Source organism: Roseofilum sp. (assembly GCF_982964205.1).
In genome coordinates this window covers 3395-48607 of sequence record NZ_CEZBFX010000027.1, presented here as the reverse complement: position 1 = coordinate 48607, position 45213 = coordinate 3395, and the positions used below count along the sequence as shown (strand labels likewise).

Sequence of the window (45213 nt, the reverse complement as noted above, 5' to 3'; positions counted from 1 at the left end):
AGCTTTTCGGAATCGTAGAGTGTAGACAAGGCAGGCGATCGCGCCATTTTTTCTGCATATCAATTCCCAAGAGTATGCATATGGGCAAAAATGAGATCGCCACACCCTGTATCACTGAGTATACCTTAGCTCTGGAAATTATTAATAATAGAAGAAACCGGAGAGTGACAGAAGAGGGTTACAGCGCTTCGCGCTGCTATGAGGTACATTGTTGATCGTAGATTCGAGTTGTCATTGCGACCGCAGGGAAGCAATCGCCAAGATTGGGGGATTTTGCGATTGCTTCATTCCACTTCGTTCCATTCGCAATGACTGATCTCAATGAGACTGTACTCCGTTACAGCGCAAAGCGCTGTAAGTATTTTGGTCTTCTAGGGGAATCTGCGCCAAGGCATCTAACCAAGGGCGATCGGAACTCGAACCTTGGGCTAACATTTGTCTGGGTTGACTTTGGGGAGAGGCATTAAAATCTCCCATCAGAAACCGATAAGATTGTTTATCTAGCCATTGATTTAGTTGATTTAAAATAACTTTTGCCCCCAAATTTCTGGCTAGGGCACTGTTATAATCTAGGTGCGTATTCAAAATAATAATCTGTTGATTTTCGGCGCTGATAAATTTCCCCCAAGTAACAAACCGTAGTTGATGATTGCCCCATTCTGGGCTGATGCTACCGGGAATCTCTGGTGTTTCGCTTAACCAAAATTCACCGAATTCTAAACAAGTTAGGCGCTGGGGATGATAGAAAATCCCGCAATATTCTCCGCCACCATTCCCCTGGCGATCGCGCCCGATACTCTGATATTCGGGTAAGCGACGATGTAGATCGAGCATTTGATGGGCTAAACATTCTTGAGTTCCCAGAATATCGGGTTGCTCTTGGGAGATCCACCCAGCAACAGCCTCTCGTCTCAACTGCCAATTAGAATTCCCTGGGTCAGGTTTATCGTAGCGAAGATTAGCGGTAATCAGTTTAAGTTTCATGAGGGGATAGAAATAGATTGTAGGGGCAAAAAAGATTTCGCCCTTACTTGTGCTACTCAAGGTTAATTGAATTGGCGATCGCTATATTGAAACGGATAGCCAGCATCCTTAATTTTCTGATTGGAAACCCAAACATTATAGGGTCTAGGATCGGGTAAGCTGGCATCCCAAGTAACAGCAGGATAGTGATGTAAGCTCAATAGGCGATCGAGAAAGTTTTGGCGAGTTAAATGGGCATCATCGACTAAATTATAAATACCGTGCAACCGGTGCTGGCAACTGTGGCCGATCGCTCCCACAATATCCTCTAGGTGAATCCAATTGGTGGCTTCTTGTCCCGTTCCAGGACGAGCGGTTCCTGCCATGGTGCGATAAATTTTGATGAGTTCCCGGTTCGGACCGTAAATTCCCCCAAGACGAAAAATACAAACTTTACGATCTGGAGTGTGGGCATTTAGGAGAACCCGCTCCGTTTCGGCTAAGATTTCACCATTATCAGAGACAGGAGCAACTGGGGTTGTTTCATCGGCGCTGTTCCCTTGGCGATCGCCATACACTTGATAACTGCTTGTATAAATGATCTGTTGAACTTGGGGTGCAGTTTCCAGGGCAGAAACTAGACTTTGAGCGGTTCCCAAATAGGTATCTCGATAAGCATCTGGGCTGCGGTTGGTGCGTTTTGCGCCTACGCTGAGGAGGATAATCTCTTGGTCTTGGATAATTTTCTTTAGTTGTAAGCGATCGCTTCCTTGTAAGACCATAACCTGATTCGCGATCGCCTCTAAATCCCTTACTCGCTCTGGTGTCGTCGTCGTCACCGTTACCTGATGCCCTCGATCGAGCCAATATCGACTACAGGCACTTCCGACATAACCACATCCAATAATTGCAATTTTCATCCCTAATTTCCACCTTGGGCCTCTTGAATAAACTTCACAATTTGTTATATACTAAAAAAGTATTGGTAGTAACAAGCAGGGGGTACAATGAGTGACTCAGACCATCAAACACCGCACTGCTGCTGTTATACCACTGACGGAAACGATTAACGTCCATACCGATCTTTCTCCAGAACATATTCCTGCACTCAGAGCAGGCTTTGCGCTCTATCCTTCTAACCCCCGATGGAATATCTTTAAATTCCGGGCTTGGCGGTTAGGGCGGCAATGGCGATATGCCCTGCAAGCTGGAGAAATGGAGGTTTGTTCAAGCAACCGTCTATTGGTGAGAGCAGCTCATAACCCACAACCAGAAGAAGAACCCTCAGACAGGCGGTTCTCGCCGAAAACATTATTGTTAGCTTAACCCTGTCTCTTGTTAATCTCTATCTGGACAACTGAATCTGGGGCACTTTTATCCGTGCCCCCCCAATGTACGAATGCGAGAATGCAGCGTTGCATCCAATCCTTAAAATAGGGGTTGAAAAGAGTTGAAAAAGGCCTCGATATCTAGCGCTTTGATCTGAGTGTTCTGATACCCTACTCCTAAGATATAAATGCGATCGCCCATCACCATCATTCGCAGTTGAATATTCTCTTGCCCATCATTTAAAACTATATCCTGTTGATTATCCGTTCCCATCGTCTCTTGAACGGAAAAACCGGTATCTTGAACAATGGTATCCAAGACTTGAGCGAGAATTGCCTCACCTTGATGGGCAATTTCTGTTTGTGGATCGGAAAACGCCACAATAAAGCGAGACTTTTCCTGATTCGTCGTCAAGACATCAAAGGCTAAATTGCCCACCAGAGTAGGCATTGACTGTTGTTCGTGGGTAGAAAGACCTGTGGGCATCCAGACTTTGAATTCTCCTGCCCGCGAAATGAAATGTTGCCATTGTAGTTTACCCGTATCAACAGTTAAAAGGGGGCGATCGTCAGGAGAGGCTTGCAGTCGTTGAACCTCTTCTTGCAGTTGTTGATAACCCTCTTGAAAAAATGTGGGACGGTTAGGATTGGCAAATTGGGCTTGAACGGGAGAAAGACTAAGTAACCAAACACTCCCAGCACTAATCCATCCTGCCCCCATTCTCCAGGCGATCGCTTGACTCTGAAACGGTGAGTACATACTATTCTCCAAGATTAGGCTCATTGAATTATAGCGCTGGGCGCTATAGCTATTTTAATCACATTTTGACTACTGACTCCCGGACTGACGTGATAATCTTCTCCATTTCCGATTCAGCCCAATCCAAAAACTGCTAATCTATCAAAGAGGCTAAATGTGCAACAAGATGGGGAGATCATGAGGCAGCTTTGGCAATGGTTCAAGAGTTTACTGGGGCAAATCTTTAATCCTGGAGAGAAGATCTTAACCGGGAGTTCCACAGAATCCGATCTGCATCAGAGTTCATCAGAAGAAGTCCTTTCGCGTCTGAGTGAAGCAGATTATGAGTTTTTATTTCGGCAATTAATGGAGGGGGTGGATCGGGGATGGCAAGTAGAGAGGGTGGAACTCTTTTTTGAAAAATTAGGCGATCGCACTAATTCGGATCAATGGCTAGACTGGTTAAGAGAATATCGCGCTCGACTATTAGGAGGGCGATCGGCTCAAACTCAGCAAGCGACTCAGATGATGAAAGTTGGGGAAATGGTGCGATCGCTCCCCAAATGGCAATTGGTAGGAGAAGCTATCTATGAAATAGGACTGCAACTGCGCTTACGCTCCCAAGGAAATTCTCTATGGGAATATATGACTCCGAGCGTAACGGTTAATTCTCCTTCAACGGTTCCCGATTCTACTCCATCAGAACCTTTATCAGAAACGCCTCCACCTCAAAACCCAGCTTTAGATGTTATTGCCAGTGCCCCCCCTTCTGAAACGCCTCCAGGAAAGGTGGATACGGTTGATGTGGAAGCGAGTGATTCTAAGAGTAGTCCTTTATTTTACCCAGAAGTTGTTTCTGATTTATGGGCCGATCCCCCAGAAACTTCCGCATCAGAACCGGTGAGTGAAGTTCCGCCGGAAGCCCCTGTACCAGAACCGGTGAGTGAAACTCCACCGAAAGCCTCTGTACCAGAACCGGTGAGTAAAGTTCCGCCGGAAGCCCCTGTACCAGAACCGATGAGTGAAGCTCCACCGGAAGCCCCTGTATCAGAACCGGTGAGTGAAGTTCCGCCGGAAGCCCCTGTACCAGAGCCGGTGAGTGAAGTTCAAGCAGAAGTCGCTACTTCCATAGAGGATTATATTCGACAACAACCGGTGATTAACCTCGCCTACACTGCCCATGGAAAACAATGGACAGAAACCGTGAGCCTGAATGAATTGTTGGAAAAACTAACTGAAATGCCCAACTTGATGGGGCAATTTTCGCAGCAAGTGGGTATCAATAGTCAAAATCCTGAAGAAATTGTAGAAGCGATTTATCAGCAACTTTATCAAATTTATCAACAACATCAAGCCAATGGCACAGTTGATGAAGCGACTATTTTGTTTAACCAAGGGATGCAACAAGCCAAAGGGGGACAATATGCCAATGCGATTGCCACTTGGGATCGCGTTCTAAGTGAGCAACCCGGATTTTACAAAGCCTGGTTAAATCGGGGTAACGCTTTAGTGATGTTACGGCAACCCCAAGCGGCGATAGAATCCTATGAAAAAGCTTTAGAGTTACAACCGGAACTGTATGAAGCGTGGGGGAATAAGGGGGTTGCACTGCTGAACTTAGGCAAATATGGTGAAGCGATCGCGGCTTTTGATGAAGCCCTTAAGCTCAAATCCGATTATCATGAAGCCTGGGATAATCGTGGATTGGCTTTACGGGAACTGGGTCAAATTGAAGAAGCGATCGAATCCTTTGATCGAGCCATTTCCATTAACCCCGACGATCGATCTGCCTTAAAACACCAAGTTGAAACCCTGAAAATGCGCGGATCTCAAGGATAAATCGGATCTCTTGGATCTTGGGTTCAGGCGATCGCTCCGTGCCTCTGTGTCGTAATCAAGAAGAGTTAGAAGATTCTGTAAATTTTCTTAAAGTGTTCTTCCAATCCCTTGCCCAAATTCCGAACTATCCGTTATACCAAAAGAGACAAAATTTACTGAACATGCAGGTAGTTCATGGATTGGCTCTCAGATACGGTAACGCTTTCACGCATTCAATTTGCCTTAACTGCAATTTTTCATATGCTCTGGCCCGTTCTGACGACAGGCATGGGTATTTTCCTGGTTATCCTGGAAGGTCTATGGCTGAAAACTGGCAATCCAGACTATTATCGTCATTGCCGATTTTGGGCTAAGATTTACGTCCTCAACTTTGGGATTGGAGTTGCTTCTGGACTGCCCATGGCCTTTCAGTTTGGCATGAACTGGGCCCCGTTTTCCGAAGCGGTGGGCGACTTTTTTGGCACAGTACTCGGTTTTGAAGGTACGATGGCCTTTATGCTCGAAGCCAGTTTCCTCGGTATCATGCTGTTTGGTTGGAATAGAGTTCCCCCGGTTATTCACTATATCTCTACGATTTTAGTTGCCTTTGGAGCGAATCTATCTACGTTCTGGATTTTATCAGCTAATTCTTGGTTACAAACTCCCGCAGGTGGGGAATTTATCGATGGCAAGTTTGTGGTTCACGACTTTTTTGCCGCTATTGCTAACCCCTTTATGCTTAACAGTTTCCTACATATGTTTTTCGCTACGTTGGAAACGTCGCTATTTGTGATTGGTGGCATTAGTGCGTGGTATTTGATTAATGGTCGCAATGTTGCCTTTTTTAGCAAATCCCTGAAAATTATTTTAGCCCTGGCGATCGCCGTTGCTCCCTTACAAATCTTTATCGGTCACCTGAGTGCCGAACAAGTCTATCACCATCAGCCGACTAAACTCGCTGCCATGGAAGCTCAATGGGAAACGATTCCCGCAGGAGAAACCGCCGGATGGAGTATGGTGGCACTTCCCAATGGAGAAACACAAGCCAATGATTGGGAAGTTAAGTTTCCCTATGCTCTGAGCTATCTATTGGAGCTAAAACCCCAACTCTCTGAACCGGTTTATGGACTCAAAGAATGGCCCTATGAAGACCGTCCCCATATGGTGGGATTAGTGTATTATTCCTTCCGCATTATGATTGCGATCGGGTTATTCTTAGCCGCTTTAGCCACAGTAACTGTCCTGCAATGGCTTAGAGGTCAACTCGCGGAAGCGAAAATTACCGCCCAAAAATGGCTGTTACGAGGCTGGATTTTTGCTGCTCCCTTGGGCTATCTTGCCGTAGAAACGGGCTGGATTGTGCGCTGTGTGGGAAGACAACCCTGGACAGTTTACGGCGAGATTCGTACCGTAGACGCGGCTTCTCATCTGCCTCCTGGAGAAATCCTTACCTCTCTAGTGGGAATTACCAGTATTTACATCTTTTTCCTGGGATCTGCTCTGTATTTTGGCTCTCGTATTATTCGCAAAGGTCCCAATTTAGAGATTCCGTTACCCAGTAATACTCCAATCAAGGATAATTCTGGCTCACCAGTTACCAGTTAGCACTCTTTTTCCTATTTCCCATTCCCTATTGATTATGGAATCTCTAGAATATTTTCTTCCTCAACTGTGGTTTTTCATTCTGGGACTTTTTCTGTTCCTCTATGTTCTGTTAGATGGCTTCGATCTGGGGGTCGGGATTCTTTCGATCACCTCATCTTCTGAAGAAAGGCGATCGCTCCTGATGACCAGTTTAGGTAATGTGTGGGATGCGAACGAAACCTGGTTAGTTCTGATGGGAGGTTCCCTATTTGGAGCTTTTCCCCTTGCCTATGGAACAGTCTTAAACGCCCTCTATCTCCCGGCAGTGATCATGGTGGTTGGCTTGCTATTCCGGGCCGTTTCCTTTGAATTTCGGGAAAATTCAGAACGCAAGTTTTTCTGGAATTATGCCTTTGGTATCGGTAGTTTCCTCGCTGCCCTGGGTCAAGGATTTGCCCTAGGAACGGTGTTTGAAGGCATTAACGTGGATGCAGCCGGACATTTTATTGGCGGCCCTTTTGACTGGTTAACCTGGCGATCGGTCTTAGTCGCCTTAACCCTAATCCAAGGCTATGTTTTGATTGGCTCCACCTATCTGATCATGAAAACCACAGGAGAGCTACAACAAACCCATTTCAAAACCGCTAAAATTGCCACGTTGACCACATTCTTAGGTGCGGTGTTCATTACGATTAGCACCCCTATCTTCTATGATTCTGTACGCTCTCGGCTCTTTGAACCGCCTCAAGTTTACCTCTTTTCCCTCATCCCAGTAGCTTGTATTTTGCTGGTGTTCTTGCTTTACCGTAGTCTCCAACAAGAAAGGGAGTTCACTCCATTGTTATGGACCGTCTTGCTATTCTTTTCCTCTTTTTTGGGCTTAGGATTCTTGATTTTCCCTTACATTATTCCTCCGAGCATCACCATTTATCAAGCTGCCTCAGACACTAGCTCATTGGTGTTTATGATCATCTTTGTGGGCTTCCTGATTCCAATTCTGTTAGCCTACACGCTTTATAACTACGTAGTCTTTCGAGGGAAAATTACCACAGAATCCTACGGGGAGTAGGAGGATGGGGAGGATAGGGAAGACGCGGAGACACAGAAACACCTTGCTCCCCATTCCCTATTCCCTATTCCCCATTCCCCATTCCCTATTCCCCATTCCCTATTCCCCATTCCCCATTCCCCATTCAGCCATCGTCCAAGATATACTCAACATAAGACGATCTACTTATTTTGTCAGATTCTAGGGCAAGCGATATGAAATCCTATGCAACCTCCTCTGCAAGAGCAGAAATGAATGAACTGCGCCGCTTAAAAGGCTTATTACCGCCAGAACTGCAAAGTTGGGTGATCGTAGAGGTGGCAACAGAAATGAACCCTCCCCTAGTGCGATCCGAAGAAATTGGCAATGATGAAGTTGAAATTCAAATTGATTTAGCTAAATGGGATCAACTGGCGATCGACCAACGAAATTTGCTTTTTTGGCATGAAGTGGGGCGGATTCAGAATGATACGATTCCCAAAGATGGTTGGGAAATGGCAGCTCTAGCCATTGGTTTAGGGGGAGCTGTGGGAGAGCTTTGGGTACAAGATGGCTTACTGCTCCTCTTGGCACTGGCGTTATGTGGGGTTTCTGGCTATCGTCTCTATCAGAAAAATAACCCAGAGAAGACCCTACAAGAATCGATTCAAGCGGATGAAAAGGCGATCGCCTTGGCAACTCGCTTTGGCTATACGCTACCCAATGCCTACAAGAGTCTGGGCAGTGCCTTGAAGATCTTGATTGAACAAAACCCGAAAAAACGCCAGCGCAGCCGTTATGAAGCCCGTTTGCAAGCTCTGAAGCGCAGTGCATCGAAGGCAAAAGCCAGAGCCAAGGGTAAAACTGATGCTCCCTTTTCTGCTGAACCGGAAGCTGATTATCGCTCGGAAAATATCTTTGGTTGAGTCTCAGGCGTAAGGAAACGTCAGTTTTGGTTAAGGGGGCGATCGTTATAGTTATTTTAATTAAGGATGGGACACAACGGTAAGAGCAAATGGCGTTTACTCCTACAGTCGTTCAAGTTGTAAACCCATCATGATTGTCCCAATCTTAATTAAAACGACTATAGTTGTGATTTGGGAGGAGCAAAGGGAGTAGGCTAAAAGTGGGAACTAGAAACTCCTCCTTTGCTCCATGTTTAGTCTAGAAGAACTTTTTTGTGATGTCGTTCGTGTAGCGTGCCCGACAGGGCTTAGACTTCTGGCAAATTTTTGAACCTCTGTGGAACACCCACCTCCTATCAGCTGGTCTCTTCTTGAGCGAATGAATGACAATTATTATCACTTTTCATCAAATGGACAGTTGATTTTCCGGATTTGAGATGAGTTTCTGAAAAGGAGTGGCTAAGATGCCAAGAATTTTGGCAATTTCCTTAATATAATACTCATCTAGATCGATAGCAGCAACTTGACCATTGAGGGTCAAAAACTTCCACAGCGTTCCGGTTGTAACTGCACCGAGAATTAGACCGATATTATTGGTTGCTGCATTGAATTCCCTGGCTGCCACCATCTCGGCAATACATTGGGCCAGTCCCCCTTTAATATTTTCATTTTTGGCTTCTACTATAGTGACTATAGGTGCTTTGATTTCGTAAAGCTCCGGTGAAGCGGTCAAAATATAATCGCAATAGCCGTGCAATCCTTTTTCTGGTTCAACGCTGAATTCAGTCCCGGAAAAAAAGCCTATTTGTCCCTGAAAGCTGCGACGAATTTCGAGAAGAACAGGTGCGATAATCAGTTCAGATCGAGCTTTTTCCGTGTTCGTTGCATTAGCGAGGGGGATATTTTCTGCCAAGGTGATGGATAGGCGATCGCTCGGCTGACGTGGTTTAGTTTGAGCAAAAAGATTTTGGCTTTCGTCAAGCTCAAGTCCAAAGGTGCTTTGGATGCTGGCAAGGGTTTTAAAGCTGCTGTAGGACATGGGACGCTATTGAGCTTTGGCGTTAAACTTGAGCGATCGCAAGACAATTATGCGTTCGGGATAACTGAATTCTAGCATTTCATACCATTTCTCTTTAATCTTGCAACTAATCGATCCCTGAGAGACAAGGGGCTGGGGCCCCTTTTTAAAGCGCATCATCATAGAGAAATGGTATCAGAGATTTCCTCAGCATATCGGGGTTTGCTAGAGCAACCGATTTTGACGGGGAGAGGCGATCGCCGCTTACAGCAGAGTCCAAAGCCAGCGATCGCTCCTTATAACGCCAATTCTACGGATTTATGACTCGAAAAATTTAGCCAATTCTTGAGTCAAAGTATCCACCATCGTTTGGTCTTTAGCTATCTCTGTAGCTGCTTCCTGGGCAATAGTAGCGGCTTCTTCCGGGGGCAAATTCACTAATTCAACCAACTTTTTATACGCTTCTTCCTCTTCAGCATTAATCAAATCTTCATCAGGAGTACGGGCGCTAGAGGCAATTACTTGATACCCCAATTTCAAGGCAACTTTACGCTCTTCAACGGTCTCTAACTTCGGAATTAACTCCTCTAGAGGCAGATTTTGCATCATATAATCCCGTAACTCTTGTTTAAGTGCCTCCTGTTGCGTTGAATTTCCGGGAGCAAACAACTGACTAAAGCGATCGAGCATCACATCCACTTCTTCCGTGGCTAACTCCCCATCAGACCACGCCATGGCCGTAACCACACGCAATACATTCATCTGACGGGGCGTAATGGGAGGAGGGGGTGGGGGTTGCACAGCCATAAGGTCTCCTTATTGGTGGTGAGTTGTAATTTCACATTATTACCATAATCGAGAAGGTATAGGCAATTGGGAGGCAAAAGGCAAGAAGCAAGAAGGAAAACCCGGTTTTCCTATTCCCTATTCCCTATTCCCTATTCCCTCTAATTCAGGGTCGAAACCATGGCTGCCACCAACTGATCTGGATTTACGGCAAAGGGAAGATGATGGATATCCGAAGATGCAGCACAGGCGATCGCCGCAGCTTGCCGTAATTGAGCTAATGTTACCTCCGCTAAACCCAAGTCTTCTAAGGTTTTGGGTAAACCAATTTGATCGTAAAACTGAATCAACTGTTGGCGAGCAGAGAGAGCTAAATGATTATTTTGAATCATTTCTTCTAGGCGCAGTTGCACCAAAATGCCATAGGCAACTTTCTCCCCATGGAGGGTCTTATGATTGGTGCAAATATGAGTTAAACCATTATGTACGGCATGGGCTGCTACGGTGCGACATTGAGCGCCCCCCAAGCCGCCACTCACTCCCGCCATCAACACGCAAGCATCGACAATTTGTTGCCAGGTCTCACTTCCAGGATTTTGCAGTCCTTCTAGGGAATGTTGCAGAAGGATATCGCGCAGAACTCTAGCTTGTTGCACGGCTGCGATAATTAAAGTTTGTTCCGAATGACCGCTACTCACAGAGGATTCATACCATTTGGCGATCGCATCTCCAATTCCGGCGACTAATGTCCGCTTCGGAGCAGTGAGCATCAGATTGTAGTCCAGGATCAGCAGATCGGGACAGCGCTCTAGAGGAACATCATAGAGAAATGCCCCCCGATCAGAATAGACATTCGAGAGAGCAGTCCAAGCGGCACAGGTTGCTCCAGAAGTGGGTAGGGTGGCGATCGCCAAATGGCATTGATGGGCAACCAATTTAGCCGTATCCAAGGCTTTACCCCCACCGACACCAATAATAAAATCAGCTTGATGATCGGCTACCACTTGGCGTAGGGTGTCTAAAGAGGTTTCGCTACAGTCCGGGAGATAGGAAGCCGTTTGAGCCGTTAACCCTTGGTCTTGAAGAACGGGAAATAGACGCTCTTTAATCGCATTCAAAGAGCGATCGCCCCCGATTACCAAGGGACGCTGACCTAAAGCCGCTAATTCTGGGCCACATTCGTCTAAAATCTGCGATCCTCGGATCGCTCGTGCTGGTGCTACATGAATGGTTATCCGACTGGCTACTGGAGCGAGCGAGCGCAGCAAAGTTGTAGAGTCAGAAGTTAATGGGGTGGATTGGATCATCTATAGCATCTCCTAATTAAGAAGGATTTAAAGTCTGAAGTAGGTTTAGTTGTTGTTGGTTAATTTCTACTTTAATGTCTCGATCTTCCTGATAGACCGATTGTTCAGCTTTTCCTAAATAGATCGGTTCGGATATTTGGGGTTCGGGGTGGATAATAGTGCGTGCCAGTACAGTAGGGAGATCGCCCTCTGTTGTTGGTCGCCCATAGGAAAAGAGGTTCATGGCTGCTTGTTTAAGAGTTGCTTCTAATTCCGATTCCGTAATTTGGTGCGGTACGGCAATCACGGTATGAGTTGCGCCATTGTCGAACACCAGAGAGTAACGCACTGCTCCGGGAACGACGGTTCGGGTAAAGGGAACTAAGCTTAAGGCAAATACACTGACGGTTAAGACCACCATAAACGAACTCACACCAACAAAGCGAAAGCGAAACCCCCACTTGAAGATAAAGCAAAGGACGGTAAAGGCAATAGTGACTCCAGTGGCGATCGCAAACCATTCTGAAGCCTGTAAAAAATCTGCGGTTGTGGGCATGGCGATGTTATCTTAAGTTACGTTTAGCCAAAACCTATCATAAGTCAAATCCATTAAAAATGAGGGCTTTTTATGTTACGTTCTGAACTATTGAAACAATTACAACAGCTATCGCGCTTAGAGAAGTTCAAGGAAAGTTGAGATTAAGGATAGTGAAAAAGGCAATGCTGACTCCAGTGGCGAAGGATAAATCGTTGGCAATTGTGAGCGATCGCCCCTGGTTGGGGGGGCGGTAAGAGCTAATTATCTCCGAAAATTAGCTGATACTTATCCAACTGGGTAGATAAAATCGCCGCTAATTCATCAAATGTAATACAGTGGATATGCTGAGAATTAACAATTAATTTTTTGCTTCGCCAATCCAATCTCCTTTTTTCTCTGGGTTCGAGATATCGCTTTTCAGCAAATAAAAAGGTTGTTCGGGTCTGAATTTCTGAATATTCGATGTCATCGGGGGTTCTGGGGAGAAGTTTTCCAGGGAGGCTATCGCCTTTAAAACCCGTTCTCTCTCTTCTGGGGATAGGACATCTAAACCCGCTAAAACGCTGGGATTAATTTCTACGATAGTTTGAGTTATTTTTGTTTCCATATTCTCGGTTATTGTCGGGGATTTGTTTTGATTTTAGCAGATATTTGGGGGCGATCGCCCCTGGGTGCAAATGCAATATTGCCTCTGGTTGGAGGTGCGGAAAGGGATAGGGAGCGATCGCCATTCCGAGATGGCTTTATACTGAAAGGGGAAAGTATGAAGCGGTGACAAAATGGCAGAACTTATTTTCAAAACCGATAACCCAGAGGGAGTGAGGGAACTGGTTAAAAAGGCGATAGCCGCCGAACTCTGTCGGTTAGAAAACAGCCAAAGACTTGCCAGAAAGCGGCTGGATTATTTTGAAGAGAAATATCAACAGCGATCGAGCCAGTTCCAGGATAGACTGGCAGCAGAAGATATGGAAGGTCGAGACTTAGAATATGTCGAGTGGATGGGAGAATATCAGTTTTTTTTAGAACTAGAGGAAAAAATTAAGAGTCTCAAGAGTTTAGAATATGTCAGTTAATGAATATATTGATTCGGTTAGGGGAGCGCTGCAAAGATTAGAAGATTATGGGTTGGTGGAGGCAATCGCATTTAATTCTGAAGTCAGAGCTGGTGGACAAGCCCTTTTAAACATCAAAATCACCCTTATCGATAAATCACAACTCTATATCCGGGAGTATGTCACCACCTCTGCCAGCAAACATGACTTGAACCGAGTCAGCTATGCTTATCAGTATCAGTCTGAAGATACCAGCTTAATTTTTAGATATGACAATGCACAACATAAACCGGCATTAGGATTTGACGAACATACAGCGCTTCGCGCGGTAATAGGTAATAGGTAATAGGTAATAGGAAAACCATTTTTCACGCTATAATGCCCATTCTTCCGGCTTTTCATGGGAAGGCACTCTCAAGGAAAATTTCGATTACTGTACCTCATAACATCGAAAAGTGCTGTAAGCATACCAGAGATGAAACGATTATCCAGAATAAACTACCCATGATTGATGAAATTGTGGACGAGGTGATTGATAACTTCACTTAACTGTTATTTGTAGATTTACTACTCATTAGTAAATCTATGTTTCTTCCGGGCTAGATAATAATCTCAGGGTAGGATTGGCGTAAAGACTAATTTCTGTAACTGTTTTAGATTCAACTTGCTCTTGATTTATTTGATTCTCTATTTCGCTAGTTAACCAGTTTAGAAAAGCATCTTTGCACTCTTTTTTGAATCTCAGTTTTTTAGATTTGGGTGGATTGGGTTGTGAAGGGTTTACCGATGGTGAATTAGATTGATTTTGCATCTTGTTAGAGCCAAGTAGATTTCCTAAACCCATCAAATTCGCTGCTTCTTTTTGCTGGTAATCTTCAAGCCAGTTAAATGGAGAACATTCCATTTTGGTTAACAGTAGCTTATAAAATAACGGTTTTTTATTGGTATCTGAGTCATCATTCCGATCTATATTGAATAGTTTATCGGTATGAATAGTGGATTGACTTTTAGCTCTCGCAATTAAAAGCAGAATCAAAGCTAACTGGACTGCACTACCTAGCACCAAAGGAATTAATTTAAATGAAAGGGAAGTTCCCACCAGAGTAATTGGGGCGGTTTCGGGAAATATAATATGTGCGCCTTGGACGGTTGTTGACCAACTAATTCCTTGAAATACACAGAGAATACTTGTAATTGGATCGTTAGTTACCAGCTTAAGTGTTGTGCTAATTTTAGCTCCTAATTTAGCAATCTTGTTAGTTGTATTAGGCGAGTTTTGGTTGTGAGTATCCATGACACTTTTATTTGAATTCAATAGTTGTATTGATTTTTTGACAAAATTGCCGAACTAAACTAAATAGCAATATGCATCGCAACATATTTTTGACAATTATTCAATTTTAGCAACTCTTAGTCTCGGCATCCTTTCCCCGGAGGATTTTGCCCGCTCAAAATCTAGTGTAAACAAAATATTCCAGATCTGTCATTTAGTTAAAACTAGGAACTACGCTAGAATATGACTAGGAAAAATTTTCAACGGGAACTTGGATTATGGCTTCTACCGACGATCTCTTTGCCCAAGCCTCACAGGAATGGGACTTGGAAACTCTCTATGCAGACCTAGCCTCAGCCAAGGGCAAACGGCTAACTCCCACTGAAAAGCTGCACTTGCGGGGGTTGCTTTGCGGTCACAGTCCGGCGGAAATTGCTAATAAGTTGGGTAAAATTCCTAAAGGTGTGGAAGCGGATTTATGTAACACTTTGTATCGCTATGTGAAAAGTTTGGTCGGTAGAGAAAATGGCAAGGTAGATAATTGGCGCAATATTTGTGAATGGCTGCATGAAGCGGGATATAAAACTCAATGTTTAGCGCCTCTGTATCAAATCAATGATTGCTTATCTTTGGATTTGGTGGTGAAGAAAGCCAATATAAAAATAGAGCAAAATTAACTCCTGATTGACATTAATATTAGACTAGCAGCTCCGTTATCTTCAGAGAATGCAGAGGAAGTGTTAGAAATGTGCGATCGCCCCCCAGAAAACGATTTAAACTAAGCCAACTGGGCGTTACAACCGCTTCAAAATATCAATCGCTCTTCGGTTAACCTAACAAATGGGGGCGGGTTTGCGCTTTTCATGGATCGTGAAGATGAAACGTTGGGCGATCGCAAACCATTCTGAAGCCTGTAAAAAATCTGCGGTTGTGGGCATGGCAATGTTATCTTAAGTTACGTTTAGCCAAGAGTTATAATACAGCGCATTCCGCTATCGCGGACATGAATGCGCTGGGGAATAGGGAAAGGCTGTAGGGGCTTGCATATTTTTCGCCCCTACTCAGGAGTGTTTTTCTGAACGGGAGATCGAGCGTGTTGGAGTGGTTAAGTGCAATTCCCCTAGCCTTGTGGTTAGATCGAGCAGGATTAGAAGATGTTTTGCAGATCCCAGTTACTTGGCAACAAAATACGTCTCGCTGGGTTCTGCATTCCGATCGAGGGGTTAATCTAACAGAGTTGATCGACCCTTATCTGAACAGTTGGAGTCAAAAAAGTCTCGGTCAAAGCTATCAGGGCCTATGGCTACAATCAGGAGAACAAGTTTTATTTGAGCATCAGGGGACCACTCTTTTTTCTGGCGCTTCTTTAACCAAGGTGGCAACCACGTTAGCCGCTCTGAAGGAGTGGGGCCCCTATCATCAGTTTACGACTCAAGTGGCGATCGCGGGTGAAATCAACGATGGTGTGGTTGAAGGAGATTTAGTGATTATTGGAGGTGGCGATCCGCTCTTAGTCTGGCAAGAGGCGATCGCGATCGGTCAACAACTTCATGAATTAGGAATTACCGAAGTAACAGGCGATTTAATCATTACTGGCCCCCTGTGGATGAATTATGAAACCGATCCAGCAACGGTGGGGGCACTCTTCTATCGCAGCATGAATGCTCATCTCTGGAGTAGCTATGTAGAAAATCAGTATCGCAGTTTACCCCATGATTTACCGCGTCCCCAAGTGGCGATCGCCGGTTCCATTCGCTCCCAGGAGCTACCCCCAGCTAACTTAACTCCAGTGTTGCGTCATCAGTCCCTCGCCCTCCTGGACATCCTCAAACGACTGAATGTTCATAGTCACAATTTCTTGGCCGAAACTCTAGCCGAATCCCTAGGAGGAGACGATCGAATTGAAGAGATGGCGGCTGGTTTTGCCGGTATTCCCTCGGATGAAATTTACCTGATCAATGGATCGGGATTGGGAGTTGATAACCGCATGTCTCCCCGTGCTTCCGTCTTATTACTGATGGCAATACAGCGTTATTTACAGTTGTATCACCTCAGTATTGCCAATGTTTTTCCGGTGGTCGGTTATGATGGAGGAACCATTAGCGATCGCCAGCCTCCTCAGTATAGTATCGTTAAAACCGGTACATTATCAACCGTCAGTGCTTTAGCTGGAGTCATTTTTACCCGCGATCGGGGTTTAGTTTGGTTTAGTATTATGAATCAAGGCTGGGATATTGAAGGCTTTCGCGTGCAACAGGATGAATTATTGCGCCAATTAGCTCAAAATTGGGGCGGTGTTAACGCTCCTCCAGAAACCCTACACCCTAAAACCCAGCTTGCTTCATCTCTACGGACTCTTGGGGATTTCTCCCGTCATCAAATCCTTTGGTAAAATAGCAGTCAATCTGCTATTACCGATTACCCATTACCAGCGCGTAGCACTATAATTCTATGGGACGCAAAGCTAAACTCAAACATCAACGCCATCAACCCCAGACTCCAAAACCTCAGCCGGAGTCTGTCCCTTTAGACACGACCGATTTTGTCCAAGACCTGCAACAACAAGGCTATCAATTCAAAGAGAGTGTAACTGCACCAGAGATTCCCCAGGATCAGATTAAACCGCAGTTATGAAAAATTGACAGATTGTCTTGCCTTGAACTTATGTCTAAAATGATTGACCACGATCGTTTATTTAAAGAATTGCTCTCAACGTTTTTTGTTGAATTCCTTGAATTGTTCTTCCCTCAAGTCATCGATTATATAGACACTCAATCCATTATTTTACTGGATAAGGAAGTATTTACTGATGTCACCGAAGGAGAGAAACACGAAAGCGATTTAATTGCACAAGTCAAATTTCGCGGAAAGCCCTCTTATTTTCTCATTCATGTAGAAGCACAAGCCAGTTCACAAAAAGACTTTGAGCGACGAATGTTTGTCTATTTTTCTCGCTTACATGAAAAATTTGCCCTACCCGTTTATCCCATTGTCATCTTCTCCTACAATATCCCTCTCAAGGAAGCCAAAAATAAATATCAAGTCACCTTTCCTGATTTGAAGGTTTTAGAATTTAAGTATCAGGTTGTGCAACTCAATCGTCTCAATTGGCGAGACTTCCTCAATCAGCCAAATCCCATCGCTTCTGCTTTGATGGCTAAAATGAGAATTGACCCCCAAGATAGACCCAAAGTCAAGGCCCAATGTTTACGATTATTAACGACTTTGAAGCTAGATCCAGCCCGGATGCAGTTAATCTCAGGATTTGTGGATACTTATCTCAAGCTGAATACTTCAGAAGAGATAAAATTTGAACAGGAAATTAGCACATTTACTCAACCCGAACAGGAGGCAGGTATGGAAATTATCACCAGTTGGATGGAAAAAGGTATCGAACGAGGCATCGATCAAGGATTGATGCGAGAGAAAGAATTAATTATCCGTCTGATTAAGCGTAAATTAGGCGAGATTGATTCTGAACTGGAAACGGAAATTAAAGCCTTAGAAATTGATCGAGTAGAAGCGTTGGGAGAAGCCTTACTCGACTTTAATTGTGTTGACGATTTAATCGCCTGGTTCAACCAAATGTAGGAATAATCGGTTTCCCAGCACCGATTACCTAACACGTTTGATGTTGGCGAAGCCGAAAGTGCTTTAAGGATGAGTGAGAGGATTGCTGACAACGTTGGACTGCGGTGAAATTGGAGTTTTAGCGGTTCCAGTATAGAGTTGGGTCTCTTGATCTAAAACCGAAATTACGTTTTGATAACAGAGTTCACATTGGGCTAAAGAATCGCCGATATTGGTTAATCCCAGTTTGCCAAATTCAGACAAGGTTCCCATTAAATGAAATACGGTTCCGGTTTCAGTTCCCGTGTCAAAATGAAGATTATGATGGGCGATAATATCGATTAAATCATGGGGCAATAATCCTTGATAACGTTTGTTTTTCAAATTGTCGGTCGCTAGATAGTATTTCGGCCGCCCTTTTTGGCTATAAAATAAGCCATCCTCAGAATTATAAAAGCCTCCGGTCAAATATTGTAAAGTCATAAATGGATGGGTTGTGCCTCCACAGCGCAGATTGATTTCAATGGCAAATACATCCCAATCGGAAGAAGCCTTATCTCCAGAAGGAACGACGATAAAATCAATGGCAAAACGCTCTAAAGCTCCTTTTTCGGCTAAGTTTTGGCCAATTAAGCGGCCAAATTTCTGGATTTTAAGGCGATAGGCTTCGTCGGCGGGAAATTGACACCCTAGATAAATTTGTCCATCAGGACCGCCTAAAATTTGGTCATGGGTGGAGAGGATTTCTACGGTTCCTAAGGGGGTGATTTGGGCTTGGACACTGGGCGATCGCTTTTTGTCTCCTTCAATAAAGGCTTCGACAATAGCGCCTAATTCGGGAATACGGGAGCTAAAGCTGGGCCAGGTTTCTCCAGGGCCTTGAAATCTGAGATCCTGAAACTGGTTTTTAATGGCGCGGACGCGATCGCCATGGGAAGCCTTTCCCGGTTGATAATCAGCAATGGGAGTTAAATGGAGTAAGGCATTGCCTTCACCAGAAAAGCCTTCATTGAGCTTAATAACCATGCGCTTTAGATGGGGTTGTCGCTCCCATAACTCGGCGGATGCTTCGGCTAAGTCTGGGCAGTTCCACACAGAATAACAGCCATCGGGATGGGGAATGTTACATTGGGCAAAAATTTCTCGACTGCCCGATTTTGTGCCCCAATAGAGTAAATTGGGATCGCAAGCAAACAGGGGAAGTTGCAATCTGACGGATAATTCCCGTTCCCAGGAGGTGGAATTAAAACACACCATATAGGATCGAGGGGAACGGAGCGATCGCCGAATTCGTTCGATTAGACGGGGACGGTCTAAAATTTTTTCCGTTAGAGATTTACAGGAGCGATCGTAAGCGGAGAAGAGTAACAGGCGATCTCTAGCATGGGAAAAGGGAATACCGGGTAAAAGATGGAGATAATAATCAATGATAATCTCTGGTAGGGGTTCAGAGGTGACATAAATGAGGCGAGTGCGAGGATTTTTTAATCGAATCAGAGAAAAGAGCATCCGTTCTTCGTAGTGCATTACCCCTTCAACTTTCTGAAGTTCTTGTTGATCTAAGGTCAGAGACGGAATAACCAAGATATCATAATCATCAGGTTCGGTTAGGTGCGAAGTCTGCCAAGTCGGGGGGATAAAACTCCGTTTCGCTGGCGCGATCGCATTTTGATCGACCCTTTGAGGTAACTCACAACTTTGATGGGAGAGTGAATTTCGCCATTGAGTTTGAAGATATTGAAATTCCTCAATGACATCTGGTCGATCTTTACATTCGATGACGTGGTTAGAGTGGTGCATGAGGTTAACCCCACGATAAGGTCTAAACAATAGAACCTTATCAGATCGGATGTCTGCTATTTGATGAATAATCTTTGAGCAACTTTTGAGCAACGACCCACCCTTTTACACTCAAGTCTTTTCTGTCGATCCCAGGTGAATTATGATCATCGAAGATGAAGAACTGCGGCAACTTTATAAGGTCTCTAGCGAGGAACACCTGCAAAATCTAGAGGCAGGTATTTTGCACTTAGAGCAACACCCAGAGGATGGGGAAAAACTTCAAGAAGTGCTGCGAGAAGCTCATACCCTCAAAGGAGACTCGCGCATGTTGGGGGTGAAGGATGTGGAATCTCTCGCCCATCAAATCGAGCAAGTGGTGGGTAAACTTAAAGAGGATAGTACCGCACTTCAGGGAGGAATGGGCGATCGCCTCTACTATGGTTTAGATGCCATGGGCAAAATTGTCCAGGAAGCAGTCACTGGTGAGCCTTCAGGTATTCAAGGCTATAAAGTGTTGGCGGTACTCATGGGAGCAAATATCCCCGAAAGCCCCACTTTTCAAGCTGAACCCCAGCCAGAGCAAACAACAGAGGTAGCAGAAGCAGCACCGGAACCCAAAACCGAACGAGAGGAGCCAATAGAGCTAGAAGAAGCAGCATCTGCAATGGAGGTCTCCCTTCCCGAACCGGAGTCGAAACCCCAGCCAGAGGAGCCACCAGCACCACCAGAAGTGCCATCTGCACCGGAGGTCTCCCTTCCCGAACCAGAACCCGTAGTACAGGAGCCACAAGAGCCTGTAAAACCGATCTCCGTTTCCCCTCGTCCTCCTGTCCCCGCGTCCCCATCTCCCCCACCTGTTCCTCAACAGACAGCCTCAAAGCAGGAAGCACCGATAGTCAGATCCAATTATCGGATTGAGAGTGTGCGGGTTGCGACTCAAAATTTAGATGATTTGATGACGCAAACGGGAGAGTTAACGGTCAGTAAAATCCGCATGGCTCACCATATCAATACGATGAACGATATGGTTTCTTTGTGGGAAGAGTGGAACCGGCAAACCTATGGCAATCTAGGGTTTGAGCAGAGTCTAGACAAGTTGCAATCGCTCAAACAACGCCATGAAGAGTATTTAGAAGAGATGGGGAAACTGTTAAATCAGTTGCGATCGCGAGCCTCCGAAGATGTAGCTCGCTTAGAGGCGATCGCCAATCAACTCGATTCTGGCATTCGCACCCTACGCCTGTTGCCATTATCCACCATTTTTAACCGGTTTCCACGTTTAGTTCGCGATTTAGCCAAACAACAAGGAAAACAAGTTAACTTAATTCTTGAAGGTGCAGAAACGAAAGCCGATAAACGCATTTTAGAAGAAATGAAAGACCCTTTAATGCACATGATCCGTAATAGTATCGATCATGGCATTGAAACTCCTGATGAACGTATTGCTCAAGGCAAACCAGCCCAAGCAACGATTCATCTTAGAGGATCTCAAATTGGCAATAGTATTATTATTGAACTTGAGGATGACGGTCAAGGCTTAAACCTTGACCACATTAAACACACAACTAAAGAAAAAGGATTGCGGCGACCTGAAGAACTTGAAGCCATGACCGATCAACAAATTCAATCTCTCATTTTTGCCCCTGGTTTTTCCACTCGACAGTTCGTAACCGAAGTTTCTGGACGCGGTGTTGGCTTAGATGTGGTGCGTACCAATGTTGAACATTTGAAGGGAAATATTCATGTTGAATCGACTCCCGGTAAAGGGTGTAAGTTTACCATTCAACTGAGTACCAGTTTAGCCACGGCTTCCGTGTTATTGGTCTCAGTTCAGGATTCAACCTATGCCATTCCGGTGGAATTTGTGAAGACCACTTTGTTGATTCCAGAGCATCAAATCTTTGCGATCGAAGGTCGAGATACTTATGCAATGGGAGATCGGCCGATTTCTATTGCTAGACTCGAAGAAATTTTAGAATTATCCTCTTCTTCTGAATCTGAGTCTGAGTCATACATCCCTAAAACGAGGGAACTTTTGCCTTGTCTTATTCTGCAAGTCGGGCCAGAATTATTAGGAGTAATTGTGGATGAGTTGCTCGATCAACAGGATATTATTCTTAAACCCCAAAGTCGATTACTGCAACGGGTACGTAATATCTCCGGGGCGACTATCTTAGGCACGGGGGAAGTCTGTATGGTTTTAAATCCCCAAGATTTAATCAAGTCAGTCCAGAAGAGAAATCTCCAACGTAAAATTCAGTCGTCACAGGTAGTAAAACAAAAAGAAGAGCATCGAAAATCAGCCGTTTTATTATTAGCAGAAGATTCGATCGCCACCCGCACCCAAGAAAAACGAATTTTGGAAAGTGCCGGTTATGAGGTGGTCACAGCGGTGGATGGCTTGGATGCTTATAATAAGCTCAGAGGTCGTCATTTTGATGGTGTGATTTCTGATGTGCAAATGCCCAATTTAGATGGATTATCATTAGCAGCTAAAATTCGGGAGCATAAGGAATATGCCGATTTACCGATTATTTTAGTCACGTCTTTGGCTTCCGATGAAGATAAACATCGGGGCGCAGAAGCTGGGGCAAGTGCTTATCTAACGAAGGGAGGGTTTAGTCAGGAGTTGTTATTAGAAACAGTACGGCGTTTGGTGTAGATGTTTCCTTCTCTCTTACAGGAGCCGGGGAAAAACGGGTTTACCCATTACCTATTACCAATGCAAAGCGCTATGTTACTGGACTTCAACCATTTTAGTTACATTAATCAAGGTCTTATCGCCGCGTTTAAGTTGATATTCCCCGCGCCAAGTTCCTGGAATCAGGGGGCGATCGCGGGTATTTTTCTTACCAGCATAGGCTAAAATGATGCGATTGGGGCGATCGCGCACTCTTGTTCCATCACTAACCACCTGACCCTGGGGATCGATGACCCGCAACTGTTCCTCATCTCCTTGCAACACTCCAAACCCATGCACCCAGAACACTAAAGCCTCCCCTTGTACCGATAACTGCTCGTCGCGAAACTCACCCGACCATACCCGATCGAGATCCGGCACTTCAGTGGCAAACCCCGCTCGAATTAACCCCGTCGGTTGATACTCAATATCCGTACTCCAGAGGGAAGTCCCCGAAACATTACATCCCGGCTCCGCTTCCGGCCCCACAAACGGATCGACCACATTCCCCTGATACCGCACTGTCAAATGCACATGGGGAAACGAAGACTCTCCCGAAGACCCAACCATTCCCAACACCGTGCCTGTTTGTACCTCCGTTCCCGGTTGCACTACCACACTCCCCTGGCGTAAATGACAATATTGGGTTTCCCAACCCTGGCCATGATCGATGACCATACCATTGCCACAATTAATCCCTTCAATCGCCTCTAAATCTGCCGGAGAAGTAATCCGCCTATCTTCGATCCCATCCCGTACCCGTAACACTCGCCCCGGAGCAGCCGCCAGAACCGGTACACCTTGCTGCATTGCCCATTCATCCGGAATCCCAAAATCCGTTCCCGAATGACCATCATCCGTCATCCGCCCACATCCCACATCCACATAACCTGGCCCTGGATCGCGGTCTACATAGCGCAGAATATAACAGTCCTCTCCTAAAGAACACTGAATCGGTTGGGCAAATTTCGGCCAAGTTTGAGTTTGGGCCTGACTATTGCCATTCAATAGGCTACAACTGGTAAATAGGATTACGCCTACAACCATCAACAATATTGTGGATACACGGTTGAGTCTTAAGAGCTTCATAACCAAAATCAGGGTCTAAGTGCGGTAAGATACAAATTATTCCTACAATTATACTCTCCGTCCTAATCTCATGACCCAATCTGCACTCCAGAGAGCTTGGTTATCTCTTCCCGAACAGGCTTCAGAATCTAGTGTTAACCAAAATTTTATACCCGTTTTCTTAGACTCCCTAGGATTTACTCAACATGAATATTGTTGTGAATATTATATTGGTAGAGGTAAGCATAAGGTTGATTTTGCAGCTCGTCAAAACACGGACACTGATAAATTTGCTCAAACTCGCCAAGACCCCTTTTTAATCATTGAAAGTAAAGGACGGCATATTAATTTTATGCATCAAACGCCCTATAAAAAGACTGTCGATCAACTCAAGTATTATCTAGCTTCTGAAGCAACTTATTGTCAGTCTGTGCGCTGGGGTATAATTACGAATGGAGATTATATTCAATTATTTCGCAAGCATGGCAAGGTTGTATTTCCGGTGACAAAACTGATTCAACTAAATGCAGAGAATATCGATCAAAAAATTGCTAATATCAAACAACATATAGAAGTCCCGATAAGAGCATTATTTATTGCTCTCTATAATAATAAAGGTGGAGTGGGAAAAACCACAACTACCATTAATCTGGCCGCTACTCTAAATGGAGTCTATCATAAAAAAGTTTTAGTGGTTGACTTCGATCCTAATCAGAGAGATCTGAGCAAAAACTTAGCGATTAAAGCGGCATCAGAATCTTTATATGATTGCTTAGAGGACTACAGAAACCATCACATTGTCAATGCTATCTCGACCTATAGAGTGAAATATCGTCAGGGAAAAGAATATGGGTTTGATGTCATTCCTGCCGATCAAAAATTTCTGCATCTAAAAGAGCAAGAATTGACGGCGAAGGTAACGAGAGGTAGATTAAGTCAGTTGTTACATTCATTGAAAAATGAATACGATTACATTATTATTGATGCACCAACGAATTGGAAAATTTTTAGTCAAGAAGCTATCATTACCACAGATGTTGTGTTGATGCCGACTCAGTATAATAATCTGGCCTCTTTAGAAAATGCAGCAATGGCAATATCGGAGTTGTTTCCAGAAGTTGGCAGACAAAAACGGGAAATATTTTTTCCTGATTGTGCCGATCCAATTGCTTTACCCATTTTTTACAATCAAGGCAGTGCAAAAATTCCAGAGCCTCAGAAAGTTCAAGCACAGAAAGCGATTGAAGAAATTATTGATAGATATCACAAGCAATTGGGATTAAATCTCTTTCCTTATTTCTTTCCTAAATATAAGCGATCGACGCAAAATAGGGATGTTTTTACCGTGAATAACTATGCTTATATTGCGAACGGTGCTTTTGCTAGAAAACCAGGGGTTTATCTGCATAAAACTGTTTTGGAGAGTTACAAAAAGTTAGTGAGGGAGTATTTTATCTAATGCAACAGGAAATTGGCGCTCTAATGTACCTTTATTTAGAGGAAATTGAACCGGGAGAACCGGTAAGGATGCATGAGTTTCTGATTAAAGAGACTGCGAAGGCAGTCAGTCAGGCAGGCGATCGCAATTGGCTCCCTATTGTCGTCAAACAAATCGGTCAAGATAGCTACCAAGTTATCAGTAATATGTTCGCCTATGCCGTCGCTGAAGAAGCGGGTTTAGAGAAAGTCTGGTGTATCATTGCCGATGATTCAGAAGCGACTCAAACTGCCTCTGAGCTACTGTCTCAAGAGCGCTTACCGAAAATAGACTTAGCCACGGCAACGGTTGACGACATTCAACGAGGATTAGATTACTTAATTCATCGTGAAGTTAATCCCTTAAAAGGGGTAAAATTTGCGGTTGCCACTAACCGTATTTTTGAAGCACCTCGCCACCATTGGCAGTCGAGTTTAATGGAGGTGACGAAGCTCAAGTGTGGCATCACCAAAGGGGCAAAGTTGAATGTATTTAAGGAAGTCTTCTATCTCTGTGCTCAACCCACTCCTACTGTAGAGGAAACACAAACCGAGATTCAGACAACCGATCTGAAGAGTTTGACGGTTACTGAATTGAAAAAAATCGCTAAAGAACGGGGATTATCAGGTTATTCTAAATTGAAGAAGGCGGAGTTAATTGAGTTGTTAAAAACGTAAGTGGCGATGCTTTTAATTCAGGAGTTGATTGAGTTTCGTAATCGCCTCTATTAAGATTGAAGCGGCGCGATCGCTCTCAGTTTCTGTAGTAAATTTACCGAGGCTGATTCGTAGCGCTCCGTCAATCTCAGTTTCTGGCAATTGCATGGCTCGGAGAACGTGGGAGGGGGCTGGGGTTCCGGAAGAACAGGCTGCTCCGGTGGAGATGGCGAGTTGATGACGGATTCTAGAAATAATGGCGCTGTTAGGAATATGGGGAATGGAAATGTGCAAGTTTCCGGCTAAACGGTGGTGGATGTCGCCGTTGACGATCAGGTTGGGGATATTTTCGGCGAGCAGAGATTGGAGGCGATCGCGGTTTTGGGCGATTCTGGTTTCATCTTCTTCCATTTCCTGGTAGCGTAAGGCACAGGCTTCTCCTAAACCGACAATACCGGGGGTGTTCAGGGTTCCGGGACGGATGTCTCGCTCTTGCCCTCCACCATAAAGCAGGGGGTAGGGAGAATAGGGTTGACGGATGACTAATGCCCCAATGCCTTTGGGAGCGTAGAGTTTATGGCCGGAAATGGCGAGATAGGTGATTCCCCAGTCGGAGAAGTGGATAGGAATTTTACCAACAGCTTGAGAGCCATCACAAAACCAGGGGACAGCATGTTTTTTGACAATGTTACCAATGGTTTGTAGGGGGTAAATGTTGCCGACTTCGTTATTGGCTGCCATCAGGCACAGGAGAGCAGCCCCCTGGGAACAGAGGTGTTCGAGCTGTTCTAAGTCAATTCGCGCTTGGCGATCGACTTTGAGCCACTCAATTTCAGCGAGTCCATCATCTTCTATGGCTTGACAAGTGTCTAAAACGGCTTTGTGTTCAATGGGAGAAACAATGAGACGAGCTGGAGACAAACCCGTAGACTTGGGAAAGTGCCCTTGAATGGCAAGATTGATGCTTTCGGTAGCTCCAGAGGTAAAGATGATGTCTTTGGGGGCAGCATGGACGAGTTGAGCGATTTGTTTACGCGCTCTTTTCACGGCTTTTGCAGCTTCGTCACCATAGTGATGATCGATACTGCTGGCGTTCCCGAAGGTGGTGGTCATGGTTTCGAGGATGCGATCGGCGATGCGGCGATCGACCGGTGTCGTCGCCTGATAATCAAGGTAAATTGCTTGGTCTTTTTGCCGCATTAGCTTTTATACACCCATCCCTGACTAAATCCTTGTAGACTGGCTAAACCGATCAAAGGGTTTACCGTGCGTTCATAAGCATGACTTAAAATTTCCAAGTTCAATAAATCCTCTCCCTGGCTCACTTTGAGTTCAGCAATAAAAGACTCGGTATATTTTAGCCATTCTTTCCTACGATAATTCTGGTGAGAAACCGTTAACCCTAAATGTTGTAATTGCACAAATTTATCAAAATACTCTGGAGCAGGCAAGTTGTTAGACTTAGCCGAATTAACCGAGGGTAGGGTAGGAATCAGGTTCCAAAGGCGATCGTGAGCGACAAATGACCAAGGCAAATAATGATCCAGAGAAATCTGATTGGGATCTAATCGAGTCTGAGAGTAAATACAGTTAACCTCTTGATGATTTAAAACCGTTTTCCAGTAATTTTTCTGTTGCGTGAGTGAATCCCGTTGTTGAGGCATAAACAGCTTATTCACCACATTGGGAATATTCGGGTTACGTGCCTGCATATACTGCAACCATTCCCACGAGATCCAGCCCCGAACGATCGCGTAATTTTCCTGAAAATATTTCACCCAATCCGGATGTAAAACAATGGCATTACAATCTTTGAATTTTTCAGCATTAAAGCAATATAAAGGATTTTTTCGATTAAACTCTGCTTTGGCTAAATGAATGATTCGGGCATTCGCCTGAGAATCTTTCAGTCCTCTTATCCGTTGTGCGAAAAAGGGACGGATTAACCGATAGGGAGCATAATTGCTAATGGAAACAACGGTTTTATCTATATTTTGAGCTGCAATAGTTTGGCGCAGTAACTGTTTATCCGTATCAGTAAATCTTAAAATTGGATCGGTAATCTCTAATTGAAGGCTATCTAATTTATTTGGGATCTGATCTTTTGTACCAAAGGAGAGCTTAAAGTATTGATGAGCATACCACGCATTTGCCAGCATCTCAATTACAAGCTCTCGAAAACTAACCAATTCTGTCGGATCAAAATTGCGTCTTTTCAGGATATCGAGGATTGATAAAAAACATAAATACTTATAGGAATTGGTGGTTGAGTTGAATAATCCTGATAATGCAGCAATATTGAGTTGGCTAGAATCCGGTAAGCGATACATAAAATCAACTAATCCCCTATCAGGATAACTCGACCAATTTTTCAGTTTACGATTCATAGTGTGTCCACATTCGGATCACTTTTATTATTTTTTCTTCTGGTAAAATTTGATAAACAAAACGGTGCTGGATATTAATTCTTCTAGAATAGTAGCCCTGCAAATCCCCGCTTAATTTTTCATAGGGAGGATAGGTAGCATAAGGATTATCTTTAACTACATCTAGAATTCTTGTTACTTGTCTCCCTAGCCCAGCAGATGCGATTTTTCTAGCATCTTTTTCTGCTTGCTTAGTAAACACGATCTCCCATTCCTCTATTTCATCCATTTAAGATATCCCTAATGGTTGATTCATCAACGCAATCTTCTATGAGAGTTTGTCCCCCCTCTTTAATGGATTCAGACATCCCAGGTATAGATTGTAGATAAAGAGTTTCTTGAAGCGCATTCCATTCTTTTTCACTAATGACGATAGCATTACCGGCAGCACCTTGTAATAAAATGGGTTGATTATGTTCGTTCGCTCGCCCAACTAATTCATCAATTAGATCGGCGTATTGATTTTCCGAAATGGTTTCCATTGAATTCTCCTTCTTAATGACCAACGATAAACTAAGCGAAGTAACTAATTATATGGTAATCTATGATTCTAAGCTCTCATTAGTTGATTTTTTCAAGTTCAAATTCTAAACGCAGAAGCTCTTTTTGATAACCATTAATAGCTTCATTTACTAAATACTCCCTATTTCTTTTTGGCCAAATTTCTAAACCTTTCTCTGAGAAAGGTAGTAAAATATTATGAGCCATCGTCATTAAGCATTGAAAGCGTTGGCTCAAATCACTACATTCTGTTGGGGCTGAATCAACATCAATTGCTTGTAAATACAATTTTTTCATGTCAATCTCTAGGTGTGACATGCGATTTAGATAAGCATTTTCATCTATTTGTTGTACCTTAAAGAGATTGGTTAATCGAATTGATTCATCCGCAATAGGTTTTGTGCGAATTAAGATATCATTGATTGTATCTAAGTAGACTTCCTTTGTAAGCTGATTGTTGGTAAAAAAAATCGCATAATCTGAATAATCTTTGTTCCACTTAATAACAGTTTCACTATCAATGTTTTCTCCGTCTAGCTTAATAGGAGAGAACTTAGGGGCAAGCTTCTTGCTGATCCATTGGGTTCTACAAATCCAGTTTACAGAGCTTACATCATCTAGAGAAAGATACAAGTAAAGAAAAATTACTTGAGCTTCTTTCCCTTGCCAGTGAAGCTTCAGTTCCTTAGTTGAATGGTATTGACTAACTCTTAACTCAGAATTAATTGTTTTCACAATTTCTATGATTTCATCTTTTGTGGATTCTTTACTCAAAAGAATATTCGCCCTATATCTCTTGGCTCGACCATGACTTATATCTTGCAATAAAAGGATCGTATAATCGTTAGTTGCGGCAAATTTACTGCTAAAACTTTTGATTTTTTCTAGGGATTGACTATTTATTTTTTGCTCGAAGGGAACAGTGAGCTTCCATGCTTTTACAGTGTTTTTTATATTAGTCTTATTAACGACCTGCCAATAAGCATTTTCTCCTTCATCATCATATAAAACAACTAAAACAGGTAATGAATGCTTCTGCCAGTATTCTAAGTGTTCTTTCTTGCCACGAAAAACAAATCCATGGGCCGTTTTTTCCTTAAACCAACTCTTTCCAGATTTGATCTGGAGAGCAATTAGCTTACCTGTTGCTGTATTATTCTCAACTACTTCAACATGAGCGTCAATCCCATAGTCCTCTATTATTTGCTCACGGAAGATCCATCCTAATCGTTCAAAGAGCAGTTGAGTTCCGGCAACTCCAATCCTTCCAGTATGAGAATTTGAATCAGCTTTCATAATTGCGGCAATACTTAGAATGATCTAGCTCACTCTTGATAGAGATTCATGTATCATATAGCGCTTTGCGCTAGGGAATAGGGAATAGGGAATAGGCTTTTGGTACATAGCTTTGAGGATTCAACACTGTCCCTCATAACAGCGCAAAGCGCTGTATACTATTTGCTACTAACATAGTGATACCGCAAACTACGGATAAATGTCAACTTCTCCTTGCTTGCTATCTCAATCTCCTGAATAACCATAGAGTTGATACAGTTTCAGCGCTGGAAAGAGATCGCCTGAGCGATCAACCGAGTCATTTGACTGGGAGAATCCGTAAAGGGAATGTCTTCAAAGCGACCTTGAATCTTAATCCATTCATTCTGTTCGCTGGTACTGAGGCGATCGCCATAACCCGCAAAGGATTGATGCAGTAATCCTAAAAAATAGACCTGTTGCTCAGGTTTGGACTGAAGTTCGGCAATTTGTTGTAGTAAATATAAATCGCTAACCCCTTTGTTAGTGCTGGCAAACTCTAGGCTTTTACCCAGTTCATCCAGAATTAACAGCACATGCGTATTGGCTTCATTGGTGACTTCTTGCAGCGCTTGCAGAATTTGGCGATCGCTAACTTGACACTTACCTTCCTCGGCTTCAGATTGCCAAGTACTCAACTGCCTTAAAATCTCCGGTTGTCGCCCCTTCCCTTGCCAAAACCGTTCCGCTCCCGAAGCCAAAGCACGGGCGATCGTCCAACTGAGGGGTTCGCTGCGTCCTGTGGCAACCGCAATGAGCAAACCGCGATCGGGTAATTGTGCGTTTATCGCCTCCATCACTGGCGAATTCTCTCCAAACGCTTCCCGCGCAATGGCAACAGCTTGCGATCGCATGGCACTATCTTGGGGATGACATAATCCAGCAATATAATGAGCAAATGCCGATTTTCCCGAACCATACACCCCGGTTAACGTCCAGGATTTATGAGCAGTAGTTTCTGTGAAGGCTGAAACCATCCGCTCCAATGTCGATGCAGAGCGCTCTGTTAGAATATAACCTTCGATGGCCTGCGATCGTTCAATATCTCGCTCCAAATTCACCGAGCGATAATAGCGGCGATATAACTGAAAATAATTCGCTAAAACTTTTTTATTCATGTTTTTTTCCTTATCGAGCATCATAATAAGATTGGAGTATGCTGTAGGCTAAAGTTTTTGGTTCATCATCAAAGGTCAATTGCAACTTGCCCGCCACATCCGTAATCTGAATCATCTTAAACTGACGGCTCACCATTTCAATCGCTCTGCAAATCACACTCTCAGTCAGCTTAAAAACTAAGCCAGGACTGCCAAAATCATAGAGAAGATTGGCTAGAGCAATGGTACGAGCAGATGACTCTTTTTGAGCCGCATAGTCTAGACAAGCATAAACAATAATTGCCTCTGGTAAACTGGGTTTATAGCCAATCCGAAACGTATAATATTTCGACTCACCCACCCGATGAATCAAGCCTAATTCCGTAAACGGACAATCAAGGGAATCTTCCCCCTGCCAAGATTTAGACGGCTGTTCGACATACATTCTCAACAAACAACTCACATCCTTACGCAGGGAAGAGTCCGCAATTTTAGAGCTACGGCGATCGCGATAGTCAACCAAATGGTTAAATAAGTTTTCTTGGGTAAACTCAATTAAGCGAAATTCATTAAAAATCACCTCCCAAGCTGTCCCTGAACAAGGAGATTTCAAGAAATACCAATGTAATAGCCACAAGGAAGCCGGATCTTCCAGATAAGCATCCCAACCGTCTTCTCCCAAAAGCTGTTTGGCAAACGCTGTGGGGCTATCGTTTTCTAAAATCTTAAACGCACCGCACCAATAGCGAATAGATTTTACCATGTTTTTCCCCACTCCCAACTGAACAGGGGCATCCTCTGCAAGAAAAATTTTGTCATCTTTTACCGCACTATCAAACCCTTTCTTGAGCCAACCAAAGCGAGGATGAAAGGTTTCATGACGCGCGAAAATAATTCCGGTATTCGGAGAATTAGTAGAAGCTGCCTGTGGCAAATTTTCTATGGTTAATTGCTTCAAGATAGTTTAAAATTAGTTCTAAGGTAACTTTCCTATTTTACTATGATTTTATAATTAATGCCGAGAGAAAAGAGGCCTTGAATAGTGACTGCTTTGGTAGTAAAGAATACCCGAACAAACTAAGTGGGTACGATCGCTTAAAACATCCCTAATGGTTGATTCATCAATACAATCTTCTACGGGAGTTTTTCCACCCTTTTTAAGGGATTCAGACCTGCCAGAAATAGATTGTAAATACAGAGTTTCTTGAATTGCATTCCAATCTGTTTCGCTAATCACAATAGGATTACCGGCTGCACCTTGTAATAAAATAGGTTCAGCATTTTTAATCGATCGTTCAATTAATTTATCAATTAGATCAGCATATTTATTTTTTGATAGAGTTTCCATGGAACTCCCCTTCTCGATGACAAATGATAAACTAAGCAAAGCCAGTATTTTAGATAACCATCATGGCTGAATATTCGATTCTAGGTTTTTCAAAACTCTCAGCACCTCACACAATTCATTCTGTAAAGGCAACAGGGAAAAACTGCGAGAAATATCATATTGTGGCCTTCCTTGAGAACTGAGCTTCAGAAAAAAGAATTCCCCACCATTGGTTACCATTGCAAATGCCGGTTTCTCTGGATGAGGATTCGCCATCATATAGGCAAGAGTTTGGGGAATTGCCGTATCTAGATTCAGTTGGCTACTTTTCGATTCCAAAACTGCGATCCAAATTCCTTGGGAGATTAGCAAAAAATCAATTCTACCTCGTAAAAATTTCTCCGAGACTTCACTATCCGAGACAGAAGTTGTCGCTTCAACAGCAACTTCGGCTTGCATTTGAAACGGCGGATCGTAAAATCCTGCCAACTCCAATAAGGCAGATAACACGACTAAATTCACTAATCCTTCAGCCAGATACAGCGCGAAGCGCTGCTATGAGGTACATTGTTGATCGTAGATGTGAGTTGTCATTGCGACCGCAGGGAAGCAATCGCCAAGATTGGGGGATTTTGCGATTGCTTCATTCCACTTGCGTGACCTTCGCAATGACCGATCTCAATGAGACTGTACTCCGTTACAGCGCAAAGCGCTGTATCCCTGAGCGCGATGATAGCGATATCTAGCTCTAATTCGATCTAATTCTGTTTTTTCTGTCTCCGTTAACTCCGGTAAATCAACTTGCCATTCGGTAAAAAAGTCAGGAGCGACTGTCTGCACTAAATTAAAGTGCTGCTCTGCTTCTCCGATAGTGGTTATTTTTTGAGTAATCGCTGTTAAAGACATGGTGATAAAGCGCTTTCCGCTGTTGCAGACATGAAACGCGCGGTAATGGGTAATAGGTTCTTTTAATCCCGATTGGCAATCAAGCGAGATTGTTTCTCAGTCCAGAGGACAAAATCCTGTTCATAGAGAGAAGTTTTGATGGTCTTCACTCTCTGTGACTCCGAAACAAATTGGATTGTTAATTACTTCAATCTATTTTACAATTATTTTACCCATTAGCCATGACCAGCGCGAAGCACTTATATTAATGATGAAAGGAATCTGGCTCGAAAATCAAAACCTGCAACTGCGAACTGATTTATCTACTCCCACTCCTCCAGAGGGAGAAGCGTTAGTCAAAGTGTTGCGGGCGGGAATTTGTAATACGGATTTGGAATTGATGCGAGGATACTATCCCTATACGGGGATTCTCGGTCATGAATTTGTGGGTGTTGTGGCGCAAGGGCCGGAAAATTTACTCAATCAACGGGTGGTGGGGGAAATTAATGCCAGTTGTGGAACCTGTCGTTTTTGTCAACGCGGAGAACCCACCCATTGCGAAAATCGGACGGTGTTGGGAATTGTGAATCGGAATGGGGCATTTGCGGATTATTTAACATTACCGATTAAAAATTTACACTCAGTTCCGGATACGGTTGAGACCAATGCAGCCACGTTTACAGAACCGTTAGCAGCAGCTTTGGAGATTCAAGAGCAGGTATCGATTACTGCTGAAGACCGGGTTTTAGTGGTTGGGGATGGCAAGTTGGGGCAATTGGTGGCTCAAAGCTTGGCTCTGACTGGATGCGATCTGTTGGCGATTGGTCGTCATCGGCAGAAGTTAGCCAATTTAGAAGCCCTGGGAATTAAGGTGGGGTTTGCGGATGATGTACAAGATGGAACATTTGATCGCAGTATAGAATGTACGGGAAATCCAGAGGGATTTGCGATCGCCGCTCGCGCCCTGCGTCCACGGGGAACCCTTGTCCTAAAAAGCACTTATACTGGCAATCTAACCCTAGATGCTTCCACCCTCGTCGTCAACGAAATTACCTTAATTGGATCGCGCTGCGGTCCCTTTGACAAAGCCCTGGCTCTCCTAGAGCAGCATCAAATTGATATTAACCGTTTAATCCAAGCAGAATATCCCCTCAGGGAAGGTCTAGAAGGCTTTAAATTGGCTCAACAAAAAGGAGCCTTGAAAGTATTATTGAATATGGAAAACTAGGGAATAGGCAATCGTAAACGAGCAGGGTGCGTTAGCAACAGCGTAACGCACCTATGATATTAAAACCGAGAAGGACGATACAATACAGAAATATCTTGTAGTCGTTTTGCCTCTTCCATAAAATGGGGATTTTTAAACACTCGATTATTTTGATTCCATTGTGGATCTTTCACCTTAAATGTCGATAAGCAATCCTTGAGAATATCATCATTATCTCCCCAATTAATCCATTCCTGGCTTAAACAGTGCAAGCCTGCCCGATCGCAATACTCTGCAAACAGTTTAGCGGTCATACTTTCAGCTCGCATATGGGGATTTGGAAAAGTAATATTCCCGGAACTGTCCTTAAAATGACCCATATTAGAATGATGAAAAAATCCAGATCCATTGGGTTTAAGTTTTCGCCCTAGCTGCATTAAGTAAGCTTGCATTACATCAGATTCAGCATGAACCAGAGAATCAAAGCTGAAGACGAAATCAATAGAGCGATCGGGAATCATATCTAAAGACTTCCCATCATTCACATAATAGTTAATGTGGGAATAGTTAGCGAACCGTTTTTGACAAATTTCAATACAAGGTTCAGCTAAATCAACAAGGGTTAACTCTTGACAATAATCCTTAAAATAGGTGGTAAATCGACCATAACCCGGGGCAATTTCTAAAATGGTGCCCGTGGGAATAAAGGCTTGAATCCGAGGATACAGGGTTCCCCACCATAAAAATTCTGTGCCGCCCCAAGCATGAGACCATTCATCACCTCGATCGGACCAGCTATAATTTGACCAAAATTCTAGATTATATTCAACGGTTGGCATAGTTTAGGGATAGGTAAGGTTGGTTCAAGATAGTTTAAAATTAGTTCTCAGGAAACTTCTCTATTTTACTATGATTTTTATGAATTCCAAAATTTTTCCGTTAGCAAAACCTCTAAATCTTCTGGAAACACGCAGATTTGAGGAAAATCGATCTTCGGATAAATTTCTTCAACATCCGATCGTACATCTTCCCAGATTTCCGTGAAAATCTCGGCAAAATAGAGAATGGAATTGTGGAGGTAACTGCCTCTAAGTACAGGACAAAAACGGTAAGCAGTGGAGAAAATCAAAGAGATACTTGGATTGAGTCTGATGAAACCCCATCTGCTTCTTCTTTTCAAGCCTTTTGTTCAAGCTTTTTGTCCTGTACTGAGATTACCTATTGCCTGGATCAATTAACCTTCTTCCCGTTGATTTTCAGTCACCATTGGATCGCGCCAAAAGACGATCGCCTCATTCAAGGGTTGAATCTGAGTTCCTGGGAAGTAGAATTGTACGATTCTCTCCCCATTCCAACCTAACTCTGCCAAGCGATAAGCCCCTGTTTGACTTAATCCTACCCCATGGCCAAAGCCCCCACCGACAAAGGTATAGCCTTTGAGCGCTTGGTTCTCATCTAACATGGGGTCAAGATAAAAGAGGGTACTAATGGGAGGATAAAAGGCGTTGCGAATTTGGTCTTTACTAATTTCTAAGGGCCCCTTATCGGTTTGCACTTCCATCGTTAACACCCGACCCGATGGCGATCTCTCAGTTATTTTTACACTCTCAATTTTTTGGATACCCGTCATGGGATGGTTGCGGTTGCCCAAATATTTGTTCAAGAACTCGGTCATATCTTTTAAGGAAGTGCTATAGCTCCACCGGAAACGGTTCCACCCAGTTTCATTAAATCCCTGTTTCAGATTGAGAAATTCCCGTAAATTCGCTTCATTGCCCAAGCTTTTTTGGGCTAAATCCCATACTAGCCCGGTCGAATCAACCCTCGCTTGCAGATAGGGTCGTGCCGGGCCATTCCAAACATCTTCAAAGGGTGCAGTAATGCCACCGGTGGTGGAAGAATAGAGGGCATCGACCAATTCATTCTCGTAGGTGGCAACTAAAGAGCGAGTCGCGGCGATCGCCCGATCCGCTCTAGCTGAAGCATCTCCTAACCCCCAATAAACCTGACAATCTGTGGTCGCACAGAGTTCATAATCATCAATACCAAAGCGGCGTAAGTTTCTTAGGGTATAGGTTCGCGCTAGAATGGCTTGGGCTTCTACGGCTGCGGGGGGAGCTTGGGGGCCGATTTCATGGGGAACCACGCCCCGTAAATAGGTCTCTAAGGGGACAAAATTGACCAAGGTGTAATTGCCATAGGCGTTGGGTTGCATTCGCAAGGAACCGCCATATAATCGGGTCACTCCTTCAGGATGTACCACTTGAATCCGGTTATTACCACTGCTGATATCCACAGCACGACGGTTATATCGATACCCATTCACCACCCAATAGGCTTGGGGATAGTGGCGTAATACTTTGGTCTCGATATGGGCGATGGTATTGCCTTCAGACTTTAAGCTATCGAGCAACATGCGGCGCAGTAGGGGCGTATTATATACCTCGCGCTTGGCCCAAACTTGCCAGCGATCGGGATTAGCAACTTCGACCTCTAAACCCCGTTCTCGCCATTTGTGGGCATCATGTTCGGCACTTTCAAAGCTGCGATGGGTACTTAAGACTACTCGTTCCTCAACCATCGGTTGGGGTAGAGGCTTCATCTCAATTTGGAGTTTAACGGCATCAGTGTCTAGGGTAGCCTCTCCCTCTGTCGTTGCATAGCGTAGCGTTAGGCGATCGCCCGATAGCGCTCTCAACGTTAAGGTTTCCCCAGGTCGATCGCCAAATCGTTGCTCAATCCCAATTTTCAGCAGGCGATTGGGTTGAGACCATCCCGGAAGTGCTGAAACACCGACCATTGCCAGCGACATCATGGCCGCGCTTACCCATTTCCGAGGTTGAAGTCCCATTGTTTTAAACCGGATCATGATATTTCCACTCTCCCATCAGGCTGACTACTGGATACTGTATTGATACTGTACATAAATCCTGAATACTGCGATCGCCCATTGTTCCACCGGAAACTTATAGTGCTTCGCGCTAGGCAATAGGCAATAGGCAATTGGCAATAGCTTGTATGGCTTAGGGTCTAAGGCTTCAAGCTAAAGAGCCAGCAGATTACGGATGGGAACCCGATCGCCGCGTAAGCATTCAGAAATGCCTATCGCTTGAGTCTATACTCCCATAGACTACAAGTGATACCATAATGTGCAACTCTTAACTATCCTCACACCCTTACCACCAGAGAGGTTCCCTTGAACAGAACAATCGTTAACTCCAGTACCGTTCTATTCACCCTACTGACTCTGAGTTTGAGTACGGCAATTGCCCCCAAACCGGTGTTGGCTTCTGAATCTATCGCTCAACTCACCCCAGGAGTCTCCACTGAACGGCCAACCCTATGGGTAAATCCCCAAAGCGGAAACGATCGATCGGGAAATGGCACATCCCAAGCACCCTATCGAACCTTAACCTATGCCTTGCGGATGGCCTCCCCCAACCATATCATTCAACTCTCTGCGGGAACCTATTCTCAGCAAACGGGCGAAGTTTTTCCCATTCAATTAAAACCCAATGTAATTGTGGTCGGGAACCCCGATAATAAAGGGAAAAACGTGATTATTCAAGGAGGGGGACGCTTCCTCAGTCCCACCTTTGCCCGGCAAAATATTACCCTCCTGGGAGCAAATGACGCTGCTCTGGCTGGCGTAACAGTAACCAACCCCAATGGTCGCGGTTATGGATTATGGATTGAATCGAGTTCTTTAGTGGTTGCGGATAATACATTTACCGGGAATGTGCATGATGGCATCTCCATCACGGGTAGAAGTGGCTCTGTGATTCGGAGTAACCATTTTACCGGCAATGGAGCCAATGGCATGACCATCTATGGCACATCGAATCCAGAAGTCCGGGATAATGTCTTTGACAATACCGGATTTGGCATTAACATCAATCAAAATGCTACACCCTTAATTATCAATAATCAAATTATCAATAATCGCGATGGTGTTGTCGTGCAAGCCAAAGCAACCCCCATTTTACGGGAAAATCGCATCGAGAATAATCGGCGTAATGGGTTAGTGGCGATCTCTGAATCTCAACCTAATCTCGGTACATCGAATGAACCAGGAAACAATCAATTCAGTAATAATGGCGAATATGATATTAATGCTCAAGGTGCGAAAAATACGATTCCTGCCTATGGCAATCAACTGATTACCCGTCGTATTGCGGGTCGTCTGGACTTCCAAGGAACGGCTGCCTTGATTCAGTCGGCTCCAGAAAACTCGCGTCCGAGTCCCCCTCCCTTACTGCTACCTACCCCTTCTCGTCCCGTTGCTCCTCCTCCAACGAATAACTCCCCTACTCCTGCACCGATTCCCATTCCTGTTCCCCCTCCCCAATCCAGAACACCTCTTCCTGCACCTCCTGCCCCCCAGCGATCGCCCCTTCCTGCTCCCAACCGTAGTTCTTCAGTCACCTCCCAAGTTCCTAACTTAGATCCCCTTCCCGTTCCCAATATCGATATTCCTTTGGGAGATAACCGCTATGCTGGTCGCATTCCTAACCGAGCCAGTGCGCCGGGAACACCACCACCACCTCCGACTAGCGTGGCTTCTGCTTTAGGCTTGCGCTATCGAGTGATTGTGTATGCTTCCTCTACCCAAGAACAAAACCAGGTAAAATCTGTAGTTCCGGATGCCTTCCGCAGTTCTTACCAAGGGCGATCGGTGCTTCAAGTCGGTGCATTTGCAACGGTAGAAGAAGCCCAAGACAGGCTAGAGTTAGTCCGTAATACTGGGTTACGAGCAGAATTGGTAGACTATTAGATCGCTAAATTGGTAGAGTATTAAATTAAGTCGAAAGTAAAAAGTAATGGGAAGTAATCGGAGATCTCTACATCTCCTGATTTTCCTATTTTTTTACCCCATAAGACTTTCAATTAATCCACGTAGGAGTGAGTTGATCGATTTATGCATATTCATCACCTCGAAGAATGGCAACATTCCCATGATTTTTTAGTCGATCGCCATAGTGCCGAACGAAAAACCCAAATCGTGACGGCTCTTACCCTGGTCACAATGATTGGTGAGATTGTAGCCGGTACAATTTTTGGTTCCATGGCTTTACTGGCTGATGGCTGGCACATGGCTACCCATCTGGCTGCCTTTGGAATTACGTTATTTGCCTATCAATATGCTCGCTCTCATGCCAATAACCCTAGATATACGTTTGGCACGGGTAAAGTTAGTACTCTTGGAGGGTTTGCTAGTGCGGTGGCTCTGGCAGTGGTTGCTTGTGTGATGGTAGTGGAGTCCATTGGTCGTTTATTACAACCGGAAGCGATTCAGTTTAATGAGGCGATTATTGTTGCGGTGATTGGTTTGGTCGTGAATTTAGTGAGCGCTCTGTTGTTAGAGGATCATCACGATCATACTCACGAACATCACGATCGCGAGCATCACGAGCATCACGATCATAATCTTCGTGCTGCCTATTTCCATGTGTTAGCTGATGCTTTAACCTCGATTTTGGCAATACTGGCTCTGTTTGCTGGCAAGTTTCTGGGTTGGATCTGGATGGATGCTGCTATGGGTGCGATCGGAGCGATGGTGATTAGCAAATGGTCTTATAATCTGTTGCGAGAAACCAGTGCTGTGTTGCTTGATGGGGCGATCGACAAAAAAACCAAGCTCGATATTATTCATCAGATTGAACAGGATGCAGATAATCGGGTCGTGGATTTGCATGTCTGGTATCTGAGTGAAGATCATTTAGCCGCAACCATTTCCCTGGTTACCCACTATCCCCAAAAACCTGAATATTATAAAACGCTTCTTGCCCCCATTTCTGCCCTTTCTCATGTGTTGGTTGAAGTTAATCCCTGTAAGGGAGAACCTTGTATGGAAGTGGCATCAAGTAAGCCTTAAAAGAGGATTAATTAATCCATCCTTTAATCTCTTTTTCGGTTAACAATCGCTCGAGTTTAATATACTCACTTTTTGTCGCTTCATACAGGTGTTTCATCATCACGGGTTCGCCAGAATCGGCGGCTAAAAATGCGGCGTTGAGGGCAATATTGCGAATGTTTCCTCCAGCCACATTGAGGTTAGAAAGCTTTCGGGAATCTAAGTCATTGGTTGGTGTTTTTGCTGGAAAAATTCGCTGCCAAATGGCTTCGCGACTGTCGCGATCTGGAAAGGGAAATTGGACAATAAAGCGGATACGGCGCAGAAAGGCTTGATCGATCGCCCCTTTCAGGTTAGTGGTTAGCACGCATAATCCCTGATAAGCCTCGATACTTTGCAGTAAATAACTGACTTCCATATTCGCGTAGCGATCGCGGCTATCCTGCACTTCTGAACGCTTTCCAAATAGAGCATCGGCTTCATCAAACAACAAGATCGCGCCCCCCATTTCGGCAGCATTAAATACCTGTTTTAAGTTTTTCTCTGTTTCACCAATATATTTACTGACGACTGAACTTAAATCAATGCGATATAAATCTAACTTTAACTCACGGGCAATAATCCCGGCTGCTAACGTTTTACCGGTGCCACTTTGCCCGGAAAACAGGGCGCTAATGCCTAACCCGCGTCGCTCATTGCCAGCAAATCCCCACTCTTCATACACTCGCACCCTCTGTCGTAAGTGGGCAACCATTTGATACAAAGTTTGTTTATGCTGGGCGGGTAAAATTAAATCGTTCCAACTGGCTTTAGTTTCAATCCGAACAGCGAGATCGTCTAAACTCGGTCGAGCTTGCAAGCGGCAAAAGTGCCAAAGGCGATCGCCGATAGTATCCGGTTCTGTAAGTCCGATTTCTAATGTCGCACAAGCCGCCTTAATCGTCGTCGAGGGTAAATTAAATTGGGATGTAATCCCCTCTAAATGACCGTTGAGTTTTTCAGTAGCCTCTCCCAAATGGGTTTGCCACAGTTGCAATTGTTCATAATAGGAAAGTTTGGGAACATCAAACGTCAGCAGAGGAACATTAACTGAAGAAAACCGGATCGCAGTAGAAATGATAACCGGCGTTTTCAAGTCTTGGATAAAATCAGTTAAAATCGCCTGTTGGCTCATTTCTGAACCTTTAACCGGATTGTATTCCAATAACAGTAAACTTGGAGCTAAGAGCCTCCCCCGTCGCCAGCGAAAAATCAGATGTTTTAGCTCCTTCGGATCGCTAGGTAAATGGCGACTGGACAGAACTTGTACGGGCAGTTGAAAATAGTCCCCAATATTTTGGGCGATCGCCCGTTTATCTTCTAAATTCCATCCGCATAATTGTACTGGATGGGACGTGAGTAAACCGGAAATAGCCAACTCGACAATCTTTTGATGGGATACCGATAAAGAGGGGACAGGAAGGGCAACAGATTCAAGCAGTAGGGCTAATTCTTCGTCTTGATAAACATTCCCCAATAAATAATGTAAAATGCTCTCATCTATCTCAAGTTTGGTGTGAGTAATATCTTCATTTTCTGCTAAACTCAGCAAATGCCATAATCTTAGCGGTCTTTGGGGGTGAAGAGCATCCCAATGGACATCAGGAAAAAGAGCGATCGCCAATTGAAACGTAGGATAAGTTAAATTGGCATCCTCCTGAGCATGGGCACAGAGCGCCGGAACCTGGGGATGCAACGTCCGCGCTGCACAGAGCAACAGTACCTTGCGTTCAAAGGGAGACAGCTCAAACACCTTGCACAACTGCTCTAAAGCCGGAAGCGGTTCCTCCATATCCGAGGGAGGTACATCGAGATCAATGGAAGGAGTATCCGCAAGATCGAGATTTTGCAGTTGACGAATGTGGCGATCGAGACGACGATGGATCTCACCAATACAAAGACTCAAATACTGCATAGGCTCTGGATACTTACCTCTAACCCTCAAAACTTAAAACTTACAGAACCTTGTGCTGTTCTGGAGTACACTTTTAAATTCCCAAAGCCATGTACCACAATCCTATTCCCTATTCCCCATTCCCTATTCCCTAGCGCAAAGCGCTGTATCTCTCCACTGAAACCCATCATAGGCTACCCCTTTGTCTCATTTGACTGTGAGTAAAAACTACTGTCTCTACTATAGATTTTTAAGTTGGATGCAATTGGGGCTACAAGCAACTCTTACACTTGAATTCAACTGATATAATAGCAGTAAGCTTGTTTCCATGGGTTTCTAAATTATGCCCTGCTCCATCCGCCGCAAAAAAATTGCCCAACAGAGTTCTGCTCCTCAGCAATCTTCTAGTCGGTTTGTGCCTAAAGTTCTGCTCTCTGTACAGCGCAAGGAAAGCCAAGAACAATCCCTAGCTCAGTTTAAGCCAGCATCACACTATCAATACAATAGTCTGAACGAGATATATGGCCATTCAGCACCAGTGCAAACAAAGCTTACCATCGGCAAACCTGGGGATGTCCACAGAAAGCAAGCCGATACAGTAGCTCATCAAGGGTTTACCCACCTTAATCAACCTGAACCTCAACCGCGTCAAGACATACAGAAAAAAGAAAATATCGCTCCAGATCTGCAACAACAGGAACAATCAGCCTCTGAACAAGAAGGCGATTCGTCTCCCTCCAGAACATTAGCGGCAATTCAGGATTTAAACCCCGTCAGTTCCACTTCTGAGAATACTATCCAACGAGCGATCGGATTAGAAATTGAAGTCCCTGTACCTGTTGATAAAATGAGTACGACGAACATGGCAAAACTTCGCAATTGGACGGCAGCAGAATTTGGCAATAGCAAAGAGAATGATCTCAAGGCTAAATTTAGAAATGTTGGTGAGACATACACATTAGAAGATCTCAAAGAAGATTATCCAAATGAAGTTACGTATTTTTTAACTCTATCAGAGACACAACAGCAAGAATATCTAGAGAAGAAAAAGAGTAATAAGAAAATGGTAAACAGCTTAAAATGGGTTGCTAATATGTCCAAAGAGCATAAAAAGACATTTTTAGAGTTAGGGAGTGAAGAAGCTACCGATTCTAAGGGACTCAACAAGAAAGGGGCAGTGTATGGCAGAGTTGATTATACTAGAGGTAATTACTCCGCGTACAAACCCTCCGTAGAAGAATTTGGGAAGGTTTCTGGGGCGATCGCTGCTGGCTCGAAATTTGTGGCTCAGGTCGATCACAATCCGAGGGTCAACTCCGGCAAAAAACCCCCCAATCACCCCTGGAGAGATAGCAATAACTCTGCATTGATGGAAATTGTTATGGACCCTCCAGCCAATAATAAAGATGAGTTTGATGAATCCATATCTCAAATCACTCAATTTGTCAATACAATTAATCAGAAGACCAGTAATTTAACCAAACATGCCCAGAATCCATTTCGTACTAATTTCAACTTAGGGCCTTTTGATTACCCTGAAATTTCTCAATTTGCCAGTTTGCCCAAAGAACCCACCCACAACTGGAAAGGAAGTGTGCAAGTCAATGTCGGAATTGACTTACGCGAGTATAGTGATATGGCAAGTTGGTATGCACAATCCAAATATTCCTCCACTAATGTTAATGAAAATCCGGAAGCGGCCGGTCTAAGCGAAGAAGAAAAAGAAGCTTATAACGCTTCGCGGAACAATATTATTCGAGCAGTTGAAATTGCAGAAGAAATCATCCCAGAACTCAAAAAATCATTGTCTAAATTTCAAAAAACTAGAGAGTCTAAATTCGCAGAGATGGGGAATATGCGTGGATTGAAAGGTTGGATTACCCATCTAGCCTTGCATATGTTAGGGGCGATAAGCTTTTCAGGCGGCAGTACCACAAAAAATATCACTCCGATTTTGATGAAAACTCCAAACACAATAACTCTAAAATTTGGATTTACGGAAGCGGAGAAAACCTATTATGATGTCATTGGCAATAAAAAGAAAATCCTGAAACTTTTAATTCAAAAAACAGGGAGAGAAAAGAAATTAACTTGGACGGGATACCAGGGCGATTTAAAAACAGGAAACAAGGAGATTTTATCGGAGAACAACAAATTGATACCAGGAGGTAATACTTCCCTGGGTACATTTGCCTCTAAAGATACAACTCAGACCCTGACCGGCAATTCAGTAACATCTGAAAGACATCTTGGAGTTGGGCCCATTCGTCGTGGCAATAAATCGGTAAGCAAAATGGAATCAGTCGGCCAAGACCAAAGAGGTGGAGCAGTGATTGAATTTCGCCAACTTCCGGGTCTATATGATGGCCCCAATGCATGGAAACAAATTGGCTATGATTTCTTGAAAGAAGCAGAAGCAAGAAATCGACGAGGAGGGCTGAGTGACGATTCTCTAGATGATTTGGTTGGCCCAGAATGGAAAGAAGACACGATCAGTAGTTCAAGCCATCGCGAAGCTATTACGGGTAAGGAATAGGTAAGGAATCGCAGACTTTAAGAATATGAATGGCTCAAGAGAAAACAAAACTGATATAATATTGGTGTTATTATGCTTCCCTTAGCTATACCCGTATAGTTATTTGTTCACTGTTGAATTTGGGTTTCTGTACTATGCGCTCCTACATCCGTCGCAAAAAAACTGCCCAACAGAGTTCTGCACCTCAGAAGTCTTCTAGTCGGTTTGCCCCTAAAGTCCTGCCCTCTGTACAACGCAAGGAGAGCCAAGAAAAAAAACTGCCTCCTTTTAAGCCAGCAGCGAGCTATAACTATACCAGTCTGCACGAAATGTATGGCCATCCAGCCCCCGTACAAGCGAAACTAACTATTGGAGAACCGGGGGATGTTCACGAACAACAAGCGGATGCAGTAGCTAGTCAAGTTGTTAAACAAATTAATCAACCCCAACCTGCACCCAGTCAAGGAGTACAGACAAAAGAAGACGATTCGAGTGCAGGAATACCTGAACAATTAGGTATTCAACGCAATGAGGAAGAGGATGTAGACATGAAACCCCTCGACTCGGCTGTGCAACGTAACGAGGAGGAGGAGGTAGACATGAA

General features: G+C 44.1%; 46 protein-coding genes and 1 pseudogene. 21 read left to right on the top strand and 26 right to left on the bottom strand.

Features of this window, described 5'->3' with window-relative positions; genetic code table 11:
- Positions 1-318: 318 nt before the first annotated feature.
- Entirely contained in the window at positions 319-984 is a 666-nt protein-coding gene (locus tag AC3A14_RS09480) for an endonuclease/exonuclease/phosphatase family protein (protein ID WP_318719024.1), read from the bottom strand.
- A gap of 62 nt (positions 985-1046) precedes the next feature.
- The gene (locus AC3A14_RS09475; protein ID WP_318735020.1) at positions 1047-1883 is read right to left on the bottom strand and encodes an SDR family oxidoreductase; all 837 of its coding nucleotides are present in this window, start codon (positions 1881-1883) and stop codon (positions 1047-1049) included.
- Positions 1884-1974: 91 nt separating this feature from the next.
- Between AC3A14_RS09475 and AC3A14_RS09470 the strand changes: the two genes are divergently transcribed.
- Positions 1975-2289 (top strand): hypothetical protein, encoded by a 315-nt coding sequence (locus AC3A14_RS09470; RefSeq protein ID WP_318735023.1) that lies wholly within the window; start codon positions 1975-1977, stop codon positions 2287-2289.
- A 102-nt stretch (positions 2290-2391) separates the two neighbouring features.
- Here the strand turns inward: AC3A14_RS09470 and AC3A14_RS09465 are convergent, their stop codons facing one another.
- Positions 2392-3051, bottom strand: coding sequence for a hypothetical protein (locus AC3A14_RS09465; protein WP_318735027.1), 660 nt, complete (start codon positions 3049-3051; stop codon positions 2392-2394).
- A 177-nt stretch (positions 3052-3228) separates the two neighbouring features.
- Here AC3A14_RS09465 and AC3A14_RS09460 point away from each other — a divergent pair, with 177 nt between their 5' ends.
- The 4 genes from AC3A14_RS09460 to AC3A14_RS09445 all read left to right on the top strand — a co-directional run bounded on the left by AC3A14_RS09460 (position 3229) and on the right by AC3A14_RS09445 (position 8385).
- Positions 3229-4869, top strand: coding sequence for a tetratricopeptide repeat protein (locus tag AC3A14_RS09460; protein WP_487778984.1), 1641 nt, complete (start codon positions 3229-3231; stop codon positions 4867-4869).
- A gap of 174 nt (positions 4870-5043) precedes the next feature.
- Entirely contained in the window at positions 5044-6453 is a 1410-nt protein-coding gene (locus AC3A14_RS09455; RefSeq protein WP_318700723.1) for a cytochrome ubiquinol oxidase subunit I, read from the top strand.
- Positions 6454-6487: 34 nt separating this feature from the next.
- The gene (gene cydB, locus AC3A14_RS09450; RefSeq protein ID WP_271939099.1) at positions 6488-7501 is read left to right on the top strand and encodes a cytochrome d ubiquinol oxidase subunit II; all 1014 of its coding nucleotides are present in this window, start codon (positions 6488-6490) and stop codon (positions 7499-7501) included.
- 194 nt (positions 7502-7695) lie between these two features.
- Positions 7696-8385, top strand: a complete 690-nt coding sequence (locus tag AC3A14_RS09445) for a DUF3318 domain-containing protein (protein WP_271939097.1) — start codon at positions 7696-7698, stop codon at positions 8383-8385.
- A gap of 385 nt (positions 8386-8770) precedes the next feature.
- On the opposite strand, the gene AC3A14_RS09440 is transcribed toward AC3A14_RS09445, so the two are convergent.
- Together AC3A14_RS09440 and AC3A14_RS09435 are read right to left on the bottom strand one after the other, a co-directional pair.
- Positions 8771-9403: a hypothetical protein gene (locus AC3A14_RS09440; protein ID WP_318735034.1), complete on the bottom strand. Its 633-nt coding sequence runs from the start codon at positions 9401-9403 to the stop codon at positions 8771-8773.
- A 6-nt stretch (positions 9404-9409) separates the two neighbouring features.
- A complete protein-coding gene (locus AC3A14_RS09435) occupies positions 9410-9565 on the bottom strand; it encodes a hypothetical protein (protein WP_318719436.1) in 156 nt (51 codons plus the stop codon).
- A 6-nt stretch (positions 9566-9571) separates the two neighbouring features.
- Here AC3A14_RS09435 and AC3A14_RS09430 point away from each other — a divergent pair, with 6 nt between their 5' ends.
- Positions 9572-9706, top strand: coding sequence for a hypothetical protein (locus AC3A14_RS09430; protein ID WP_318701928.1), 135 nt, complete (start codon positions 9572-9574; stop codon positions 9704-9706).
- On the opposite strand, the gene AC3A14_RS09425 is transcribed toward AC3A14_RS09430, so the two are convergent.
- From AC3A14_RS09425 to AC3A14_RS09410, 4 genes are all read right to left on the bottom strand, one after another.
- The gene (locus tag AC3A14_RS09425; protein WP_318701927.1) at positions 9701-10189 is read right to left on the bottom strand and encodes a tellurite resistance TerB family protein; all 489 of its coding nucleotides are present in this window, start codon (positions 10187-10189) and stop codon (positions 9701-9703) included. The genes AC3A14_RS09430 and AC3A14_RS09425 overlap by 6 nt on opposite strands.
- Before the next feature lie 140 nt (positions 10190-10329).
- Positions 10330-11475, bottom strand: coding sequence for an iron-containing alcohol dehydrogenase family protein (locus AC3A14_RS09420; protein ID WP_318735037.1), 1146 nt, complete (start codon positions 11473-11475; stop codon positions 10330-10332).
- A gap of 16 nt (positions 11476-11491) precedes the next feature.
- Positions 11492-12010 (bottom strand): Ycf51 family protein, encoded by a 519-nt coding sequence (locus tag AC3A14_RS09415; protein ID WP_318735039.1) that lies wholly within the window; start codon positions 12008-12010, stop codon positions 11492-11494.
- Positions 12011-12350: 340 nt separating this feature from the next.
- Positions 12351-12599: a hypothetical protein gene (locus AC3A14_RS09410; protein WP_318735041.1), complete on the bottom strand. Its 249-nt coding sequence runs from the start codon at positions 12597-12599 to the stop codon at positions 12351-12353.
- A 27-nt stretch (positions 12600-12626) separates the two neighbouring features.
- On the opposite strand from AC3A14_RS09410, the gene AC3A14_RS09405 reads away from it, so the two are divergent.
- From AC3A14_RS09405 to AC3A14_RS09395, 3 genes are read left to right on the top strand one after another with little or no spacing between them, the layout of a single operon-like run.
- Positions 12627-12767, top strand: a complete 141-nt coding sequence (locus tag AC3A14_RS09405) for a hypothetical protein (RefSeq protein ID WP_318735043.1) — start codon at positions 12627-12629, stop codon at positions 12765-12767.
- A 4-nt stretch (positions 12768-12771) separates the two neighbouring features.
- Entirely contained in the window at positions 12772-13065 is a 294-nt protein-coding gene (locus AC3A14_RS09400; protein ID WP_318735046.1) for a hypothetical protein, read from the top strand.
- On the top strand, positions 13055-13390 hold the full coding sequence (locus AC3A14_RS09395) for a toxin-antitoxin system TumE family protein (protein ID WP_318735049.1): 336 nt from the start codon (positions 13055-13057) through the stop codon (positions 13388-13390). The genes AC3A14_RS09400 and AC3A14_RS09395 overlap by 11 nt, the downstream gene beginning before the upstream one ends.
- A 237-nt stretch (positions 13391-13627) precedes the next feature.
- On the opposite strand, the gene AC3A14_RS09390 is transcribed toward AC3A14_RS09395, so the two are convergent.
- Positions 13628-14338 carry a hypothetical protein gene (locus AC3A14_RS09390; protein WP_318735051.1) on the bottom strand — a complete coding sequence of 237 codons (711 nt, stop codon included), beginning with the start codon at positions 14336-14338 and terminating at the stop codon, positions 13628-13630.
- Positions 14339-14595: 257 nt separating this feature from the next.
- On the opposite strand from AC3A14_RS09390, the gene AC3A14_RS09385 reads away from it, so the two are divergent.
- The 4 genes from AC3A14_RS09385 (at position 14596) to AC3A14_RS09370 (ending at position 17908) form a co-directional block, all read left to right on the top strand.
- Positions 14596-14994 carry a hypothetical protein gene (locus AC3A14_RS09385; RefSeq protein ID WP_318735054.1) on the top strand — a complete coding sequence of 133 codons (399 nt, stop codon included), beginning with the start codon at positions 14596-14598 and terminating at the stop codon, positions 14992-14994.
- Between the two features lie 416 nt (positions 14995-15410).
- Complete coding sequence (locus AC3A14_RS09380) at positions 15411-16709, top strand: D-alanyl-D-alanine carboxypeptidase (protein WP_318735057.1); 1299 nt, start codon at positions 15411-15413, stop codon at positions 16707-16709.
- 59 nt (positions 16710-16768) lie between these two features.
- Complete coding sequence (locus AC3A14_RS09375) at positions 16769-16951, top strand: hypothetical protein (RefSeq protein WP_318701923.1); 183 nt, start codon at positions 16769-16771, stop codon at positions 16949-16951.
- Between the two features lie 30 nt (positions 16952-16981).
- Positions 16982-17908 carry a DUF4351 domain-containing protein gene (locus tag AC3A14_RS09370; protein ID WP_318735060.1) on the top strand — a complete coding sequence of 309 codons (927 nt, stop codon included), beginning with the start codon at positions 16982-16984 and terminating at the stop codon, positions 17906-17908.
- A 63-nt stretch (positions 17909-17971) separates the two neighbouring features.
- Here the strand turns inward: AC3A14_RS09370 and AC3A14_RS09365 are convergent, their stop codons facing one another.
- Positions 17972-19687, bottom strand: coding sequence for a peptide ligase PGM1-related protein (locus tag AC3A14_RS09365; RefSeq protein ID WP_318735062.1), 1716 nt, complete (start codon positions 19685-19687; stop codon positions 17972-17974).
- A 142-nt stretch (positions 19688-19829) separates the two neighbouring features.
- On the opposite strand from AC3A14_RS09365, the gene AC3A14_RS09360 reads away from it, so the two are divergent.
- Positions 19830-22331 (top strand): hybrid sensor histidine kinase/response regulator, encoded by a 2502-nt coding sequence (locus tag AC3A14_RS09360; RefSeq protein WP_318735065.1) that lies wholly within the window; start codon positions 19830-19832, stop codon positions 22329-22331.
- A 75-nt stretch (positions 22332-22406) separates the two neighbouring features.
- Here the strand turns inward: AC3A14_RS09360 and AC3A14_RS09355 are convergent, their stop codons facing one another.
- Complete coding sequence (locus AC3A14_RS09355; RefSeq protein ID WP_318735068.1) at positions 22407-23438, bottom strand: M23 family metallopeptidase; 1032 nt, start codon at positions 23436-23438, stop codon at positions 22407-22409.
- Positions 23439-23508: 70 nt separating this feature from the next.
- Here AC3A14_RS09355 and AC3A14_RS09350 point away from each other — a divergent pair, with 70 nt between their 5' ends.
- Complete coding sequence (locus AC3A14_RS09350; RefSeq protein ID WP_318735071.1) at positions 23509-24876, top strand: AAA family ATPase; 1368 nt, start codon at positions 23509-23511, stop codon at positions 24874-24876.
- Entirely contained in the window at positions 24876-25571 is a 696-nt protein-coding gene (locus AC3A14_RS09345; RefSeq protein ID WP_318735073.1) for a Rho termination factor N-terminal domain-containing protein, read from the top strand. Before AC3A14_RS09350 ends, AC3A14_RS09345 begins: the two co-directional genes overlap by 1 nt.
- 12 nt (positions 25572-25583) lie before the next feature.
- Here AC3A14_RS09345 and AC3A14_RS09340 read toward each other — a convergent pair whose 3' ends face one another.
- The 10 genes from AC3A14_RS09340 to AC3A14_RS09295 form a co-directional block, all read right to left on the bottom strand.
- Positions 25584-26750 carry a cysteine desulfurase family protein gene (locus AC3A14_RS09340; RefSeq protein ID WP_487778983.1) on the bottom strand — a complete coding sequence of 389 codons (1167 nt, stop codon included), beginning with the start codon at positions 26748-26750 and terminating at the stop codon, positions 25584-25586.
- Positions 26750-27937 carry an HNH endonuclease domain-containing protein gene (locus AC3A14_RS09335; protein ID WP_318734507.1) on the bottom strand — a complete coding sequence of 396 codons (1188 nt, stop codon included), beginning with the start codon at positions 27935-27937 and terminating at the stop codon, positions 26750-26752. The genes AC3A14_RS09340 and AC3A14_RS09335 overlap by 1 nt, the downstream gene beginning before the upstream one ends.
- Entirely contained in the window at positions 27927-28205 is a 279-nt protein-coding gene (locus tag AC3A14_RS09330; protein ID WP_318734504.1) for a Txe/YoeB family addiction module toxin, read from the bottom strand. The genes AC3A14_RS09335 and AC3A14_RS09330 overlap by 11 nt, the downstream gene beginning before the upstream one ends.
- A complete protein-coding gene (locus AC3A14_RS09325; protein ID WP_318734502.1) occupies positions 28198-28458 on the bottom strand; it encodes a type II toxin-antitoxin system Phd/YefM family antitoxin in 261 nt (86 codons plus the stop codon). Before AC3A14_RS09325 ends, AC3A14_RS09330 begins: the two co-directional genes overlap by 8 nt.
- Positions 28459-28537: 79 nt before the next feature.
- Positions 28538-29773 carry a DUF4365 domain-containing protein gene (locus AC3A14_RS09320; RefSeq protein WP_318734500.1) on the bottom strand — a complete coding sequence of 412 codons (1236 nt, stop codon included), beginning with the start codon at positions 29771-29773 and terminating at the stop codon, positions 28538-28540.
- Between the two features lie 260 nt (positions 29774-30033).
- Positions 30034-30909 (bottom strand): hypothetical protein, encoded by an 876-nt coding sequence (locus tag AC3A14_RS09315; protein WP_318734498.1) that lies wholly within the window; start codon positions 30907-30909, stop codon positions 30034-30036.
- A 10-nt stretch (positions 30910-30919) separates the two neighbouring features.
- Positions 30920-31846, bottom strand: a complete 927-nt coding sequence (locus tag AC3A14_RS09310; protein ID WP_318734496.1) for a DUF4007 family protein — start codon at positions 31844-31846, stop codon at positions 30920-30922.
- 54 nt (positions 31847-31900) lie between these two features.
- Positions 31901-32236, bottom strand: a complete 336-nt coding sequence (locus AC3A14_RS09305) for a type II toxin-antitoxin system Phd/YefM family antitoxin (protein ID WP_318734494.1) — start codon at positions 32234-32236, stop codon at positions 31901-31903.
- A gap of 60 nt (positions 32237-32296) precedes the next feature.
- The gene (locus tag AC3A14_RS09300) at positions 32297-32737 is read right to left on the bottom strand and encodes a type I restriction endonuclease (RefSeq protein WP_318719711.1); all 441 of its coding nucleotides are present in this window, start codon (positions 32735-32737) and stop codon (positions 32297-32299) included.
- A gap of 156 nt (positions 32738-32893) precedes the next feature.
- Entirely contained in the window at positions 32894-33121 is a 228-nt protein-coding gene (locus tag AC3A14_RS09295) for a hypothetical protein (RefSeq protein WP_318699584.1), read from the bottom strand.
- 250 nt (positions 33122-33371) lie between these two features.
- Here AC3A14_RS09295 and AC3A14_RS09290 point away from each other — a divergent pair, with 250 nt between their 5' ends.
- Positions 33372-34328, top strand: a complete 957-nt coding sequence (locus AC3A14_RS09290) for an MDR/zinc-dependent alcohol dehydrogenase-like family protein (RefSeq protein WP_413039150.1) — start codon at positions 33372-33374, stop codon at positions 34326-34328.
- A gap of 59 nt (positions 34329-34387) precedes the next feature.
- Here the strand turns inward: AC3A14_RS09290 and AC3A14_RS09285 are convergent, their stop codons facing one another.
- From AC3A14_RS09285 to AC3A14_RS09275, 3 genes are all read right to left on the bottom strand, one after another.
- Positions 34388-35146 (bottom strand): class I SAM-dependent methyltransferase, encoded by a 759-nt coding sequence (locus AC3A14_RS09285; protein ID WP_318734488.1) that lies wholly within the window; start codon positions 35144-35146, stop codon positions 34388-34390.
- A 77-nt stretch (positions 35147-35223) separates the two neighbouring features.
- A complete protein-coding gene (locus AC3A14_RS09280) occupies positions 35224-35436 on the bottom strand; it encodes a hypothetical protein (protein ID WP_318734485.1) in 213 nt (70 codons plus the stop codon).
- Positions 35437-35541: 105 nt separating this feature from the next.
- On the bottom strand, positions 35542-37158 hold the full coding sequence (locus AC3A14_RS09275; RefSeq protein ID WP_318734481.1) for a SpoIID/LytB domain-containing protein: 1617 nt from the start codon (positions 37156-37158) through the stop codon (positions 35542-35544).
- Between the two features lie 345 nt (positions 37159-37503).
- On the opposite strand from AC3A14_RS09275, the gene AC3A14_RS09270 reads away from it, so the two are divergent.
- Complete coding sequence (locus tag AC3A14_RS09270) at positions 37504-39081, top strand: DUF1565 domain-containing protein (protein WP_318734479.1); 1578 nt, start codon at positions 37504-37506, stop codon at positions 39079-39081.
- Positions 39082-39225: 144 nt separating this feature from the next.
- The gene (dmeF, locus tag AC3A14_RS09265) at positions 39226-40182 is read left to right on the top strand and encodes a CDF family Co(II)/Ni(II) efflux transporter DmeF (RefSeq protein ID WP_318734477.1); all 957 of its coding nucleotides are present in this window, start codon (positions 39226-39228) and stop codon (positions 40180-40182) included.
- A gap of 7 nt (positions 40183-40189) precedes the next feature.
- On the opposite strand, the gene AC3A14_RS09260 is transcribed toward dmeF, so the two are convergent.
- Complete coding sequence (locus AC3A14_RS09260; RefSeq protein WP_318734475.1) at positions 40190-42115, bottom strand: ATP-binding protein; 1926 nt, start codon at positions 42113-42115, stop codon at positions 40190-40192.
- An 841-nt stretch (positions 42116-42956) separates the two neighbouring features.
- Here AC3A14_RS09260 and AC3A14_RS09255 point away from each other — a divergent pair.
- Together AC3A14_RS09255 and AC3A14_RS09250 are read left to right on the top strand one after the other, a co-directional pair.
- Entirely contained in the window at positions 42957-44630 is a 1674-nt protein-coding gene (locus tag AC3A14_RS09255; RefSeq protein ID WP_487778982.1) for a hypothetical protein, read from the top strand.
- Positions 44631-44764: 134 nt separating this feature from the next.
- Positions 44765-45213: pseudogene (locus tag AC3A14_RS09250) on the top strand (hypothetical protein); the annotation flags it as partial.

Excerpts from the sequence above, each read along its gene's own strand:
- AC3A14_RS09480 (WP_318719024.1), bottom strand. The coding sequence starts at position 984 with ATGAAACTTAAACTGATTACCGCTAATCTTCGCTACGATAAACCTGAC.
- AC3A14_RS09475 (WP_318735020.1), bottom strand. The coding sequence starts at position 1,883 with ATGAAAATTGCAATTATTGGATGTGGTTATGTCGGAAGTGCCTGTAGT.
- AC3A14_RS09465 (WP_318735027.1), bottom strand. The coding sequence starts at position 3,051 with ATGTACTCACCGTTTCAGAGTCAAGCGATCGCCTGGAGAATGGGGGCA.
- AC3A14_RS09460 (WP_487778984.1), top strand. The coding sequence starts at position 3,229 with ATGAGGCAGCTTTGGCAATGGTTCAAGAGTTTACTGGGGCAAATCTTT.
- AC3A14_RS09455 (WP_318700723.1), top strand. The coding sequence starts at position 5,044 with ATGGATTGGCTCTCAGATACGGTAACGCTTTCACGCATTCAATTTGCC.
- cydB (WP_271939099.1), top strand. The coding sequence starts at position 6,488 with ATGGAATCTCTAGAATATTTTCTTCCTCAACTGTGGTTTTTCATTCTG.
- AC3A14_RS09445 (WP_271939097.1), top strand. The coding sequence starts at position 7,696 with ATGAAATCCTATGCAACCTCCTCTGCAAGAGCAGAAATGAATGAACTG.
- AC3A14_RS09440 (WP_318735034.1), bottom strand. The coding sequence starts at position 9,403 with ATGTCCTACAGCAGCTTTAAAACCCTTGCCAGCATCCAAAGCACCTTT.
- AC3A14_RS09435 (WP_318719436.1), bottom strand. The coding sequence starts at position 9,565 with ATGATGATGCGCTTTAAAAAGGGGCCCCAGCCCCTTGTCTCTCAGGGA.
- AC3A14_RS09430 (WP_318701928.1), top strand. The coding sequence starts at position 9,572 with ATGGTATCAGAGATTTCCTCAGCATATCGGGGTTTGCTAGAGCAACCG.
- AC3A14_RS09425 (WP_318701927.1), bottom strand. The coding sequence starts at position 10,189 with ATGGCTGTGCAACCCCCACCCCCTCCTCCCATTACGCCCCGTCAGATG.
- AC3A14_RS09420 (WP_318735037.1), bottom strand. The coding sequence starts at position 11,475 with ATGATCCAATCCACCCCATTAACTTCTGACTCTACAACTTTGCTGCGC.
- AC3A14_RS09415 (WP_318735039.1), bottom strand. The coding sequence starts at position 12,010 with ATGCCCACAACCGCAGATTTTTTACAGGCTTCAGAATGGTTTGCGATC.
- AC3A14_RS09410 (WP_318735041.1), bottom strand. The coding sequence starts at position 12,599 with ATGGAAACAAAAATAACTCAAACTATCGTAGAAATTAATCCCAGCGTT.
- AC3A14_RS09400 (WP_318735046.1), top strand. The coding sequence starts at position 12,772 with ATGGCAGAACTTATTTTCAAAACCGATAACCCAGAGGGAGTGAGGGAA.
- AC3A14_RS09395 (WP_318735049.1), top strand. The coding sequence starts at position 13,055 with ATGTCAGTTAATGAATATATTGATTCGGTTAGGGGAGCGCTGCAAAGA.
- AC3A14_RS09390 (WP_318735051.1), bottom strand. The coding sequence starts at position 14,338 with ATGGATACTCACAACCAAAACTCGCCTAATACAACTAACAAGATTGCT.
- AC3A14_RS09385 (WP_318735054.1), top strand. The coding sequence starts at position 14,596 with ATGGCTTCTACCGACGATCTCTTTGCCCAAGCCTCACAGGAATGGGAC.
- AC3A14_RS09375 (WP_318701923.1), top strand. The coding sequence starts at position 16,769 with ATGGGACGCAAAGCTAAACTCAAACATCAACGCCATCAACCCCAGACT.
- AC3A14_RS09370 (WP_318735060.1), top strand. The coding sequence starts at position 16,982 with ATGTCTAAAATGATTGACCACGATCGTTTATTTAAAGAATTGCTCTCA.
- AC3A14_RS09365 (WP_318735062.1), bottom strand. The coding sequence starts at position 19,687 with ATGCACCACTCTAACCACGTCATCGAATGTAAAGATCGACCAGATGTC.
- AC3A14_RS09360 (WP_318735065.1), top strand. The coding sequence starts at position 19,830 with ATGATCATCGAAGATGAAGAACTGCGGCAACTTTATAAGGTCTCTAGC.
- AC3A14_RS09355 (WP_318735068.1), bottom strand. The coding sequence starts at position 23,438 with ATGAAGCTCTTAAGACTCAACCGTGTATCCACAATATTGTTGATGGTT.
- AC3A14_RS09350 (WP_318735071.1), top strand. The coding sequence starts at position 23,509 with ATGACCCAATCTGCACTCCAGAGAGCTTGGTTATCTCTTCCCGAACAG.
- AC3A14_RS09345 (WP_318735073.1), top strand. The coding sequence starts at position 24,876 with ATGCAACAGGAAATTGGCGCTCTAATGTACCTTTATTTAGAGGAAATT.
- AC3A14_RS09340 (WP_487778983.1), bottom strand. The coding sequence starts at position 26,750 with ATGCGGCAAAAAGACCAAGCAATTTACCTTGATTATCAGGCGACGACA.
- AC3A14_RS09335 (WP_318734507.1), bottom strand. The coding sequence starts at position 27,937 with ATGAATCGTAAACTGAAAAATTGGTCGAGTTATCCTGATAGGGGATTA.
- AC3A14_RS09330 (WP_318734504.1), bottom strand. The coding sequence starts at position 28,205 with ATGGATGAAATAGAGGAATGGGAGATCGTGTTTACTAAGCAAGCAGAA.
- AC3A14_RS09325 (WP_318734502.1), bottom strand. The coding sequence starts at position 28,458 with ATGGAAACCATTTCGGAAAATCAATACGCCGATCTAATTGATGAATTA.
- AC3A14_RS09320 (WP_318734500.1), bottom strand. The coding sequence starts at position 29,773 with ATGAAAGCTGATTCAAATTCTCATACTGGAAGGATTGGAGTTGCCGGA.
- AC3A14_RS09315 (WP_318734498.1), bottom strand. The coding sequence starts at position 30,909 with ATGAATAAAAAAGTTTTAGCGAATTATTTTCAGTTATATCGCCGCTAT.
- AC3A14_RS09305 (WP_318734494.1), bottom strand. The coding sequence starts at position 32,236 with ATGGAAACTCTATCAAAAAATAAATATGCTGATCTAATTGATAAATTA.
- AC3A14_RS09295 (WP_318699584.1), bottom strand. The coding sequence starts at position 33,121 with ATGTCTTTAACAGCGATTACTCAAAAAATAACCACTATCGGAGAAGCA.
- AC3A14_RS09290 (WP_413039150.1), top strand. The coding sequence starts at position 33,372 with ATGAAAGGAATCTGGCTCGAAAATCAAAACCTGCAACTGCGAACTGAT.
- AC3A14_RS09285 (WP_318734488.1), bottom strand. The coding sequence starts at position 35,146 with ATGCCAACCGTTGAATATAATCTAGAATTTTGGTCAAATTATAGCTGG.
- AC3A14_RS09275 (WP_318734481.1), bottom strand. The coding sequence starts at position 37,158 with ATGGGACTTCAACCTCGGAAATGGGTAAGCGCGGCCATGATGTCGCTG.
- dmeF (WP_318734477.1), top strand. The coding sequence starts at position 39,226 with ATGCATATTCATCACCTCGAAGAATGGCAACATTCCCATGATTTTTTA.
- AC3A14_RS09260 (WP_318734475.1), bottom strand. The coding sequence starts at position 42,115 with ATGCAGTATTTGAGTCTTTGTATTGGTGAGATCCATCGTCGTCTCGAT.
- AC3A14_RS09255 (WP_487778982.1), top strand. The coding sequence starts at position 42,957 with ATGGCAAAACTTCGCAATTGGACGGCAGCAGAATTTGGCAATAGCAAA.